Below are 56,866 nucleotides of genomic sequence, written 5' to 3'. Positions count from 1 at the left end.
TCGGCGCATCGCCGCCCATCGCGCTTTCATTCCTTACGACGTCGCTCCATCTGTCGAGCAACCCAACGCCACGCCCGAATGTGACCCCGTACCGTCGGGTACAGACGATCGCGACGGTTCGCCCGTATCATTCGCGATCCTCACCGATCTGGCAGCACGCGTGACCGATCAGCGACTTTCTTTCGTCTTCCCGGGCCAGGGCTCGCAAGCCATCGGCATGCTCGCCGAGCTGTCGGAACTGCATCCGCAGATCCGCGACGCCTTCGTCGAGGCCAGCGATGGCGCCGGGGTCGATCTGTGGGCGCTCAGCCAGGGCGGTCCCGAGGAAATGCTCAATCGCACCGAATACACCCAGCCGGCGTTGTTGGCCGCGGGCGTGGCGGTGTGGCGCTTGTGGCAGGCCCGCGGCGGCGCGCAGCCGACCTTGCTCGCCGGTCACAGCCTCGGCGAATACAGCGCGCTGGTCGCGGCCGGCGCCTTGTCGCTGCGCGACGCGGCGCATCTGGTGCGCCTGCGCGGTCAGTTGATGCAGGAAGCCGCGCCCGCCGGCACCGGAGCGATGGCCGCGGTGCTCGGCGCCGAAGACGCGCTGGTCGAGGAAATCTGCCAGGCCGTGTCGGGCAGTGAAGTGGTGGTGCCGGCGAATTACAACTCGCCCGGCCAGATCGTGATCGGCGGCCATGCCGGCGCGGTCGACAAGGCGTTGACCCGCCTGGCCGAAGCCGGCGTGCGCAAGGCAGTGAAACTGTCGGTCAGCGTGCCCTCGCATACGCCGTTGATGCGCGAAGCGGCCAACCGTCTGGCCGAGGCCATGAACGGTCTGGCCTGGCAGGCGCCGAGCATTCCGGTGGTGCAGAACGTCGATGCGCAGGTGCATGCCAGCGTCGAGGCGATCCGCGACGCGCTGGTGCGTCAGCTGTACCTGCCGGTGCAGTGGACCGGTTGCGTGCAGGCGCTGGCCGCGGCCGGTGTCGGCCGCATCGCCGAATGCGGCCCGGGCAAGGTCCTGGTCGGGCTGGTCAAGCGCATCGACAAGTCTATCGACGGCCGCCCGCTCGGCACGCCGAGCGACTTCGAGACCGCGCTCGCCGATTGGCGGTGAGCGCGGACCGATCAGTCCGCGATCATTTCGCCGCGATGCCGCCGTCCACCGGCAGGGTCACGCCGGTGACGCCGTAGGCTTCGTCCGAACACAGCCACAAGGTGGCGTTGGCGATCTCTTCGGGTTCGGACATGCGCTGCATCGGCGACTGTCCGGCCAGGAAGGATTTCATTTCATCGCTCAGGAAGGCCTTGGTCGCTTCGGTGGCCACCGCCGCCGGAGCCACCACGTTCACCCGGATATGGTTTTTCGCATACATCACCGCCGCCCATTTGCTCATGTGGATCATGCCGGCCTTGGCGGTGCTGTACGACAGGCTGGTGAAGTCGACATCGACGATCAGCCCGGCGATCGAGCCGGTGTTGACGATGGCGCCGCCGCCTTGTTTGAGCATTTGCCGGATCTGGTACTTCATGCCCAGGAACACGCCGCTCAGGTTCAGCGCGATGTTCTTGTCCCAGCCTTCTTCCAGCGTGTCGTGCACGCCGGTGCCCAGTTCGTCGGGCGCCAGGATGCCGCCGGCGTTGTTGACCGCGACATCGAGCCGGCCATGCTGCTGAGCGATGTCGGCGACCAGGCGTTCGGATTGGCCCGCATCGGTCACGTCGGATTGGACGAAGCGCGCCTGCCAGCCTTGTTCGCGGAGCTGCGCTTCGAACGCGGGGCCGTGATCGGCCGACAGGTCGGTGAACACCACCGTCGCGCCTTCGCGCGCGAACGCGGTCGAGGTGATCTTGCCGATGCCGGTGGCACCGCCGGTGACCAGCACGATCTTGTTTTCGTAACGTTTACGGCTCGCGGTCATGGATCGCGCCTTGGAAGAGTGGGCGAAGCGGGGAAGGGTGGGGAGTGCGGGCGTGCCGGCAACGACGCGGCAGCGGCCATGGTGAGCGGCGAGTATTGCGCCCGCATGGCGCGGCTGAACGCGGTCTGCGTCACGTCGGCCGACGCGCGCGCAAGGCGCTTGGCGCGGATGCGCGCACGGTCCGGTTCAATCCGTGATGCGGGCCGCCGCGACGGCGCGGGCGCCGGTTCGCGCGCTACTCATCGCCACCCGCAGCCTGTACGCTTTGCTGCGGTCGCAACATTTCCGATCCGGCGCCCCCGCGGCGACCGTCCCGGCAATGCCGTCGCGATCGCGACCCGATACGATCGGGCTTGGCCCCATCGCGCGATCGCGCGCAGGTCCAGCCCGCACCGGACACGTGTTTTGAACGGAGTGAATGCATGAGCACTGCCCCGCTTTCGGGTGAAATCGCCTTGGTCACCGGCGCCAGCCGCGGCATCGGCGCCGCCATCGCCGACGAACTGGCCGCGCAGGGCGCGACCGTCGTCGGCACCGCGACCAGCGAGGCCGGCGCGCAGGCGATCGGCGAGCGCCTGGCCGCCCACGGCGGCCACGGCCGGGTGGTCGATGTCGCCAGCGCGGCCTCGATCGATGCCTTGATCGACGGCGTCAGCAAGGACATCGGCGCGATCTCGATCCTGGTCAACAACGCCGGCATCACCCGCGACAACCTGCTGATGCGGATGAAGGACGAGGACTGGCAGGCCATCCTCGATACCAACCTGAGCAGCGTCTACCGCACCAGCAAGGCGGTGATGCGCGCGATGATGAAGGCGCGCAAGGGCCGCATCATCAATATCGCCTCGGTGGTCGGCGTGACCGGCAACGCCGGCCAGGCCAACTACGCCGCGGCCAAGGCCGGCGTGATCGCCTTCAGCAAATCGATGGCGCGCGAGATCGGCAGCCGCGGTGTGACCGTCAACGTGGTCGCGCCCGGCTTCATCGACACCGACATGACCCGCGACCTGCCCGAGGATGCGAAGAAGGCCATGTTCGAACAGATCGCGCTGGGTCGCTTCGGCGAACCGGCCGACATCGCCCGCGCCGTGGCGTTCCTGGCCAGCCCAGGGGCGGCCTACATCACCGGCGAAACCCTCCACGTCAACGGTGGCATGTACATGCCGTAAGCCCTTGACGTAGGCTAGTAAGCGATTGAACCCAAAGGGGTTTCGTCGAAACCGGGGTCCGGTCTCGCGAAACCGCTCGATTCCATTAGACTATTCCATCGAAAACCCCTCACGGGAGGAGCAGCATCCATGAGCAGCATCGAAGAACGCGTCAAGAAAATCGTGGTCGAACAGCTCGGCGTCAAGGAAGACGAAGTCACCAACAACGCTTCGTTCGTCGACGATCTCGGCGCGGATTCGCTCGACACCGTCGAGCTGGTGATGGCGCTCGAAGAAGAGTTCGAGTGCGAGATTCCGGATGAAGAAGCCGAGAAGATCACCTCGGTGCAGCAGGCGATTGACTACGTCAAGGCGCACGTCAAGTCGTAACGCGCCTGGCGCTGGCCGCATGCGTTACGACGCCTGCGGCAAGCGCGCAGTACGCATTATCAAGTGACAACTCGGGGCCGCATTGCGGCCCCGTGCTTTTCCGGCCGGTCAATACGCCGGCGTAGCGTCCGCAGACGGAATCAACAGAGGCAGCGTTGCATGTCCAACCGATCCTTCAACCGCCGCGTGGTCGTCACCGGCCTCGGTCTCGTTTCCCCGCTCGGCAACGACGTTGTCAGCAGCTGGGACGGCATCGTCAATGGTCGCTCCGGCATCGGTCCGATCACCCATTTCGATCCGGCCTTGTTCACCACCCGCATCGCCGGTGAAGTGCGCAACTTCGACATCACCAACTTCGGGGTGAGTTCGAAAGACGCCAAGAAGATGGAAGAGTTCATTCATTACGGCGTGGCCGCATCGCTGATGGCGTTGCAGGACGCCGGCATCACCGTCGACGATTCCAACGCCGAGCGCATCGGCGCGCTGATCGGTTCGGGCATCGGCGGCCTGCTCGGCATTGAAGAGCAGACCATCAAGTACCATGAGGGCGGCCCGCGCAAGATCTCGCCGTTCTACGTGCCCAGCACGATCATCAACATGCTGCCCGGCCAGGTCTCGTTGCTGACCGGCATCAAGGGCCCGAATTTCTCCGCGGTCTCGGCCTGCGCCACCTCCAACCATTCCATCGGCATGGCGATGCGCATGATCCAGTACGGCGATGCCGACGTGATGGTGGCCGGCGGCGCCGAGCGCGGCTCCTCGCCGACCTCGGTCGGCGGCTTCTGCTCGATGAAGGCGATGTCCACCCGCAACGACGATCCGATCCACGCCTCGCGGCCGTGGGACAAGGAACGCGACGGCTTCGTGCTCGGCGACGGCGCCGGCATCCTGGTGCTGGAAGAGTACGAGCGCGCCAAGGCGCGCGGCGCGCGCATCTACTGCGAACTGGCCGGTTTCGGCGCCAGCTCCGATGCGTTCCACATGACCGCGCCGAGCGAGAACGGCGAAGGCCCGGCGCGCTGCATGGTGTCCGCGCTCAAGGACGCCGGCCTCAACCCCGAGGACGTGGATTACCTCAACGCGCACGGCACCTCGACCCCGCTCGGCGATCTGGCCGAGACCCTGGCGATGAAGCGCGCGTTCGGCGACCACGCCTACAAGATGATGGTCAGCTCGACCAAGTCGATGACCGGGCACCTGCTCGGCGCGGCCGGCGGCGCCGAGGCGATCTTCTCGGTGCTCGCGCTGCATCACGACATTGTCCCGCCGACCATCAACCTGGACGAGCCGGGCGAGGGTTGCGATCTGGACTACGTGCCGAACACCGCGCGTCAGGTCAAGATCGACGTGGCGATGTCGAACGGCTTCGGTTTCGGCGGCACCAACGGCACGCTGGTGTTCAAGCGGCTGTAATCAGCACGAACGCCTGAGTCGCCGCGAGGCCCGCGAAGTCCCGACTTCGCGGGCCTTCGCATTTGCGATGCCCGCCTGTAGGAGCGGCGTAAGCCGCGACCGCGACCCCGCATCTGCGACGCAACCCTCGCCATGTCGCAGAACCCGCAAACACGACGCACACCGTCGCTCCGACAACCCCGGCCCCACCGCGTACGATGCCGCCATGCCGACCGCATCCCCCGCGCCATGACTGACTTCCGCCTGTTCCGCGGCGCCGACCGCATCGACGCACTGTCGCCGTCCGACCGCGCCTACGCTTACGGCGACGGCGTATTCGAAACCATGCGCGCGCACCGCGGCGAACTGCCGTGGTGGGACCGGCACTGGGCCCGGCTGCGTCACAGCGCGCCGCGGCTGGGCTTGACCCTGCCAGACGAAGACCAGGTTCGCACCGAAGCGCAGTCCCTGCTGGCCGGCGAAGACGCGGTCCTCAAGATGATCCTTAGCCGCGGCGAAGGCGGGCGCGGCTACGCGCCGCCGCCGCAGTCGATCCCGACTTGGACGATTTCGCGCCACCCGCTGCCGCCGCCCGCGCCGCGCGAGGGCCTGACCCTGCGCTGGTGCGAGTTGCGCGTGTCGCTGCAGCCGGCGCTGGCCGGGATGAAACACTGCAACCGCCTGGAACAGGTGCTGGCGCGCGCCGAATGGGACGATCCCGACGTGCATGAAGGCCTGCTGCTGAACTCCGACGGCGAACTGGTCGGCGCGACCGCGGCCAATGTGTTCATGCTGCGCGCCGGGATCTGGCTGACCCCGCCGGTGGACCGCTGCGGCGTCGCCGGCGTGTGCCGGCAGGCCCTGATCGATCTGGCCGATATCCAGGTGCGGCCGCTGAACGCCGCCGACCTCGCGCGGGCCGACGCGGTTTTCCTGTGCAACGCCGTGCGCGGTATCCTGCCGGTGGCGCGGCTCGGCGAGCGGCAATGGGCGCCGCATCCGGGTCCGACCGGGTTGCGGCGCCGGCTCGGCTCCAGCCATCCCGCCTTCGCTGGGCTCGACGACTAGCGCCGCACGCATCGCGGCCGCCGGTCGCGGCGGCGCGCGGCGGGTCGAATCGAATGACGGAGGTTTCGTGGCAGAAAAGAAACGCAAGCGCGGCTGCGGTTGCCTGATCGTGATCGTGGTGCTGCTGGCGGCGCTGGCCGCCGCGGGCGCGTGGCTGTGGCAGCGCTACAACGCCTTCGCCGTCGCTCCGATGAGCGGTCTGGAGAAGGGCGAAACCCTGTTGGTCGAACGCGGCGACTCGCTGCCGACGGTGGTGCGCAAACTGCGCGAGGCCGGGGTCGAGGTCGGCGAGCCCATGCAGTGGCGCGTGTTGGCCAAGCAACTCGGCGCGGCCGGGCGGCTGCAGGTCGGCGAATACGCGCTGGAGCCGGGCACCAGCCCGCGCGCGCTGCTGATCGCGATGCGCGACGGCAAGATCATCAGCTACCGCTTCACCATCGTCGACGGTTGGAACATGCGCGACCTGCGCGCGGCCCTGGCCCGTGCCACGCCGCTCAAGCAGCAGATCGGGCAGCTCGACGACCGCGCGCTGATGAAGGCGCTTGGCCATCCCGGCCAACACCCGGAAGGCCGCTTCCTGCCGGAGACCTACCAATACACCGGCGGCGACACCGACCTGGACGTGCTCAAGCGCGCCTATGCGGCGATGGACAAGGCGGTCGCCGCGGCCTGGGCCGCGCGCGATCCCAACAGCGTGCTCAAGAGCCCGGCCGAGCTGCTGATCATGGCCTCGATCGTGGAGAAGGAAACCGGCATCCCCGAAGAGCGCGCGCAGATCGCCGGGCTGTTCGAACGCAGGCTCAAGCTCGGCATGAAGCTGGAGACCGACCCGACCGTGATCTACGGCATCGGCGCGGCCTACGACGGCAACATCCGCAAGCGCGATCTGCAGACCGACACGCCGTACAACACCTACACCCGCGCCGGCCTGCCGCCGACGCCGATCGCGATGCCGGGCCTGGCCGCGCTCAAGGCCACCGCCAATCCGGCCCCTGGCGACGCGCTGTTCTTCGTCGCCTCCGGCGACGGCAGCGGCCGCAGCCTGTTCGCGGCGACCTACGCCCAGCATCAGGCCAATGTGCGCATCTACCTGCAGCGCTATCGGCAGAACCAGACCCGCGGCCAACCCGAAGAGGGCAAGGCGGTGCTGGAGGAAGCGGCCGAAGCCACCGATGCGCAGGCGCCCGCGCCGGCCTCGCCCGGGGCGACCCGATGACGCTGCGGACCCACGCGCGCTTCGTCACCCTGGAAGGCGGCGAAGGCGCGGGCAAGTCGACCGTGCTCAGCGCCTTGCGTGAGGCGTTCGAACGCGCCGGCATCCAGGCCGTATACACCCGCGAACCCGGCGGCACGCCGCTGGCCGAACAGATCCGCGGCCTGATGCTCGATACCCACCATGAGCCAGCCTCGCCCGAGACCGAATTGCTGCTGGCGTTCGCCGCGCGCGCCCAGCACGTACGCGCGACGATCCTGCCGGCGCTCGAACGCGGCGAGTGGGTGGTCAGCGATCGCTTCACCGATGCCAGCTACGCCTATCAAGGCGCCGGTCGCGGCCTGGATACGCAGTTCATCGCCGAACTCGAACGGCGCGTGGTCGGCATCCGTCCGGCGCTGACTTTGTTGCTCGACGTGCCGGTCGAGATCGGCCTGCAACGCATGCGCGGCCGTGGCGCCGCCGACCGGATCGAAAGCGAACGCAACGATTTCTTCGAGCGCGTGCGCCAGGGCTATCGCGACCGCGCCGCCGCTGAGCCCGAACGGTTCGAACTGATCGATGCGAGCCAGCCGGCCGACACTGTCGCCACGCAGGCGGTCGCGCGTCTGCATGCCTTGATCGCCGCGACCTCCGAGGTCGCGCGATGAGCGGCGCCGTGTTCGCGCCGTGGCAGCGCCGCATCTACGACCAGGCCAAGGCCTCGATCGATGCCGGCCGTCTGGGTCACGGCCTGCTGTTCTGCGGCCCGGCGCAGTTGGGCAAGCGCGCGGTCGCCGAGCGCCTCGCACACGGCCTGCTGTGCCGCGACCGCGACGCCGCCGGCGAACCCTGCGGCCGTTGTCGCAGTTGCCTGCTGCTCGCCGCCGGTACTCATCCGGATTACCAGTTGGTCAGCTTCGTGCCGAACAAGGAAGGCACCAAGCTGCGCACCGAAATCGTGATCGATCAGATCCGCAGCCTGTCCGAACGCCTGTCGCTGACGCCGCAGTACGGCGGCGCGCAGATCGCGATCATCGATCCGGCCGACGCGATCAACAACGCCGCCTGCAACGCCTTGCTCAAGACCCTGGAAGAACCGGTGCAGGGCCGTTATCTGTGGCTGGTAAGTTCGTATCCGGCGCGGCTGCCGGCGACCATCCGCAGCCGCTGCCAGCGGCTGGAATTCCGCCTGCCGCAGGCGGACGAATCGCTGGCCTGGCTCAAGGCCCAGGGCCACAGCGAGGCCAGCGCGCGCGAGGCCTTCGACGCCGCGCGCGGGCATCCCGGCCTGGCCCACGAATGGCTGAGCGGCGACGGGCTCAAGCTGCGCCGCGAAGTCGCCGCCGACCTGAGCAAGCTCGCGCGCGGCGAGACGTCCGCGCCGGAAGTCGCGCAACGCTGGGTCGGCGACGAACACGCATCGCTGCGTCTGCGACACGCGTCGGACATCGCGCTCGCGCAAGCCGCGTCCGGCTTGACCGACCCGGCCCGCGCGCGCAGTCTTGCGACTTGGTTCGATCGCGCCAACCGCACCCGCGATTTACTGCGGACCACGGTCCGCGCCGATCTGGCCGTCGTCGAATTGTTGATGGCCTGGCGCGCCGACGAAGCGCGCCGCGCCGCAGGAGGAAGCAGGGCATGAATGCAACAGCGGGCGCAGCGCGGCAGGGCATCTTGTCGTTGACGATCAAGGACAAGGCGGCGCTGTACAGCGCCTACATGCCGTTCCTGAAATACGGCGGCATCTTCGTCGCCACGCCCAAGCGCTATTTCCTCGGCGATGAAGTGTTCCTGCTGCTGACCCTGCCCGAATCCAGCGAGCGCATGCCGGTGGCCGGCAAGGTCGTCTGGGTCACCCCGACCGGCGCGCAGGGGCATCGCGCGGCCGGCATCGGCGTGCAGTTCGCCGAGACCGCCGAGGGCGATGCGGTCAAGGGCAAGATCGAGGCCTTGCTGGCCGGCACCTTGTCGGCCGAGCGGCCGACCCACACGATGTAATTCAACGATCGAGCAACGCAACGATCGAGCAACGCAGCGGTCGATCCGCTCGCAAGGAGGCGGGATGTCTTCAGTGTGTGCCATTTCCCCGAGCGACAAGCGCGCCCAGGCCCGACGCGTGGGCGACGACCTGCTGCGCCATCACGGCAAGAAGCGTTACTACAGCGTCGAGGAAGTGAAGGCCGCGAACCGTCGCAACCAAGTGCCGTTCGACGTCGAGTGCTGGTCGCATGCGCTGTTCAACACCCACGAAGATTTCGACGCGATGCACGCGGCGCTCGGCGAGGCCTGCGATTACGTCGGGATGAAGGCGCAGATGTTGCAGGCGGTCAGTGTGGGCGAGGGTGGGTGGTTCGACTTCGATTTCGATCTGTCGTGGCTGGAGTTTCCCGATATCGATTGGTCGGTGTTCGATTTCTTCGATTGAGGGTGGTGCTTGAGTGGCGAGTGGCGAAGTGCGCAGTCGCCGTTGTGTCAGTCACATTTCTCGGCTTGCCCTGCTTTTGCGATTCATCGCGGTGCGTTTCGTCCTCGAGTCACTGTGCTTGGCTTCATTGCGTGCTTTGTCTTCAGCATCCTTGGATGCTTGCTCCCTGGTCAGGCGAAATTTCGAGGCGCGCGCGTTCAAAAAAATATGCATTGATGGTGTAGTCGCGTCGGAGCCCCTGTAGGAGCGGCGCAAGCCGCGACCGCGGGAGTGCGGTTACGACGTAGGTTTCGACGCTGCCGTAATGGCGCGGTCGCGGCTTACGCCGCTCCTACAGGCAGGCCATGTGGCTGCGTTGGCCCGCGGCACTCAAAAACGAAGAAGCCGCGCAATGCGCGGCTTCTTCGTTTGCGATTCGCCTGGCGCGCCTACTTGCGCAACGCCGCCGAATCCCAACCCGGCCGCGGCGCGAACCGATCGCCATAACGCGCCTGCAACTGCTGCAAGCGCGCGAGCACGTTCTCCACGCCGGTCTCGCGCACGTATTGAATCGGACCGCCGCGAAAAGGAGCGAAGCCGGTGCCGAAGATCACCCCGGCGTCGAGCAGGTCGCCGTCGCTGACCACGCCGTCGTGCAGACAGGCCACTGCTTCGTTGATCAACGGCAGGATCAGGCGATCTTCCAGATCGGTCGGCGCCTTGTAGTCCTTCGGCAATTCGGGCTTCTGCGCGCGGCCGTTTTCCCACTTGTACAAACCCTGGCCGTCCTTCTTGCCGCGCTTGCCCGGTTCGACCGTGCTCAGCGCGGCCGGTACGGTCAGGCCGAGGAACGGCGCCAATTCCGCGCCGACACCGGCGGCGACGTCGAGGCCGACGGTGTCGATCAACTCGATCGGCCCCATCGGCATGCCGAACTTGATCGCGGCCTTGTCGATCGCCGGGCCCGGGATGCCTTCGGCGAAGGCATTACCGGCTTCGAGCAGATACGGGAACAGCACGCGGTTGACCAGGAAGCCCGGGGTGCCGGCGACCGGCACCGGCAGTTTGTCGATCGCCTTGCAGAACGCCGCCAGACGCTGCTCGGTTTCCGGCGCCATCGCGTCGTGGCGGATGATCTCGACCAGCGGCATCAACGCCACAGGATTGAAGTAATGCAGGCCGCCGAATTGGGCCGGACGGCGGATGTGTTCGCGCAGTTCGTCGAGCGGAATCGAGGAGGTGTTGGTGGTCAGCAGCGCATCGGCTTTCAAACGCGGCTCGACCTGGTCGTACAACTCGCGCTTGGCTTCGGGTTTTTCGATGATCGCTTCGATCACCAGGTCGGCGATGTCGGCGCCCGCGCCGGCCAGATCGCCTTTCAGACGCGCGGTCACCGCCGGACGCTTGGCCTCGTCCTTGACCTTCTTGGCGAACAGTTCCTGCGCGCGTTCCAGCGCACCGTCGATGAAGCGCTGCTCGCGATCGGACAGGGTGACTTCGAAGCCCTTGTAGGCCGACCACGCGGCGATGTCGCCGCCCATCACGCCGGCGCCGACGACATGCACGTTCTTGATCCCGTGCTCCTTGCCGCCCTGGCCCTTGAGCCGTTCCTGCAGGAAGAACACGCGAATGAGGTTGCGCGCGGTCGGCGTGCCCGACAGTTTCACCACCGACTTGCGTTCGGCCGCGAGCTTGGCCTGGATGCCGCCGCCGGTGCGTTCCCAGGTCGAGATCAGCGCGTACGGCGCGGGGTAGTGATCTTTCTTGGCCTTGCGCGCGACCTGCTTGACCAGCATCGGCGCGAGGATCTTGCGCGCGAGCCAGGTGTTGGTCGCCCAGCCCATGAAGCGCTGCTTGAACGGACGGTCCGCGCCGCGCAGGGCGAGGCCGGCGGCGGTGTCGACCAGCACCGCCGGTTCGGCGATCTTGTCGACCAGGCCGATCGCGCGCGCGGCCGAGGCCGACAGGGTGCGGCCGGTCAGCATCATGTCGAACGCGGCCGGCGCGCCGACCAGGCGCGGCAGGCGCACGCTGCCGCCCCAGCCCGGGTAGATGCCCAGTTTCACTTCCGGCAGGCCGATGCGGGTCGAAGGATCGCTGCTGGCGACGCGGTAACGGCAGGCCAGCGAGATCTCGGTGCCGCCGCCCATGCAGAAGCCATGGATCGCCGCGACCGTGGGGCAGGGCAGTTCGGCCAGGCGCTGGAACACCTGCTGGCCGCGACGGATCGCATCGCCGACCGTGCCCTTTTCGTCGAAGGTCTGGAATTCCTTGATGTCGGCGCCGGCGATGAAGCCGCTGCTCTTGGCCGAGCGCAGCACCAGGCCCTTGGGCGGGTCCAGCGCGAGACGCTCGAGCAGGCCGTCGAGTTCGATCAGCACGTCCTGCGCGAAGGTGTTGACCGGCGATCCCTCACGGTCGAAAGAAAGCACCAGTACGCCGTCCTCGCGCAATTGGGTGTGCCAGTGCCGGGCACGGAGCCCGGCAAACGCGGGGAGGCCGTCGAGGGCTGCAGTCATGCCGCACCATCCGTTCAGGTATGGAATAGGTCGCTATCATCCCGATCTTGTTTCGTCGCCGTCAAATCGGCACCGCCGAAGTGACGCCCGCAGCTCAACACGACCGCGACGCAAACGAGGGAATTGGCGACCACAATGGACCGTCCCGGCCGCTGGCGCATCGCCTATGTGACACTTGGCGGTTGCGCGAGGTCGCCGGTGGCCCCATTAATCCAGCGATTGAACTTTTCCCCGACAGGGTTGTCCCATTGTTCGGCCATGGCCGAGCTGACAGGAGTGCCGGCGCGGTATGGCCGAAAATGAGTTGTTGGACCAGGAGCTGGTCAGGCGTGTCCAGCGCGGCGACAGCACGGCCTTCGATGTATTGGTGCGCAAGTACCAGCATCGGATCACCGCGCTGATCGGGCGCTACATTCCCGACTGGAGCGAATGCCAGGACGTGGCCCAGGAAACCTTCATCCGCGCGTACCGCGCGATGGCGAATTTCCGCGGCGACGCCCAGTTCTATACGTGGTTGCACCGGATCGCCGTGAATACCGCCAAAAACTACCTGGTAGCGCAGAACCGCCGGCCGCCGACCGACGACATCGACGCCGGCGACGCCGAGCAGTTCGATACCGGCACCCGTCTGCGCGACACCGACACGCCGGAACACGAACTGCTGCGGCAGGAAATCGAACGCACCGTGATGAAGGTGGTCGATTCGCTGCCGGAGGAATTGCGGGCCGCGATCACCCTGCGCGAGGTGGACGGCCTGAGTTACGAAGAGATCGCGCAGAAGATGGCTTGCCCGATCGGTACCGTGCGTTCGCGGATTTTCCGCGCCCGCGAGGCGATCGATACGGAACTTCGGCCCCTGTTGGACAATCAAGACCAGGGTAATCACCGCCCCCGGGAGCGCGCCCACTGATGACTTCGACCCCATTCCATAGCGATGCCCACCGCGACGAGCGCGAGAACCTCAGCGCCTTGTTCGACGGCGAGCTCGATGCCGACGCGGCGCGTTTCGCGCTCAAGCGGCTCGGTCACGACGTGCAATGGCGCGACACCTGCGGTCGCTGGCAGCTGTGCGGCGACCTGCTGCGCCGCCAGGCCGGCGCGGGCGTGACGCCCGGTTTCGCCGATCCGGGTTTCGCCGACCGCGTCGCCGCGGCGATCGCCGCCGATGCGGCGCTGCAGAACGTGCGCGATACCGCGACGGCTCAGGAGGCCGGCATCAAGCCGCGCCGGGCCGCCGGTTCGCGGCGCGGCTGGATCGGTGGCGCGGCCCTGGCCGCTTCGGTCGCGGTCGCGGCCTTGTTCGTAGCGCGGCCGTTCTCCGACGAGGCCGGCGGCAACGCCGACCCGGCTCAGATCGCGGCCCAGACCACTACTGTGACGCCGGCGCAGAACACGCAGCCCGCGCAGCAGCCCGCCCCGCAGCCCATTCCAGCCGAGCCGGCGCAGGCGCTCGCGTCGGTGGCCGACGCCGAGCCGTCGTTGACTTCGGCCGATGCCTCCGGGCTCGCCGCCGGTGTGGTCGCGGTCGCGGAAATTCCGCGCCGCCTGGCCGAGCGCCGTTCGCGCGGGCAGAGCCAGCGCGCCGCACTGCGTGCTTCCGAGCGTCAGGCCGAAGCGCCGGTGCAGGTCGCCGCGGCCGGCGGCGCCAGTTCGCCGGTGCTGGCCGACGCGACCCACGCCAACCCGTTCCGTCCGCAGCCGCAGAACGAATCGCCGGCGGCGCGTCCGTGGCCGCGCGCGGCATTGCCGAACTATCAGACCGCGGGCAGCGGTTACACCGCCAGCTACGGCAACTCGCCGTCGTTCTATCCCTTCGAGCCCGCCACCCAGGCCGAAGAGGCGCGAACCCGGCCGCCGGTCCAGGAACGGCCGCAGCCCTCGCCGTAAGCTGACCCAGTCGAGGTCGGCCTTGGCTGCTCCGTCAGCGCCAGGCCGACCCGCGCCGCAGCCGAACGCGTCGGACCGGACTCGCCGGCCCCTCGCTCCAACCTCCAGTGCCATGCGCGGCGTCGCCGCGCAGCGGGTTCCTGTTGTCTTTTCACAGCCTTTTCCCCGAACTCCACGTCGTATCGAGGCCGCTCCCATGACCCCATCGCCGATGAATCGCTCGTCCATCCGCACTGCGCCGGCCCAATCGCGGCGCGCGCGTCCCCTGCAGTCGCTGGCCCTGTTCGGCGCGATCATCGCCGCGCTGCCGGTCGCCTGCACCGCGCAGGCGCCGACCACCCCGATCGCGCCGCCGCCGGCGGCGACTCCGGCCGCGCCGCTGGTCGCCGGTCTGCCGGACTTCACCAACCTGGTTCAGCGGGTCGGGCCGGCGGTGGTCAATATCAGCGCCGAAGTCACGCCCAAGCGCGCTCGCGCCGGCGCCCGCGGCGGCCTGCCCGACGAAGACCAGATCCCCGAATTCTTCCGCCGCTTCTTCGGTCCCGACGGCATGCCGGGCGGTCCGGGCCAGCAGGGCCCGCGCCAGCCGCGCGGCGGCGGTCGTTCGATCGGCAGCGGCTTTCTGATTTCGCAGGACGGCTATGTGCTGACCAATCACCACGTGGTCGACGGCGCCGACACGGTCACGGTCAAGCTGGCCGACCGGCGCGAGTTCAAGGCCAAGGTGATCGGCAGTGACGAGCAGTCCGACGTGGCCCTGCTCAAGATCGAAGCCAAGGGCCTGCCGTTCCTGCGCGCCGCCGCGGCCGGGCAGACCAAGGCCGGGCAATGGGTGGTCGCGATCGGCTCGCCGTTCGGCCTGGATCACTCGGTCACCGCCGGCATCGTCAGCGCGGTCGGGCGCAGCAATCCGTATGCAGAACAACGCTACGTGCCGTTCATCCAGACCGACGTGGCGATCAACCAGGGCAACTCCGGCGGCCCTCTGCTCAATACCAGCGGGGAGGTGGTCGGCATCAATTCGCAGATTTTCTCCAACTCCGGCGGCTACATGGGCGTGAGCTTCGCCATTCCGATCGATGTGGCGATGAATTCGGCTGAGCAGTTGCGGGCCGGCGGCAAGGTGAGGCGCGGACAGTTGGGGGTGAAGGTTCAGGCGGTCAGCAGCGAAAGCGCGGCCGGTTTCAATCTGCCCGACAGCAATGGCGCGCTGATTTCCGAAGTGCTGCCCGGCAGCCCGGCGGAAAAAGCCGGTATCGAGGCGGGTGACATCGTTCGCTCGGTCAATGGAACCAAGATTTACGAATCCACCGATCTTCCGCCGTTGATCGGCTCGATGACTCCGGGATCGAGGGCCAAGGTCAAAGTATTCCGCGACGGCAAGGAAGTCGAACTGACTGTGGTCGTCAACGAACTCGATGAGAGCTTAGCGGGCGATGGCGGCGATGCCCAAACGCCGGAGCGTGGCGGTGCCAACCCCGCCCCGCGAGTGGCGGGGAATCCGTTGGGATTGGTCGTCCAGGACCTGGACGCAGCCACTCGCCAGCGTCTCGGAGTGAAGAGCGGGGAAGGCGTGGTCGTGCGCAGCCCCGGCCAAGCGGCCGTGGATGCCGGCGTGCGCCCCGGTGATGTGATTCTGTCGGTTGGGCGGACGGCGGTTGGCAATGCCGGCGCATTGGATCGAGCCTTGTCAGGGGTCAAGCCGGGCCAGACCGTCATGTTGTTGGTCCGCCGAGGCGGCGCGACCCAGTTCATCGCGGTGCAGGCCGGTGAGGATAAATAAGGGGCTCAAGAACGAGTTATTAACTCTGTTCGGCATTTTCCAGTCGCTGGACGCTTGCTAAGTCCGAACCGCTGCGACGGCGTGAGATTATGCTCGGGTCGCGGTGTGGGATTTGCGTTGCCGCATGAGGGTCGAATGCCATTTTTAACAAATACATAAAGGAATATGATGAATATCAAAATGGCAATTTTGTTTGTGGGGTTGGCTTTTGCGTTTTCGGGCGTCGGCACGGCCTATGCGGTCGAGGACCCAATTCCGACCGATGTCACCGTCACCGGTTCGCGTTTCCTTTATCAGACGCACGACGGAGCTGGTAATCCGTACGCCATTTTTGAAGTCACTTACAGCGACGGATCGGTACGGGAGGTTGCGGTTCCGGGTTTGTACACTTGAATTGAGCCATCTCGATTGAGGCTTGAAGCCCGGGGTCGTCGACCCCGGGCTTTGTGGATTGGGTACCGTTTCTACCGGCGTATGCAAGCCTCAGGCGCTGTGCGACAATGTTAAGTTGGATTTCTTGACTGGCGACCGGTGCGCCGTCCTTCATGCAACTCATCCGAAACTTCTCCATCATTGCCCACGTCGACCATGGCAAGTCGACGCTCGCCGACCGCATCATCCAGCTGTGCGGAGGTCTCGAAGCGCGCGAGATGGAAGCGCAAGTGCTCGACTCGAATCCGATCGAGCGCGAGCGCGGCATCACCATCAAGGCTCAGTCCGTCTCGCTGCCGTACAAGGCGAAGGACGGCAATACCTATCAGCTCAACTTCATCGACACCCCGGGCCACGTCGACTTCAGCTACGAAGTCAGCCGTTCGCTCGCCGCCTGCGAAGGCGCGCTGCTGGTGGTCGACGCGGCCCAGGGCGTGGAAGCGCAGTCGGTCGCCAACTGCTACACCGCGGTCGAGCAGGGCCTGGAAGTGGTGCCGGTGCTCAACAAGATCGACCTGCCGACCGCCGACATCGAGCGCGCCAAGGCCGAGATCGAAGCGGTGATCGGCATCGACGCCGAGGACGCGGTCGCGATCAGCGCCAAGACCGGCCTCAACGTCGATCTGGTGCTCGAAGCCATCGTCAAGCGCATCCCGCCGCCGAAGCCGCGCGATACCGACAAGCTGCAAGCGCTGATCATCGACTCGTGGTTCGACAACTACCTCGGCGTGGTCTCGCTGGTGCGGGTCATGCAGGGCGAGATCGTGCCGGGCAGCAAAATTCTGGTCATGTCGACCGGCCGCACCCATCTGGTCGACAAGGTCGGCGTGTTCACGCCCAAGCGCAAGGACCTGGCCCGGCTGGGTCCGGGCGAGGTGGGCTGGATCAACGCCTCGATCAAGGACGTGCACGGCGCGCCGGTCGGCGACACCCTGACCCTGGCCAGCGACCCGGCCGCCAAGCCGCTGCCGGGCTTCCAGGAAATGCAGCCGCGCGTGTTCGCCGGCCTGTTCCCGGTCGACGCCGAGGACTATCCGGCGCTGCGCGAAGCGCTCGACAAGCTGCGCCTCAACGACGCCGCGCTGCGCTTCGAGCCGGAAAGCTCCGAGGCCATGGGCTTCGGCTTCCGCTGCGGCTTCCTGGGCATGCTGCACATGGAGATCGTGCAGGAGCGCCTGGAGCGCGAATACGATCTCAACCTGATTTCGACCGCGCCGACGGTGATCTACGAAGTGCTCAAGACCGACGGCACCGTGATCCCCATGGACAACCCGGCCAAGCTGCCGCCGGTCAACATGGTCGAGGAAATCCGCGAGCCGGTGATCCGCGCCAACATCCTCACGCCGCCCGATTACATCGGCAGCGTGATCAAGTTGTGCGAGGAAAAGCGCGGCGTCCAGATCGGCATCACCTACATGGCCAGCCAGGTGCAGATCAGCTACGAGCTGCCGATGGCCGAGGTGGTGCTGGACTTCTTCGACAAGCTCAAGTCGGTCTCGCGCGGCTATGCCTCGCTGGACTACCACTTCCTGCGTTTCCAGGAAGGCCCGTTCGTGCGCGTGGACACGCTGATCAACGGCGACAAGGTCGATGCGCTGTCGATTATCGTCCACCGCAGCCACGCCGACCGGCGCGGCCGCGAGCTGTGCGAGAAGATGAAGGACCTGATCCCGCGGCAGATGTTCGACGTCGCGATCCAGGCCGCGGTCGGCTCGCAGATCATCGCCCGCAGCACGGTCAAGGCGATGCGCAAGAACGTTTTGGCCAAATGTTATGGTGGCGACATCAGCCGCAAGAAGAAGCTCCTCGAGAAGCAGAAAGAGGGCAAGAAGCGGATGAAGCAGGTCGGCCGGGTCGAGATTCCGCAGGAAGCCTTCCTCGCGGTGTTGTCGACCGACAGCAAGTAATTCGGACGGGAATAGGGAATGGGGAATCGGGAATCGTCGACGCGTCGGCCGGGATCCGGATTTTCTGAAGTTTTCGTCTCCATCAACTAGCGCGGGAGGCGGGTGAGGCAGGTTCGGGAGTGGGTGCAGCGGCTTTGGCCGATTCCCGATTCCCGATTCCCGACTCCCGGCCGTTCCCGCCCAAAGGAACAAGCATGCGTTGGTTCGAAATCGCCCTGGTCTCGCTGACCCTGATCACCGGCCTGGTCTGGCTGCTCGACAAGATGGTGCTGGCCAAGCGCCGCGCCGCGCGCGAGGGCCTGCTCGACGACGGCAAGGAGCCGGTCCTGGTCGACTACTCCAAGGCGTTCTTCCCGGTGCTGTTCGTGGTGCTGATCCTGCGCAGCTTCATCGCCGAGCCGTTCCGGATCCCGTCGAACTCGATGATGCCGACCCTGCTGACCGGCGACTTCATCCTGGTCAACAAGTTCACCTACGGCCTGCGCCTGCCGATCAGCAACCAGAAGGTGCTGGCGATGGGCGAGCCCGAGCGCGGCGACGTGGTCGTGTTCCGGCCGCCGCACCATCCCGAGCAGGACTGGATCAAGCGCATCATCGGCCTGCCGGGCGACAAGGTCAGCTACCGCGACGGTCGCCTGACCGTGAACGGCGAACCGATCATCTACGCCCCGATCGGTACCTACCAGGGTCGCGGCAACGGCACCGAGATGACCGGCTCACAGGAATTGCGCGAACAGATCGGCAAACATGTGCATCGGATCCTGCTGCGCACCGAATCGCCGCTGCTCGACCAGGGCGAGGGCGATTGGGTCGTGCCCAAGGGCGAGTATTTTGTGATGGGCGACAATCGCGACAACAGCGAAGACAGCCGATACTGGGGCTTCCTGCCGGAGCAGAACCTGCGCGGCCGGGCGTTCCTGATCTGGATGAACTTCGATGGGGGCGTGGACTTTTCGCGCATCGGCAACAGCATTCCGTAACGGCCGGTCGCCGTTGCGGTGGGGACGCGGTTTGGACCTGGGCCAAATCCGGATCGGTAGCGGGATCAACTGCAGTGAGATCAACTGGGGATCGAAGGTATGAAGCGTAAGCAGAGCGGCATTACCCTGATCGGGTTCATCATCATGCTGGGCGTGGGTGGTGTGTTTGTGTACATGGGCATGAAGCTGGTGCCGATGTATTCGGAGTTCTACTCGGTCAAGCGCTCGCTCGCCGATCTGGCCAAGGAGCCGGGTGCCGGGCAGATGGACAGCGCCAAGGCGCGCGATCTGTTTTTCCGGCGCATGGACATGAGCTATGTCGACAGCGTGAAACAGGAAAACTTCAAGATCAAGCGCACCGACCGCGGCATGGAAATCACCGTGGACTACGAAGTGCGCCGTCCGCTGATCGCCAACCTGGACGTGGTGGGTCATTTCAACGCGGTGCAACAGTTGAGCTCCAAAGAAGGTGATTGATCGGATCGCCCATCGTTTCGCCAATCCCGCACTGCTCGATCAAGCCCTGACCCACCGCAGCGCCGGGGCCCCGCACAACGAGCGGCTGGAGTTTCTCGGCGATGCGCTGGTCAATCTGATCGTGGCCGAAGCGCTGTACCAGCGCTGGCCGCAGGCCGATGAGGGCGCGCTGACCCGCGCCCGCGCCGAACTGGTCCGCGAATCGGCGCTGGCGCCGATCGCGCGCACCCTGGAACTGGGCGCGCGCCTGACCCTCGGCCCCGGCGAAATGAAATCCGGCGGTCACCGCCGCGACTCGATCCTGGCCGACGCGCTCGAAGCCGTGGTCGCGGCGATCTACCTCGATGCGGGATTCGAAACCTGCCGCGCGCAGGTATTGCCGTGGTTCGTGCCGGCGATGGAAGCGCTGCCGCCCGCGCACAAGGTCGGCAAGGACGCGAAGACCCGCCTGCAGGAATGGCTGCAGGGTCGGCAGAAACCCTTGCCGGTGTACGCGCTGATCTCGGAAAGCGGCGAAGACCACGCCAAGACCTTCCGCGTCAGCTGCACCCTCAGCCAGCCGCCGATCAGCGCCGAAGGCGAGGCCGGATCGCGCCGCGCGGCCGAGCAGCTCGCCGCCGACGATGCCTTGCGGCAGCTCAAGGCGGATGATTAAGGGGCCGGGATTCGGGATTGGAGATTCGGGATTCGTTCAAGCAAGTACCTCAAGCCCGCCATCGGCGGGCTTTCGCTTTTTCGACGCCCCGTCTGCGAACCGCTCTTCCCTAATCCCCAATCCCGAATCTCCAATCCCGAATTTGCCCTGCCGCCCCCAGGGGCGGACAATCCGCGCCATGACTTCTTCTTCGTATCGCGCCGGCCACGTCGCCGTCATCGGCCGCCCCAATGTCGGCAAATCCACCCTGGTCAACGCCCTGGTCGGGGCCAAGGTCAGCATCGTCTCGCCACGTCCGCAGACCACCCGTCACCGTTTGCTCGGCATCGCCACCTTTCCCGACGGCCAGCTGCTGCTGGTCGACACCCCCGGCATCCACCGCGAACAGAAGCGGGCCATGAACCGGATGATGAATCGCGCCGCGCGCGGTTCGATCGACGGCGTCGACGCCGCCCTGCTGGTGGTGCGCGCGGGGCAGTGGGACGACGAGGACACGCTCGCGTTCGAGGCCCTGCGCAACGCCGGCGTGCCGGTGGTGCTGGTGGTCAATCAGGTCGATCGCATCACCGACAAGACCGCGCTGCTGCCGTACTTGGCCAAGGTCAGCGAAGGTCGCGATTTCGCCGCGGTGCATCCGATCTCGGCGCTCAAGAACAAGGGCCTGGACGCGTTGGTCAAGGAAGTGATGGCGCTGCTGCCCGAACAGCCGGCGCTGTACGGCGAGGACGAGATCACCGACAAGAGCCAGCGCTTCCTCGCCGGCGAGATGGTGCGCGAACAGCTGATGCGCCAGCTCGGCGAAGAACTGCCGTACGCGACCACGGTCGAGATCGAACGCTTCGTCGTCGACGGCGCGCTGCTGCGCATCGGTGCGGTGATCTGGGTCGAGCGCGACGGCCAGAAGGCGATTGTGATCGGCAAGGGCGGCGCGCGCCTGCGCGAAGTCGGGGCCAAGGCGCGAGTGCAGATGGAGCATCTGTTCGGCTCCAAGGTGTTCCTGGAAACCTGGGTGCGCGTGCGCGAAGGCTGGTCGGACGACGAGGCCGCGTTGCGCTCTCTTGGTTACCATGACTGAAACAGCGGTAGGCGCGGCGGCGCGATGTCGATCCGCCGCGCTGGCGCTGTTGCTCGCGCTGCCCTGCCTGACGCCGGCCTGGGCGAACATGGGCAAACCCTGGCAGGACGCGCGGGTGAGCGCCGAGCCGCAGGGCTTCGATACGGTGCGAATAGACAGCGAAAGCCTGCACATCGACTTGAGCGGTCTGTCCGGCAAGTCGTCCGAGGCCAAGGTTTTCGTCGATTATTGGCTCGACAACCCCGGCCCGGCGATCCGACTGCGGCCGGTGTTCGCTACCGGCGCGCCCGATGTCAGTCAATTCGAGGCGACGCTCGACGGTCGCGCGATCGCGGCGCGGCCTTGGGATCTGCCGACGTTGCCGCGCAGCTGGCAACCGCCCGAAACCACGCCTTCGCTGACCGGCGAACGACCGTTGTCGTACGAGGTTCAGGAGCCTTCGAGCCTGGCCCTGGATTTCGTGTTGCCGCCGGGACGCCACCGGTTGCGCGCGAGTTACCGCGCCGATGCGATGCAGCGCAAGGGCGATGGCCCGACCCTGCTGTACCAGTTCGCCTATGTGTTGGCGCCGGCGCGCACATGGGCCGGTTTCGGCAACCTGCATCTGACGGTCAGCGTGCCCGATGGATGGCGGATCAAGACCTCGCTGCCCTTGAACGACGAGGACGTACAGCACACCGATACATCCCGCGACACCTACCACGGCCGTTATCCGGGCTTACCTGCCGACGCCATCGCGATCACCACCCAGGCGCCGCCGGGCGTCGTCTACCGCGTGCTCATGGTGGCGAGCGTGTTGTGCTTGATCGCGGTGGTGCTTGGCGGCGGCGTGGCATGCGCGTTGATCGGCGGCGCGATCGCACGGCGACTGCGTCGCGACGGCAAGCGGCGGCGCTATCGCGTGTGGCCGTATGCCTTGACGGGTCTTGGGTGGGGCGTGGCGACGTTATGCGCGGGGCTGGCGACGATCTACGGCCCTGACTATTTTCTGCCGGCCGGTCAGGCGTATCGCTACGGCTACGGACAGGCGCTGGGCAGCCTGGCGATTTGCGCGCTGTCGTTGTTCCTGATCGGGATCGGCTGGCTGGTGACGCGGATGACCGCGATGCGGCATTTGCGTGGTGCCGGCACCGATGGCGCTTGAACGCATGCGTTTGCGTCGTCGCGGCGCCATCGCGCGGGTCTCGCGCGAGCAGCTTCTGAGCTAGTGTGAGCGCATGCGTCTGACCGCCGAATCCGCCTACGTCCTGCACACGCGCCCGTGGCGCGAAACCAGCTTGCTGGTCGAAGTGCTGAGCGAGCGGCAGGGCCGGGTCGGCCTGATCGCGCGCGGTGTGCAAGGACCCAAGCGACAGGTCCTGCGCGCGGCCTTGCAGCCGTTCCAGCACATCCGCTTCGACGCGTTGCTGCGCGGCGAGTTGGCGCGATTGATTTCGGCCGAAGCGCTGGACGCGGCGCCGCGCCTGGACGGCGAAACCTCGCTGGCCGGTTTCTACATCAACGAACTGCTGCTGCGCTTGGTGCCGCGCGGCGATCCCTTGCCGGAACTGTACGATCTTTACGCCCGCACTCGCGCGCAACTGCGCGGCGGGCAACTGGCGTGGAGCCTGCGTTGCTTCGAGCGCGATCTGCTCGAAGCGCTGGGTTCGGGTTTCGATTGGAGCGTCGACGCCGACGGCATCGCGATCGATCCGGCCGCGCGTTATCGCCTCGATCCGGAGCAGGGCCCGCGTCGTTTGCTCAGCGATCGCGGCCATGGCGAGCGCAGCGCGGCGGCGACCGGGCGGGCCTTGCTCGCGCTGACCGGCGAAACCGCGCCGGACCCGTCGGACCTGCCTGGATTGCGGCATGCGATGCGCGCGGTGCTGAGCCATCACCTCGGCCCGCGCGGACTGAAATCCTGGGAAATGCTGGCCGAACTGGCGCGCGTCGCGCCTAAACGCGAAGCCGCCGATTCGCAGCCGGATTCGGCCGCCGACAGCGACCGCTAAGGTCACTGCATCGAGCGTGACGTCGCGCTCGATGCGAGCGCTGTAGCCGCCATCGATCAAGCGACGTCAGCCCCTGTAGGAGCGGCGCAAGCCGCGACCGCGAACTCCCGGACACCGCGAACCCATCGGTTCAAGCCCGCAGCATGCGGTAGCAAATCGATACGAGGCGCCGTATCCGCACGCCGCGACAAAACTCAACCCGTCTGCTCAACCGTATCCGAAGCCACCTGATCGAACCGCTGCAACAGTACGCTCGAATCCGGTTGCGCCTGCAAGGCCTGCACCGCCTGGGCCAGGCGCGCGGCGCCGACGAAGCCGCAACTCGCGCGCAGCTTATGCAGCTCTCCGCGCAACGCTTCGATGTTGCCGATCTGGGCCGCGGCGCAGATCGAACGCCGCGCGTTGGGCAGTTCCTGGGTGAACAAACCGCGCAGGGTGGCGATGTGGACCCGGTTGCCGTTGAGCGCGCGCGCGGCGATATCGTCGTCCCATATCGGCGCTTCTTGCTGCGGTGCCGCCGCCGACGACGCGGGCGCATCGTGTTCGGGCAGGCCGAGCAGGCGCCGGATCGCGCAACGCACCGCCGCGGCGGGCAAGGGCTTCACCAGCACGTCGGAGAAGCCCGAGGCGATCAGGCGGTTGCGTATATCGCTCTCGCCGGTCGCGGTGTGCGCCAGCGCCGGGGTCGCCGGATGCAGCCGGCGCAGGCGTTCGAGCAGATCGATGCCGCTGCCGTCGGGCAGATGCGCATCGAACAGCCATAACTGGTAATCCTGGGCATTGCCCAGCGCCATCGCCGCGGCCAGGGTGTCGGCGCCGTCGACTTCGGCCGGCATCGCCTCGACCGCCGCGGTCAGAAAGGCTCGGCTGGTCGGGTCGTCCTCGACCAGCAATACGCGTGGGACCTGTGGATTCTTCATTGCCGGTTCGCTTCCGCCCGCTATCCTGCTTCCATGCTGCGGACCATGTTACGCCTCCTGATGCTGTTGTCGCTGCCCGCCTTGTGGGCGGCGCCGACCCATGCTGAAGCGTACACACTGAACGCCAGGATTCAGCGCGTCGCGACCGCGGTGGTGACGCTGGAGCAGGTCAAAGTGCGCCTGTCCTGGCCCGCGCGGGCCGAGCACGGCGAACTGGAATTGCAGGCCGGAAACATCCAGGCGCCGGATCTGGGTTATCGCTTCCGCGACGTGGTCTGGCGTTGCCCGCTGCGGCGCGACGGCCGCGGAGGCTGGCGCTGCGACGGCGAATTGCGCGGCGCCGGCGGCAAGCCCTTGCGGCTGGCGCTGGACCTCGGCGTGGCCAGCACCGATCTGCGCTTGAGCCAGGGCGCCGCCGCGCTGGCCTTGCAGCGCGCGGTCGCCAGTCCCGATCTGACCCGCATCGACCTGACCCGCGTGCCACTGGCTTGGGCCCAGGCGCTGGTCGCGCAGGCGTGGCCGGCCGGGCGGATCAAGGCCGGCACGCTCGACGGCCGGCTCGACATCGCCGCGCCGCAACATAAACCGTTGAGCATCACCGGCCCGTTGCGCCTGCAAGGCGGCGCGCTCGACACGCCCGACGGATTGATCGCGGCCGAGAACCTCGGCGCACAGCTGAACCTTTCAGCTCAGCTCGACCGTACCGATACGGTCGCGATCGACGGGCAATTGCAAGGCGGCGAGTTGCTGTTCGGCAACGCTTACGTTTCATTGCACAAACGCGCGGTCGACTTGCGGGTGCAGGCTGAGCAGCGCGAAGGCGAGGGCTGGCGACTGCCGCGGTTGATGTGGCGCGACGACGGCATTCTCGCGCTCGAAGGCAGCGCCGCGTTGACGCCCGACGCGAGTCTGGCCGCGCTCGATCTGGACCTGCGCAGCGCCGACCTCGCGCCGCTGCGCGACGGCTATCTGTCGGGTTTCCTCGGTCTGGCCGGGTTGGGGCAGTTGGAACTTTCGGGCGCGGCGCAGGCGCGCGTGCGCATGAGCGGCGACGAACTGCAGCTGGCCGAAGCCAGCCTGCAACAGGTGTCGATGAAGGACCCGCAGGGCCGGTTCCGCTTCGACGCTCTCGATGGCCAGGTGCGCTATTCGGCCGATGCGCCGGTCGCCAGCGAACTGGGTTGGCGCGGCGGTGCGCTGTACGGTCTGGAATTCGGCGCGGCGACCTTGCCGTTCTCCAGCGGCGACGGCGAACTGCGGCTGCTGCGCGCGGTGAGTTTCCCGATGCTCGGCGGCCGTGCCGGTTTCGATGGGTTGCGGCTGCGTCCGCCGGCGGGCGGCAAGGGCCTGGACGTGCGGTTCGGCCTCAATCTCGACCGGCTCGATGTGGGCCAGTTGGCCAAGGCGCTGGACTGGCCGGCGTTCACCGGGGAACTCAGCGGGCGCATTCCGCAGGCGCATTACGCCGACGATCGGCTCGAACTCGACGGCGGCCTGACCATGCAGTTGTTCGGCGGCACCGTGGCGGTGTCGTCGCTGGCGATGGAGCGCCCGTTCGGGGTCGCGCCGACCCTGAGTTCGGATCTGGCGCTGGACAATCTCGATCTGGAATCGCTGACCGGCGTGTTCGGTTTCGGCAGCATCACCGGGCGTTTGTATGGACGCATCGATCAAGTGCGTCTGGTCGACTGGCAGCCGACCGCGTTCAACGCCGAACTGCACACGCGCAAGACCCCGGGCGTGCGCCAGCGGATCAGCCAGCGCGCGGTGCAGGACCTGTCCAGCGTCGGCGATTCGTCGTTCGTCGGCAGCCTGCAGGATCGGCTGATCGGGTTTTTCGACGACTTCGGTTACGCCCGCATCGGCATCGCCTGCCGCCTGGCCGACGAGGTCTGCCACATGGACGGCCTGGGCCCGGCCAAGGCCGCGCCCGACGGCAGCCGCGGCTTCACCATCGTGCAGGGCGCGGGCGTGCCGCACCTGGACGTGGTCGGCTACAACCGCCGGGTCGACTGGGCGACCTTGCTCGAGCGCATGGAGGCGGTCAGCAAGGGCGAGGTGAAGCCGGTGGTGCAATAGCCTTGTCGTTCAACAGCGCCGTGGTTCAATAGGCGCCGTGCTTCAATAAACGTCGTTCGATCAACCCCCGCCCGGACCCGGCGGAACCCGCGCAGGACGCGCACAACCAGAAGGATTCGCTCATGCGCCGTTGGATGGGAATACCGGTCGCCGCCGTGATGTTGACGGCGTGCGTGACCATCAATGTCTATTTCCCGGCCGCCGAGGCCAAGGAAGCGGCCAAGGAGTTCGTCGAGAAGGTGATTGGCGATCAAGCCCCCGCGGCCACGCCGCAGGCTCAGCCCAGCGATGGCGGCAAGCCCGGCGGCAGCGCCTCGGTATCGCGTCCGGGCCTGCAATGGGGCCAACTGGCCAGCCGCATCGACTGGTTGTCGCTGGCCGGCATCGGCAGCGCCCACGCGCAGTCGCCGGACATCTCGATCAAGACCCCGGCGATCCAGGCGATCCAGTCGCGCATGGCGCAGCGCTTTGACAGCCAGCTGCGCGCGCATTTCGATTCCGGCGCGCTCGGTTTCGCCAGCAACGGCACGGTCGCGGTGCGCGACGCCTCGAAGATCCCGCTGTCCGACCGGGTCGGCGTCAATCAGGCCGTGGCCGACCAGGGCCGCGATTCGGCCGCGGTCTACCGCGAGATCGCGGTCGCCAACAATCACCCCGAATGGGAAGGGCAGATCCGCCAGGTGTTCGCCCGCCAGTGGGTCGACAGCGCCAAGGGCGGCTGGTGGTATCAGGATGCGGGCGGCGGTTGGAAGCAGAAGTGAGTAGCCGGGATTAGGGATTAGGGATTAGGGATTGGCAAGAGCAAAAGCCCGCGCAAGCGGGCTTTTGCGTTCCTGAAGCCCGGGTGCGGGATCGCTATGCAGCCAGCCCGCGGCGGCGGTTTTTTAGCCCTTGCCAATCCCGAATCCCCAATCCCCAATCCCGGCCATGCCACAATGCGCCCCCTTTGATTCCTGCCAGCAGCTGTGGCCCGCATCGATCAAACTCCCTTCGAGGCCGCCATCACCGGCCTTACTCACGACGGCCGTGGCGTCGCCCGGCGCGCGGACGGCAAGGCGGTGTTCGTCGCCGGCGCGCTGCCCGGCGAACGGGTCATGGCCAAGCAGACCTCGCGTTCGCGCAGTTTCGATGAAGCGGTGACGCTGGAGGTGCTCGAAGCCGCGGCCGATCGTGTTGCTCCGCGTTGCGCGCACTTCGGCGTGTGCGGCGGCTGCGCGCTGCAGCACATGGCCGAGGATCGGCAGATCGTGGCCAAGCAACAGGTGCTGATGGAAAACTTCGAACGCATCGGCCATGTCACGCCCGAGCGGATCCTGCCGGCGCTGACCGATTCGGCCTGGGGCTATCGCCGCAAGGGCCGGTTCTCGGTGCGCCGGGTCGAGAAGAAGGACAAGACCCTGGTCGGGTTCCGCGAAACCGACCCGCGCTTCGTCGCCGAGATCGCGCGCTGCGAAACGGTGATCCCCGAAATCGGCGATGCCATCGGCGCGCTCGCGCGATTGATCGACGGCCTGCAGGCGCGCCGCGAAATTCCGCAGGTCGAGTTCATCGGCGGCGACCGCATGCACGGCGACAACGCGCACTGCGGCATCGCCTTGACCTTCCGCCATCTGTCGCCGCTATCGCAATCCGATCGCGACGCGATCGTCGCCTTCGCCCAGCAGCACGAGTTCGCGGTGTTCCTGCAGCCCGGCGGGATCGAGAGCGTGCATCCGCTGTGGCCGGCCGATCCGCGGCTCGCGTTTACCCTGCCGCAGTGGAATCTGGAACTGAAGTTCCGTCCGCTCGATTTCATCCAGGTCAACGCCGGCCTCAACGGCCACATGATCCAGCACGCGATCGACCTGCTGCAGCCGCAGCCGGAGGACCGGGTGCTCGACCTGTTCGCCGGCCTGGGCAATTTCACTTTGCCGCTGGCGCGCAGCGTGCGCGAAGTGGTCGGCGTGGAAGGCGAGGCCGGGCTGGTTCAGCGCGCGCGCGAAAACGCCGAGCACAACGGCCTGGGCAATGCGAAGTTCTACGCCGCCGATCTGGCCAAGGACCTCAGCGGCGAGCCGTGGATGCGCGAAGGCTTCGACCGCCTGTTGCTCGATCCGCCGCGTTCGGGCGCCGATTTCGTCCTGACCCAGCTGCCGCTCAAGCAGTTCAAGCGGATCGTTTACGTGAGCTGCCATCCGGCGTCGCTGGCGCGCGATGCGGGTTACCTGGTGCGCGAGAAGGGCTGGAAACTGCGCGCGGCCGGGGTGATGGACATGTTTCCGCATACCGCGCATGTGGAATCGATTGCGATGTTTGAGCGCTGAGCGGGGCGCGGTGCAGCGGCGCTTGGCTAGGCACGGTGTGACCTGGCCGTTGTCGTCTTGCCTGGTTTCGCCGCGGGTTGTTGATTCGCGGTCGCAGCTTACGCAGCTCCTACCGTCGGAATCGGGGCAATCTTCGGCGACGGCAGCGGCTGCCCCTGTAGGAGCTGCGTGAGCTGCGACCGCGGTCTCGCCCGGCGCATCGAAACTCATGGATTCAATGACGCGGCGTGATTAACGCACGCCGCGTCGATCCTTCGCGGCTCAACGCTCCAACAACGACCAAACGCGTCCATTCAACTGAAACCGCTGCGTCGCCGAAGGCTCGCTGCCATCGGGCAAGCGCAGCCGCACCTCGCACTCCACCGCGCCGCTGTCGTCATCGAGCTCGCACGAATTCATCGCGCTCACCGTCGCTTCGGCGGCGGCGCGTTCGAATTCGGCCTTGCGCGCGAGGTCTTGCTGGCGCGCGCCTTCTTCGCCCAGGCGCTGGCGGATCAGGCCTTGCGCTTCGGCCTGGCTCGGCGCCGGTATCGCGGCTTCGACGCTGTTCTCCAGCGTCCAGGTCGCGCCGTCATGGCCGAACCGATAGGCCTGATAGCCGCGGCGCATGCCCGCATCGACACCCACGATGCAGGCGACGAAGACGGCATCGACGCGTTGGCAACCTTGCACGGCGTCGATCTTCATCGCCGCGAGCAGCGAGGCCGAGACCAGCGACGACGGTTCGGATTTCGCGCGGACGTCGGCTTCCAGCGCGCGCCGATAGGCTGCATTGGCCTGTTCGACATCGGGCATCGCGTCGGCGCCTGACGCGGCGCCGGCCGCGCCGGGCAGGGCGATGGCCAACGGAAACAACACTGCGGAAATCAGGCGCTTCATGGCGGCCTTGCCGATTCGGCGAATTCGCGCGCGCTGCGCGGGGCGCGCATTCTACAGGCGCGACTGCGTCCGGCGGCTGGGCCATAATGGCGCATGGGCATCGAAATCGAACGCAAATTCCTGGTCGTCGGCGACGGTTGGCGCGCGCAGGCGCACAAGGTCGTGCCGATGGCGCAGGGCTATCTCAACGATCTGGCGGCGATGGACGCGGGCGGCGACGGCCGCGCGGCGATGAAGGCGTCGGTGCGCGTGCGCATCGCCGGCGAGGAGGCCTTTCTCAATCTGAAATCGCGCGAGCTCGGCCACACCCGCCAGGAGTTCGACTATCCGATCCCGGTCGCGGATGCGCGCGATCTGCTCGCACTGAGCGTCGGTGGATTGGTCGACAAGCGCCGGCATTACGTCGAGCACCAGGGTCATCTGTGGGAAGTCGACGAATTCCTCGGCGACAACGCCGGCCTGGTCGTGGCCGAGATCGAATTGGCCAGCGCCGATAGCGAATTCGCCAAGCCCGATTGGGCAGGCGCCGAGGTCACCGACGCGGTGCGTTACTACAACCTGGCCCTGGCGACCCGGCCGTATGCGCAATGGAGCCAGGCCGAGCGCGACGGCACCGTTTGAGGGCATTGGCGTAGCCGCGAGGTCGGTGCGGGCTTTCCGCCGACGCGAGAATTTTTCCGATCGGGTGTGTCTATATTCGGCGCCGCCGAACCGAGAACGCCGGGGTAAAAGCACTCTCGCGAAGATTTCACGTCCCGCACGGTGCCCTCGGGCCGCGATTGCGGCGGAACCGGCGCTTCTCCGGCCGCCCGGGCCGGGCAGGGTGCCCCCACCGCGGCATCTGCGCGACAATGCACCCTGCGCATACCGCGCTGTTTCTCCCTCAGGAGTTCCGCATGCTCGTGATCGGCGTCGCCGGTACCGAACTCACCGCGCAGGAACGCGACTGGCTGCAGCACGATGCCTGCGCCGGCGTGATCCTGTTCAGCCGCAACTTCGCGTCCAAGGCCCAGGTCGCCGAGCTGTCGGCCGCGATCCGCGCCGCCGCGCCGCGTCCGCAGTTGATCTGCGTCGACCAGGAAGGCGGGCGCGTGCAGCGCTTTCGCGAGGGCTACAGCGCCCTGCCGCCGCTGGAGGTGTTCGGCAAGCAGTACGCGCATGACCCCGCCGGCGCGCTCAAGCTGGCCGAGGAACACGCGCAGCTGATGGCCGCCGAAGTGCAGGCCAGCGGCGTCGACCTGAGCTTCGCGCCGGTGGTCGACCTGGGCCGCGGCAATCTGGCGATCGGCAACCGCGCCTTCGATCCCGATCCGCAGGTCGTCGCCGAGTTCACCCGCGCCTACGTGCGCGGCATGCACGCGCGCGGCATGGCCGCGACGATCAAGCATTTCCCCGGCCACGGCTCGGTCCTGGCCGACACCCACTTCAACGACGCGGTCGACCCGCGCACGCTGGAGGAATTGCGCGCGACCGACCTGATCCCGTTCGTGGCCGGCATCGAAGCCAAGGCCGACGCGGTGATGATGGCGCATGTGTCGTACCCGGCGGTCGCGCCGGAGCCGGCCGGTTATTCGCGTCGCTGGATCGAAGAGATATTGCGCGTCGAGATGGGTTTCCGCGGCGTGGTCTTCAGCGACGACATCGGCATGGCCGCGGCGTTCTCGGTCGGCGGGATCAAGGCGCGCATCGACGCGCACCTGGATGCCGGCTGCGACGTCGTGCTGGTCTGTCATCCGCAATTGGTAGAAGAGTCGTTGGCCGCGGTCGAAGGCCGCCGCCTCAACACCGCCGCGCTGCTGGGCCTGATCGGCCGCGGCGCGATGGGCTGGGACGGCCTGATCGCCGACAGCCATTACGGCGAAACCCGCACCCGCTTGGAAGGATTGGCTTGATGAACGTGAAACACGAGTCCGGGCACGACCTGGCCCAGGCGCTGGAAAACGCCGATCTGATCTTCGATCGGCGCACCCTGGAGCGCGAGATCGCGCGCATGGCGGTGAAGATCCGCAGCGATTACGCCGGCAGCCGTCCGGTCTATCTGACGATCATGCACGGCGGCATGCCGTTCGCCGCGCAACTGGCGATGGAGCTGGGCGAGCGCGGCCTGGACCTGGAATTCGATTACCTGCACGCCACCCGCTACCGCGGCGCGACCACCGGCGCCGATCTGGTCTGGAAGCATCGCCCGGCGACCCCGCTGCGCGGCCGTCGCGTGCTGCTCGCCGACGACATCCTCGACGAAGGCCACACCCTGCACGGCATCCGCGAATGGTGCCGCGAACAGGGCGCGATCGAAGTGCGCATCGCCGCGCTCGCAGTGAAGGCTCACGACCGCTGCGTGGAAGGCGTATGCGCCGACTACATCGGCGTGGAAGTGCCCGATCGCTACGTATTCGGCTACGGCATGGATTACCACGAGCAGGGCCGCAACCTGCCGGCGATCTATGCGCTGAAGTGAAGCCGCAGCCCGGCGCGGGAATCAGCGAACCGAAGTGCGTGAAGGCCCGATAAGCTCGCACCGCCACAACGCCCCGCGCACCCACTGTTTCCTCACTCCTCTCAACTCATTCCTGTTTCCACTCCTCCGGACCCCGCAATGACCCAACCCATCGACCTCGCCCTGATAGGCGGCACCGGCCTGTACCGCATCGCCGAACTGCAGGACGTGGAATCGCATCAGCCGGTCACGCGCTACGGCGCGCCGTCGGGTCCGGTGCGGATCGGCACTCTGGGCGGACGCCGGGTGGCGTTTCTGGCGCGTCACGGCGAAGGCCATTCCTTGCCGCCGCACCAGATCAACTACCGCGCCAACCTCGCCGCGTTGCAGGCGCTGGGCGCGCAACGCGTGCTCGCGCTCAATACGGTCGGCGGCATCACCGAACGGTTTGGCCCGCGCGTGCTGGGCTGTCCGGATCAGTTGATCGATTACACCTGGGGTCGTATCTCCACCTTGTGCGAGGAGCCCGGCACCGAGGTGCTGCATGTCGATTTCGGCGAGCCCTATACGCGCGCGTTGCGTGCCGACGTGATCGCCGCGGCGGCGAGCGCGGGCGTGAGCCTGGTCGACGGCGGCTGCTACGGCGCCACCCAGGGGCCGCGCCTGGAAACCCGCGCCGAGATCGCGCGCATGCGCCGCGACGGCTGCGATCTGGTCGGCATGACCGGCATGCCCGAAGCCGGGTTGGCGCGAGAATTCGGCCTGGATTACGCCTGCCTGGCGATCGTCGCCAACTGGGCCGCGGGCGCCGGTCCGGACCTGGACGAAGTGATCACCCTGCAGGATGTGCTCGACAACGTGGCCGCGGCGTCCGCGGGCCTGCCGGCCTTGCTGCTCGCCTTGCTCGACCGCCTCGGCGCTTCGGTGACCCCAGTCGCATAACTGCGATTTGGGTGCATCCGGCGTGGCCGGATATTGCTTCGAAACACGTGCTGGATGTTGTCACGCTGAACCGTTGTCATCTAGCGGCACAGTTTGCATACTCGGTAGTGCGTCTCGCGCCACATCCGGCGGCGACGCACGTCAACGCATCCAGCATGAGGTCAATAAGGATATGCAGTACGGCACCGTGAAGTGGTTCAACGACGCCAAGGGCTTCGGTTTTATTTCTCCCGAAGATGGCAGCGCGGATGTATTCGTGCATTTCTCCGCGATCAACGCAAAGGGTTTCCGCAGCTTGCAGGAAGGCCAGCGTGTCAGCTATCAGCTGACCCAGGGACCGAAGGGCGCGCAAGCGTCCGAAGTGGCTCCGGTGGTTTGATTCGCCTTTGCCCCTAGGGGCAATGTCTGGCCGAATCGCATCGGACAGTTTCCAAGGCTCCGCTTCTGGCGGGGCCTTTTTTCTTTTTGGGTTGGTGGCGATGGGGTGGGTTGGTCGTGCGGGGTCGCGACGCAGGCTTGCCGCGGTGCAGCAGGGTGCGATCGCTGGGCCGGTTGCGTACGAACGGTCGGTGTTTGAATCGCGCCCACGTGGAACTCCGGTTTCGTGAGGCGACCAGGATCAGTCGGCACCACGGACGCATCGCATCCTCCAGCGCCGTCATCCCCGCGCAGGCGGGGATCCAGGGCTTCACCGCGGCATGACTGTGAAGTCTCTGGATCCCCGCCTGCGCGGGGATGACGAGCCAAGGCGAATGCGTGATGCCGTGACTGCAGTGCGGCAGTGCGGCAGTGCGGCAGAGTGCGACTGTGCGGCCGTGCGACAAGGCAACAAGGCAACAACGCAACAACGCAACAACGCAACAGGGCGATGGCGCGACTGTGTGACTGTGTGACTGTGTGACTGTGTGACTGTGTGAAGTTGCGTGACGACGCCACCCATGCGGCGCCCCCGGAACATGTAGCCGCCGCAGCGACACGGCAATCCGAGGCTGCGTGGCGATCCAGGGCCACGCAGCCACCCGACGTGAGGCAACCCGAAGCAGCGCACCAACACGGCCGCATCGCATCCCCAATACCTTCATCCCCGCGAACGCGGGGATCCAGCGACTTCAGCGTCATGTCGCGATCAAGCCCTGGAGGCCGACCTTCTCGACGAACACGAGCGACAGCGCACCCGCCGCGGAATCACTAGAATCGCTGCAAAGCCCCCACGGAGAGTCACCCTCATGGACACGCTGCCCCCGTTCGCCACCCATCGGGTCGAGAACCAGCCGCCGCCGTTCGCGCCGCGCGATCTGTGGCGCGACGACCTCGCGCTGCGCGACGCGGTCGAGCGCGAAGGCGGCGCGGGCTTCGCCGAAAATCTCGCGGCGTACGGCGCACTCGCCGGCAGCGATCTCTACGAACTGAGCTTCGACGCGCATCGCGACAAGCCGCGTCTGCGCAACTTCGACGCCTACGGCCATCGCATCGACCGGGTCGAATTCCACCCGAACTACCACGCCATCATGGGCCACGCGATCGGCCACGGCGTCGCCGGCCTGTCCTGGCACGATCCGCGCCCGGGTTCGCAGGTCGCGCGCGCGGCGCTGAGTTATCTGCACCATCAGGTCGAACCGGGCACGAGTTGTCCGCTGACCATGACCCACGCCAGCGTGCCGGTGTTGCGGCACGCGCCGGCGCTGCACGAGTGGATGCGCAAGGCCGCCGCGCCGCACTACGACGGCCGCGATGTCGGTTACGGCGACAAGGCCGGATTGACCCTCGGCATGGGCATGACCGAGAAACAGGGCGGCTCGGACGTGCGCTCCAACCAGACCGTCGCCACGCCGATCGGCAACGACGAATACGAACTGGTCGGCCACAAGTGGTTCTTCTCCGCGCCGATGTCCGACGGTTTCCTGGTGCTGGCGCAGGCGCCGGGCGGGCTGAGCTGTTTCCTGATGCCGCGCTGGCATCCGCACGGCGGCAAGAACGCGATGCGGCTGATGCGGCTCAAGGACAAACTCGGTGACTGGTCCAACGCCTCGTCGGAGGTGGAATTTATCGGCGCCTGGGCGCAGCGCATCGGCGAGGAAGGCCGCGGCGTGGCGACGATCATCGAGATGGTGATGCTGACTCGCCTGGACTGCATGCTCGGTTCGGCCGGCGAGATGCGCATGGCCCTGGCGCAGGCGCTGCATCACGCGCGCCATCGGCGCAGTTTCGGCAAGCCGCTGATCGAGCATGCGCTGATGCGCAACGTGATCGCCGACCTGGCGATCGAATCCGAGGCCGCCACCGCGCTGGCGATCCGCGTCGCCGGCGCGATCGATCGCGCGCCGTCGTCGGCGCACGACGCCGCGTTCGCGCGCATCGCCACCGCGATCGGCAAGTTCTGGATCTGCAAGCGCGCGGCGGTGTTCGTCAATGAAGCGCAGGAATGCCTGGGCGGCGCGGGGTATGTCGAGGAATCGATCCTGCCGCGGCTTTACCGGCAGGCGCCGCTGAATTCGATCTGGGAAGGCAGCGGCAACATCCAGTGCCTGGACGTGCTGCGCGCGCTCGGCCGCGAACCCGAGGCTGGACGCGCGCTGTTGCTCGAGCTGGAACGCGCGCGCGGCCGCGACGATGCGCTGGATGCGCGCATCGACGAACTGGCACCGGTGCTCACCGGTGCGGCAGCTTTGCACGAGGCGCAGATGCGTGCGTTCGTCGAACGGCTCGCGTTGGCCTTGCAGGCCGCGCTGCTGTTCGTCGCCGACAGTCCCGCCGCGATCGCGTTCTGCCGCAGCCGCGTCGGTGGCGCGCATGGGCTGGGCTTCGGCACGCTGCCGCACGACTTGGAACTGGATGCGATCGTGGCCAGGAGCCTGCCGGTATGAAATGGATTTCCGTGAGTTTTTTCGCCGCGCTGCTTGCTTGCGTGTTGGCCTGGGCGCCGGCTTGGGCGAGGACCCCGCCGGCGATGGCGCCGGCCGCGCAACGCGCCGACCGCATTGTGGTCGACAAGGCGCAGCGGCGCATGCAGTTGTTCCACAACAACACGGTGATCCGCACCTATTCGATCCTGCTCGGCGACGCGCCGAGCGGGCATAAGCGTCAGCAGGGCGACGAACGCACGCCGGAAGGCGATTACCGCATCAGCGGGCGCAATCAGAACAGCCGCTTCCATCTGTCGCTGCGGGTGTCGTACCCGAACGAAGCCGATCGCAAACAGGCCCGCACGCGCGGGGTCGATCCGGGCGGCGACATCATGATTCACGGCGGCACCCCGGCCGGCTACCGGCGCGACTGGACCGACGGCTGCATAGCGCTGACCAACCAGCAGATCGAGGAAGTGTGGAGCCTGGTGCCGACCGGAACGCCGATCCGGATCAATCCCTGAGCCGCCGCGTCAGCGTCGGCGCATATCAGCGGCTGCGATGACGACTTGCTAGGCTGCTCGTGTCCGCGACGACGCCAGGGTGCGGCAACGCATCGCGAACGGACCGGCCGCGTGGACGCAAGCTGGTTGTGTGCTCATCGGTGAAAACCCACTGACAAGGAAGACAGACCATGAAGAAGATCCGCCTCGCTCCCGCGCTGTTGTCGCTGGCCCTGGTGCTGCTGAGCTTCAGCGCCTCGGCCTTCATCGTCCAGGACAAGGACGGCACCTGGCTCGACTGCAACTGGATCAGCAACTCGGCCGGCGAATCCAGGCTGCAATGCGAGCCGCTGGTGTCGCAGCCGCCGGATCCGAATCCCTGATTCTCGCTTCGATCGCAAGGGCGGCCGGGGCAACCCGGCCGCTTCGGATCGACTCGCGAATGCAACGACCGATCGGCCCGACGCGCCTATCGTCACCGGCGAACGACGCTTTCGCAGCAGCGAGGCTGACCGCCGATAAACCTTCAATCAGACCTTGATCCAGACCTTCATTACGGAGCGCGTTCGAATGGGCATGACATGGAGCGCGACCGCGGTCGACGCGGAACGCACGGCGGCGTTGTTGCGCGCGCCAGGGCAAATCGTCGAGGCCCTGTACGCGGACTACGACGCCGACGAGGCGGCCGGGCGCGTGGCGTACCTGGACAAGGCTTGGCATGCGATTCATTTCGTTCTCAATCAGTCGGCCTGGGAAGGCGAGCCGCCGTGGAACTGGGCGATCTTCGGCGGCGAGCCGGTTTCGGACGATCCGGACGAGGACGCGCCGCGGCATGTGCCGGCCGATCATGTCCGCCAGATCGCCACCGCGCTGGCCAGCTTGCCGGCGGACGAGTTCGCCCGTCGCTACGATGCGCAGGCGCTGGCGGACGCGGACATCTATCCCGACGTGATCTGGCTGCGCGACGGCGATGAGGCCAAGGATTACGTCGTCTCGTATTACACGGTGCTGACCGCGTTCTATGCCGATGCGGCCGCGCGCGGCGACAGCGTGTTCACTTCGATCGGATGAGGCGGGGCGATCGGACACGCGCGCGCCCGCGGCGATCAGCGCAGGCGTTCGGCATAACCATCGCGGACGTGACGGTTGATGTAGGTATTCAACCCGCGTCCGCCGCGCGCCAGTTCGTGCATGCGCGCGATCGCCTCGGCGCCGGCGCTGTCGGCGGTGTACAGATAGACCGAGCCGTCGCCGAACTCGACCGCGATCGCCTGCGGTCCGATCGCGTAACCGCGTACGCCCGAGTCGCCGCTGAGATTGAGATAGGGCTGGATTTGCGCGTCGTCATGCATGGGCTCGCCGATCGCCGGCCGCGCGCACACGAGCGCGTTCGCCGGTCGTCGCCTGTACGGGGTAGGGTGGCCCATCCTGCCCCGGATGGGTGTAAGGTCCGGTGAGGCGGCCATGCGGGCCGTCGCGGGAGGTGCAACCATGCGTGGTTCGCGTAAATCCCAGGCCCTGGCGCTGATCGCGCTGGCCGCGATTCCGCCGCCGGTGCACGGCGCGGACTTTTCCCTGGCCTTGTTCTGGCTCGGCCGTGGCGCCGGTGTCGTCGCCGTGGTCTTGCTGACGGTGTGGCTGTTGAGCGAGTTCGCTCGAGCGGATTGAAGCCGGCGATGGGATGCGATGCGGCCCGGTAGGCGTATGCCGGCAGTTCCTGTGCATGTGCGAGAAACCGGGCGATGCGCGTACGCATGGATTACTTCGCGAGAGCGATGATTGAGTGTGAAATGAGAAGATGCGCGTGTCCGACGTCGCGTCCCGCATTTCAATCAACGGTCTCGCTATGCCCGCATTCGAAAAAACCATGGCGTGCTTGAATATCCTCGGCGACGAGTTGATCCCCGATGAGGTCAGCCGTCTGCTCGGCGCGGAGCCGACCGGCGCGCGGACCCGCGGCGAGGTCCTGGTCGGCAAGGCCACCGGCCATCGTCGTGTCGCCCGTGCCGGTGTGTGGTCTCTGCAAGCGCAGGACCGATCGCCCGGCGATCTGGATGCACAGATCGACGACATCTTCGCCCGACTGAACGACGACCCGGCGGTGTGGGCGCAATTGCAATCGCGTTTCAAGCTGAATCTGTTCTGCGGCTTGTTCATGGGCTGCCGCAACGACGGCGAAACGATCAGTCCGGCCAATCTTCGCTTGCTCGGCGAGCGCGGTATCGAATTGCAACTGGATAGTTACTCGCTGGATCCGGAAGAGGTGATGCAACACAGTCAGTGATGTCGCTAGCGCAGTGATGCCTTCATAGGAGCGCTGCTGATGCCCGCGCGAATCCGTCGATACGCGTAACGCTGCACTGCAGCAACCACCATGGCCGATACGCACGATACGTAGGCGCATCCAGGGCGTTAACGGTTCATGTCCTTATGCCAATACCGCGTCTTGTGACGTGGCTCGGACTCTGCGTGTGATGCCGCCTTATGTGCACACCTTGCGTATTAAGCGCACTTCTTTTTAGCTGGAATGGCCTCGCGAACAAAGCGTGCATCCGGATTGCGCGCGGGTTCGCCGACGAGAGGCCGCCGCCATTGCGCGGCGTCGAGAAGCCGCTCGGCTTCATTCCATCGATCCCATGTCAGATTCCTTCAGGAGTTCTTCGCATGTCCGTATCGAAGTCCAATGCGCGCCGTTTCGTGCGCGCTTCCGTTTTCTGCGTCGCGGCCGCGGTCGCCACGCTGTCTTCCGGCGTCGCCTTCGCCGCCGATGAGGTCAGCCCGGAGCTGAAGTTCGCGATGCAGCGCGACCTGGGCATTTTCCCCGGCCAGATCGCCCAGTACCTGCAGACCGAAAAACTCGCGCGCACTCAGGCCTCGGCGATCGAACGCGAGCTCGGCAGCCAGTTCGCCGGCAGCTGGATCGAACGCAACGCCGACGGCTCGTTCAAGGTGGTCGCCGCGACCGCGGGCGCGCGCAAGGCCAGCGCGATCGGCGGGGTCGAGCTGCGCAATGTGCGGCACAGCCTCAAGCACTTGCAGAACTCGATGGCGCAGCTCGATGCCGCGTCCAATGCGCGGGTCAAGGGCATCAGCAAGCCGCTCGACGGCGTGCAGAGCTGGTACGTCGATCCGGTCAGCAATGCGGTGGTGGTGCGGGTTGATCAGGGCGCCAGCGAGCGCGCGGTGGATTTCGTCGCGGTCAGCGGCGCCGATGCCGGCGCGGTGCGGATCGAAGAAGTGCCCGGCACCTTGCAGACTTCGGTCAACGTTCTGGGCGGCATCGAGTACTCGATCAACAACGCCACCCTGTGTTCGGTCGGCTTCTCGGTGACCCGCGGCGCCACCAAGGGCTTCGTCACCGCCGGTCACTGCGGCGGAGTCGGCGCGATCGTTCGCATCGGCGGCACCCAGGTCGGTTCGTTTGCCGCGCGCGTGTTCCCGGGCAACGACCGCGCCTGGGTCAGCGTGGGCAGCACCCACACCCTGCAGGGCGCGGTCAGCAACTACAGCGGCGGCACGATCGCGATCCGCGGCAGCGCCGAAGCCGCGATCGGCGCGGCGGTGTGCCGTTCCGGCCGCACCACCGGTTATCGCTGCGGCAACATCACCGCCAAGAACGTCACCGCCAACTACGCCGAAGGCGCGGTGCGCGGTTTGACCCAGGGCAATGCCTGCATGGGCCGCGGCGATTCGGGCGGTTCGTGGTTCACCAGCGCCGGCCAGGCGCAGGGCGTGATGTCCGGCGGCAACGTGCAGTCGAACGGCAACAACTGCGGCATCCCGGCGTCGCAGCGCAGCAGCCTGTTCGAACGCGTGGGGCCGATCCTGAGCCAGTACGGGCTGAGCCTGGTCACCAGCTGATCGCGATAGCGTCACTGCGATCGTCCCACAACGCCCCGCCTCGCGGGGCGTTGTGGTTCGCGCCGTTGCCTGCGGCCATGCCGCCGCCGGATTGCGACGGTGATGGGATGGGATCGATCCGTATGCGGGCCCGCGATCGGTTTCGAATTCAGTGGTGACGCACGCAAGCGACGCTTTGCGTGATCGGGGCGAGACGGTTGTGTGCGTTCGTTGATCGTCGATTCGTCCATACGCAGGACGATGTACGCGCAAAGTGCTGTTAGCGCAGATTTTAATGTCGTGTGGGCGCTTTAATCGGGCCTTAATCGAGGTGTTCGCGAGCGGCGGATCGGCTGGCTACGGCGCGGGAACGATTTTTTCGCCATGACATTCGCGTTCCTGTGACGGGCTCGGTTTTTTTTGTCGCGACGGTGCGCGGCTTCGTCTTGCTAAACCCTATGGCATCGTCTTTATCTGTTTATGTCGTTCGGTTTCTTGGTGCGCGTCGATGGTTCAGGCATCGCACTTCGAAGCAACGGCCACTGTCGCTCACGGCGATGTCGTTGCGGTCGCGTCTTTAGTGGGCGTCGGCCGTGTTCGCGTACTCAAGTCAGGAGTTCTTACATGTCCGTATCGAAGTCGAATCTGCGCTCGCGCGCCAGCCTGGTCGCGGCTGTCGCCGCGCTGTCCGCCGGCAGCGCCATGGCCGCCGATAATCTCAATCCGACCCTCAAGCTCGCCATGCAGCGCGATCTTGGCCTGTCGTCGGCGCAAGTCGCGCAGATGATTCAAGCCGACCGCATCGCCACCACCCAGGAATCCACGCTGCGTCGCACGCTCGGCGGTGGCTACGCCGGCAGTTGGGTCGAGCGCAATGAAGATGGCAGCTATCGGGTGGTCGCGGCGACCGCGGGCGCGCACAAGAGCGTCGGGGTGGCCGGGGTCGAACTACGGCATGTCAGGCATAGCCTGAAGCAGCTCAACGATTCCATGGCGGCGCTCAACCGTGACGCGCAGCGGCGCGTGCCGGGCATCAGCAAGCTGCGCAGCGGCGTGCAGTCGTGGTACGTCGATCCAACCACCAATGCGGTGGTGGTGACCGTTACGCCGGGCGCGGATGAGGAAGCGATCGATTTCGTCGCTGTCAGTGGCGCGGATATCGGTTCGATCCGGATCGAGGAAGCGGTGGGCATCCCGCAGGTCACCGCTTCGGTCCAGGGCGGCATCGAGTACCGCATGCCGCTGTCAGACGGCACCGGTCGAGTCGGCCTGTGTTCGGTCGGGTTCCCGGTCACCAAGGGCACGATCAAGGGCTTCGCGACCGCGGGGCATTGCGCCAAGGCCGGTCAGAGCGTGCAGATCAGCGGCGTCAACGTGGGCACCTTCACCGCTTCGCACTTCCCCAATACCGACCGGGCCTGGGTGACGATCGGCGCGAGCCATACGCTGGTCGGAAGCGTCACCAACTACACCGGCGGCAGCGTCGCGGTGAAGGGCAGCACCGAAGCGGCGATCGGCGCGGCGGTCTGCCGTTCGGGCCGTACCACGCAGTACAAGTGCGGCACGATCACGGCCAAGAACGTGACGGTCAACTACGGCAGCCTCGGCAGCGTGAGGGGCTTGACCCGGGCCAACAATTGCACCGGTCGCGGCGATTCGGGCGGTTCGTGGATCACCGCCGCCGGTCAGGCACAGGGCCTGACGTCGGGTGGCAATCTGCCCGTAGGCCAGAACGACAATTGCTCGGTGCCGACCTCGCAGCGGCAGACGTTCTTCGAGCGGATCAACCCGGTGCTGAGTCAGTACGGGCTGGCCTTGGTCACGAGCTGATCGGGTCACACGCGTGAATCGGCTGCGCCATGCCTTCGGGCTGAGATGGCGGGCCGGCTGATCGCCGCATGTTCGATAAGAACGTAGCTGTTCGCAACGCCCCGCCTCGTGCGGGGCGTTGCATTTTGCGACCGCGCCGCGGGCGGGTCGCGCCGGATCGTCGGCTCATGGCACCGCGTTCGCGGCTTCGTCGTAGCCGGCCTTGGCGGCAGTTCCGTGACGAGCGACGGCCGCATCGCGCGCTTGGCTGTAAACCCTCGGCCACCGTTCGACCAACGCAGGCGCGAGCCCGATAACCCCGATGCCTACCTCGCTCGCTGCTCGATTGGCTACGAAATACTTTCGCAGGTCAGCGGCGGACCGAAGATCCGCGCCAGTCGCTGGCAGCGTAGAGGCCCAGCGCCAACCCGCTTCGAACTTCGCCGGCCGTTGGATCGGGCGCAACGCCGATGGCTCGTTAAAACCCGGGGCCGCCACCTCGGGCAGCGGCAAGAATGCGGGGCTGCCAGGCGCCCAAGTCCGTCATGTGCGCACAGTCTCAGAAACCTGGAATCGATCCGGTCCTCGCTCGATGCGCAGGCACGCGCTCGCTTAGCCGGCGTGGGCGGCTAAGCGTAGGAGTGGCGCGAGCCGCGAGCGCGGACCCGCGATCGCCAACGCCAACCGCTATGCCCCGCGCCTCAATCCAGAAACTGCAACTTCGCCAGTTCCGCATACAACCCGCCCTCGGCCAGCAACTGCGCATGGGTGCCCTCGGCGACGATGCTGCCGCGGTCCATGACCACGATCCGGTCGGCCTTGAGCACGGTCGCCAGGCGATGGGCGATGACCAGGGTGGTGCGGCCTTCCATCAGCGTTTCCAGCGCCTGCTGCACCGCGCGTTCGCTTTGCGCGTCGAGCGCGCTGGTGGCTTCGTCTAGCAGCAGGATCGGCGCGTCCTTGAGCAGGGCGCGGGCGATCGCGATGCGCTGCTGCTGGCCGCCGGACAGGCGCGCGCCGCGTTCGCCCAGTTCGGTCGACAGGCCCTCGGGCAGGGCGCGGATGAAGTCCTCGGCATGCGCGGCGCGCACCGCCTGATCGACTTCCTCGTCGCTGGCGCCGAGCCGGCCGTAGCGGATGTTGTCGCGCGCGGTGGTGGCGAAGATGGTCGGTTGCTGCGGCACCAGCGCGATCGATTCGCGCAGGTCGGCCGGATCGGTATCGCGCACGTCGATGCCGTCCACGCGCACCGCGCCGTTCTGCGGATCGTGGAAGCGCAGCAGGATCGAGAACACGGTGCTCTTGCCGGCGCCGGACGGGCCGACCAGGGCCACGGTCTCGCCGGGATTGACCCGCAGGCTGAAGTTCTGCAGTGCCGGCAGATCCACGCGTTGCGGGTAGTGGAAGGCGACGCGGTCGAACACGATCTCGCCGCGCAGCGGCCGCGGCAGCGCGAGGGGCTGCGCCGGCGCCTGCACTGCGTTGTTTTCGTTGAGCAGTTCGCTGATCCGGCCCATGCCGCCGGCCGCGCGTTGCAGGTCGTTCCAGACTTCGGCCAATGCGCCGATCGAGCCGCCGCCGATCAGGGCGTACAGCACGAACTGGCCCAGGGTGCCGCCGCTCAGGCGGCCGGCGACCACGTCGTGCGCGCCGGACCACAACACCAGGGTGATCGCGCCGAATATCAGGGTGATGGCGGTCGCGGTGACCAGGGCCTGGGCGGTGATGCGCTTGCGCGCGGTCTGCACCGCGATCCGCAGCGATTCGCTGAAACGGCCTTGTTCGTAGGGTTCGCGCGCGTGCGCCTGGACCGTGCGCACCGCGCCGAGGGTTTCCGCGGCCAGGGTGTTGGCGTCGGCGATGCGGTCCTGGGTGGAGCGCGAGATCTTCTGCAGCTTGCGTCCGCCGAGGATGATCGGCAGCACCGCCAGCGGGATGCCGACCAGGGCGTAGGCGGCCAGGCGCGGGCTGGTATAGAACAGCATGCCCAGGCTGCCGATCACCGTGACCGAACTGCGCAGGGCCACCGACATGCTCGAGCCGACCACGCTGCGCAGCAGTTCGGCGTCGGCGGTCAGGCGCGAGACCAGTTCGCCGCTGCGGGTGCGGTCGTGGAAGCCCGCGTCCAGCGCGATCACATGGCGGTACAGGGTTTCGCGCAGGTCGGCGACGACTTTTTCGCCGAGCAGCGAGACCAGGTAGAAGCGCAGCGCGGTGGCCAGGGCCAGCGCGATCGCGACCAGGAACAGGATCAGGAAGGCCTGGTCGATCGCGCCGCTGCCGCCGCCGGTGGCGCTCTGGGCGAAACCCTGGTCGATCATTTTCTTGAACGCCAGCGGCATGCTCAGGGTCGCGGCGCTGGACGCGGCCAGGGCGAACAGCCAGGCGATGAACAAGCCGCGGTACTTGCGAACGAACGGCCACAAGGTGCGCAGGCTGCCGATCGGGGCTTTCTGCAGGTCGCGGCGGGTGTCGGCTCGGTAGCCGGCGCTGGAGTCTGTCATCGGGTGGCGTTCATCGGCTTGGGCTCCGTTCGCCGGGATCGTCCAGGCGCACGCGATTACGAGTGGCGTCGCGCAGCTGCGCTTTCAAGGCGGGCAATTGCGACGTAGGCAGGCGAATTCGCACGCGCACCCCGTCGGCATCGAAGCGTTCGTGGTCTTTGTGCGCGCCGAAGGCGTTCAACGCGGCATGGACCGCGCCGATGTCCTCGAACGGATAGGCCAGGTCGAGTTCGTGGTAGTGGACCAGTTCGCGGCGTTCGGCGCGGCGCAGGCACTCGGCCGCGCTGCCGCCGTAAGCGCGGACCAATCCACCGGCGCCGAGCTTGATGCCACCGTACCAGCGCGTCACCACGGCCACCACCTGGTCCAGGCCCTGGCCGTCGATCGCGGCCAGGATCGGCCGCCCGGCGGTGCCGGAGGGTTCGCCGTCGTCGTTGAAGCGGTATTCGCCGCCGATGCGGTAGGCCCAGCAGTTGTGGGTGGCGTCGGGGTCGGCGACGTCCTGCACGAAGGCCAATGCGTCGGCGGGGGTGGTCACCGGCGCGGCCAGGGCCAGGAAGCGGCTGTGCTTGACCTCGATCTGATGGCTGGCGCGCGCGGCGAGGGTCGCGGTCGGGGCGCCGTCGCTCATCGACGTGGGCTCATCGGAGCATGCTCATCGGAGCGGGCTCATGACAGCGAGCTCATGCGCGCGCACGGATGCATGCACGCGGCATGCGTCGGACCGGGCCGGCAACGGCCGCGCCGAGGCGGCCGCGCTCATTTCAGCAGCGCGCGCAGATCGTCCGGCACCCGCGTGTGCGGGTGGGCGCGACGGAAGCGCTGCAGGCTCTCGCGGGCGCGCCCGGTCTCGCCGGCATCGCGGTAGCCGCGGATGCGATCGAGCCATTCGCCCGGGGCCAAGCGGCTTTCGTTGCCAGCGTCGTCGCCGATGCGGCTGCTGGTCACTTCGATCCGATCGAGGGCCGGCGAGGCATTGCTGCTCTTGCTCGACGGCTCGGGCGCGGCCTGGACGTCGGCGCGCTCGCTGTAGCTTTCGGCCTTGCCCAAGGTCGCCGCGTCGGCGGCGACGGCCGCGGCCTTCGCGGCGCGCTGGCTGCTCAGGTTGTCCGCGGGCGAGGCCCATCCAGCGTTGGCGGCGGGCGCGGCCTCGACCGGCGCGGGCGCCGACATCACGCCGATCGGTGCCGGCGGCGCGGGCGGCGGCGGGGGCGGTGCCATCGCGGGAGCGGACTTGAGTTCGCGTTCGGCCGGCGCGGCCTTGATGCGACGCAGGGGTTCGGTCGCACGGGCATCGGTTGCGGTGGCCTGCTGGCTGGCCGGGGCCTCTTCGGCGCGGCTGCGCTTGGCGGCTTGGTCTTCGACGATCGCCTTGGGCGGCGCCGACGGTGCGGGTGGTGCCGACTGGGCGGTCGCCGGAGCGGGTTTCATCGCCATCGGCGCGGCGGCATCGGCCGCGCGGTCGGCGGCCATGCCGGCGCCGGGCGCTACCTCGGCCGGCATCGCCGGCGCGGCGACCGAATCGGCGGCGGACACCGCTGCCGGCGCTGCCGCGGCCGCTTCGGCCTGGATGTCGGCCGATTGGCCACCGCCGCTGTCGGCGATCGGCTCGACCTGGGCGCGTGCGACCACGGCCGCGTCCTGTTCCTGCTGGACCGCTTCCATCTTCGTGTCCGCCGGCCGCAGTTGCCAGGCGATGCCGACCGCCAGGCTCAGCGAGGCGGCCACGCCGATCCACATCGGCCAGCGTTGCTTGGGCTTCGCGCGCAGGCGCGGCTGCTCGCTCGCCACCGCGGCGTGCGCGGCGGCGAGGATGCGCGCGTCCAGCGCCGGCGAGGGGCCGTCGCTCGGGCCCAGCCGCAGCAGGCGCTGGGCCAGCTCGCGTTCTTCGGGCGACAAGGGATCGGGAGCGTCGGGACGGCGGTTCATTCGGTCAACCTCGCGCGCAACTTGTCCATCGCGTAGCGCAGCCTGGATTTGACCGTCTCGCGGCCGGCCCCCGTGATCTCGCCGATCTCCTCCAGACTCAGTTCCTGTTCCAGTCGCAGCAATACCACTTCGCGCTGCTCCTCGGGCAATTCCTCGATCGCGCGCTGCAGGCGGCGGCGCTGTTCGAATTCGGACAGTTCGCGCTCGGGCGTGGTCGGGTCGGGCACGCGCGCGGCGCGCTCGTCGCCGTCGTCGGGCGCCGGCGGGCGGTGCTTGAGGCCGCGCCAGTGATCGTTGAGGCGGTTGTGGGCGATCCGGAACAGCCAGGTGCTGAACTGCGCATCGGGCTTCCAGCCATGGCGCGCGCCGATCACGCGCTGCCAGATGTCCTGAAAGAATTCGTCGGCGAGCGCCGAATCACGGATCTGCCGCAGCAAGAAGCGGTACAAAGGGCCGCGATGGCGCGCGTACAGAACCTCGAACGCGGCGACGTCGCCGCCCGTCCAGGCCAGCATGAGTACGTCGTCGCTCGCATCCGCAGCGGAATTCATCCGCGGCAGGGTACGGCCTGGCGGCGCCGACGGGAAGCGCTTGCGCGAGCAAAGCGGGTCGTATAGCGAAGGTTGCAGGGCCAGTTGCATGCAGGTAACAACGGCCCGGGGGCGGGGATGGGGTTGCCGGCCAGGCCCCGGCCTGCGGCGCTGGCGTGAAGCTCGCGTTATCCTGCGTCCTGCGTAGAAGGCGGCGAACCGGTGCGGAACGAAGTAATGCAAGGGGCAACGGTCAGCGAGACCTCCACCGACGAGGCCTTGGCCTGTGCGCTGCAGGAAGCGCTGCCGGCCGGGACCCAGGTGGTGGTGTGCTGGCGCGCCGCGCCGCACGGGCGCATTTGCGAATCGTGCACCCCCGGCGGCGAGCACGCGCTGCGCGATGCCGCGCGGGTCCTGCTCGAGCGCGATCCGCCCGCGATCGGCGCTTCCGACGACCGTTACGGCGACCGCATCGAGGCGGCGTGGTGGCTCGAGGACCGCAGCCGCGCCAGCATCGTCGCGCACCTGCCGCAGGCCCTGCCGACCGCGTTGCGCGCGGCCTGGCTGGCGATGGCGCGGCGGATCGTCGCCGCCGACCTGTCGGCGGTGCGCGCGCATGCCCGCGCCGAGGCGCTGGAAAAATCCGAGCGCCTGCAGCAGGCCCTGTACGGCATCGCCGACCTGGCCGGTTCCGGGCTGGAGATGACCGACCTGCTCAGCCGCATCCACGGCGTGGTCTGCGGGCTGATGTACGCCGAGAATTTCTACATCGTGCTGTACGACGACGTACTCGACACGATGCGCTTTTTGTACTTCGCCGATTGCAACGACCCCTACGTGGCCGACCCGCTCAAGGCGATCCGCGGCGACGAGATGCCCAGCAGCCTGACCCTGGCGCTGCTGCGCCATGGCGAAGCGCTGCAGGGCAGTTCGGCCGACCTGCGTCAGCGCCTGGGCGTGGCCGACGACGATTACCACGGCCCCGACAGCGCCGACTGGCTCGGCGTGCCGATGCGCCGCGACGAACGCGTATGCGGCGCGATCGTGGTCCAGCATTACGACAGCGCCGGCAGTTACGGCGACGAGGACCGCGCGCTGCTGTCGTTCGTCGCCCAGCACATCCTGACCGCGCTCGACCGCTTCCGCGCCCGCGAGGAACTCGAACGCCGGGTCACCGAGCGCACCTACGCGCTGCAGCTGAGCAACCGCGACCTGCAGGCCGAGATCATCGAACGCCAGCGTTCGGAGCGGCTGCAACGCGCGCTGTTCCGGATCGCCGAACTGACCATCACCTCCGACACCCTGGAACGCTTCTATTCCCAGGTCCACGACGTGGTCAGCGAACTGCTGTACGCGCGCAATTTCTATATCGCGCTGCTGTCGGACGACGGCGAGCGCCTGCAATTCCCGTATTCGATCGACGAACGCGACGTGATCCGCGAAACCCGCCGGCTCGCCGACGGTCTGACCGAATACGTGATCCGCCAGGGCCGGCCGCTGCTGGCCGACCGCCACCGCATCGCCGAGCTCAACAGCCGCGGCGAAGTGCGCAGCCACGGCTCGGCCGCGCATTGCTGGCTCGGCGTGCCGCTGTTCCGCGACGACACCGTGGTCGGGGTGATCGCGATCCAGAGCTATTCGCGCGCGATCAGCTTCAACGCCCGCGATCAGGAACTGCTGACCTTCGTCGCCCACCACATCAGCATCGGCCTGGCCCGCAAGCAGGCGCAGGACCGGCTGGTCACCGCGCACGGCGAACTCGAGCAACGCGTCGCCACCCGCACCCGCGAACTCGCCCACACCAACGCCGAACTGGTCGCCCAGATCGGCGAGCGCGTGCGCGCCGAGCAGAAACTCACCCATCAGGCGCTGCACGACGCGCTGACCGGGCTGCCCAATCGCGGCCAGTTGCTCGAACGCCTGGATTACGCGATCGCCCACGCCCAGCGCGACAACCGCCCGTTCGCGGTGCTGTTTCTGGACCTGGACCGGTTCAAGCTGGTCAACGACAGCGTCGGCCATTCGGCCGGCGACGAACTGCTGATCGAAAGCAGCCGGCGCATCGTCGCCACCGTGCGCAGCGCCGACATGGTCGCGCGCCTGGGCGGCGACGAATTCGCGATCCTGATCGAGAGCATCGACGGCTTGATCGTCGCCGAAGACCTCGCTCAACGCGTGCTGCGCGCGCTCGGCGAGCCGTGCTGGGTGGCCGGGCGCGAGGTGTTTCCGTCGGCCAGCGTCGGCATCGCGATGTGGCATCCGCGCTACCGCAGCGGCACCGAGCTGCTGCGCGACGCGGATGCGGCGATGTACCGCGCCAAGGGCGCCGGGCGCGGACGTTTCGCCGTATTCGACGAAGAAATGCGCGAGCAGGCGCTGCGCATCCTCGACCTGGAAGCCGACCTGCGCCGCGCCATCAACGGCGACGCCTTCATCGCCCACTACCAGCCGATCGTGCGGCTCGACGACCAGACCGTGATCGGCCACGAGGCGCTGCTGCGCTGGCGCCACGAAAAACGCGGGCTGTTGTTGCCGCGCGAATTCATCGGTCTGGGCGAGGACAGCGGCTTGATCGAAGAGGCCGACTGGATTTTGTATGCGCGGGTGATCGCGCAGCTCGCGCGCGGCGGCCATGGCTATATCTCGGTCAACGTGTCTCCGCGGCATTTCCGCGCTCACGATTTCGCCGACCGCCTGCTGCGCATGATCGACGAGGCCGGCGCCGATCCACGGCGGCTGCGCATCGAAATCACCGAGGTGGCGCTGCTCGACGACGTGCCGCGCGCGCTGCGGATGTTGCAGACCTTGCGCAAGCACGGGGTGTTGGCGCAGTTGGACGACTTCGGTACGGGGTTTTCGGCGTTGTCGTACCTGCACCGATTCCCTATCGAGTGTCTGAAGATCGATCAGAGTTTCGTCGCGGGCTTGGTCGGCGAATCGCGGCCCGAAAGCATCGCGGTGGTGCGCGCGATCCAGGCGCTGGCCGGCACGCTCGGCATCCACACCATCGGCGAAGGCGTGGAGACCCACGCGCAACGGCTGGTCCTGCGCGAACTGGGCTGCACCTACGCCCAGGGCTATCTGTTCGGGCGACCGGCCGAAGTGATCCGCGGTGAATCGCGGATATTCGACGGCGAAGACGTGCTGGACGGTTCGGCCGATGCATCTGGCGAGGCGTTGAGCGACGCCGCGCCGCTCGATGGCGGACAAAAAGAGGGTGCCGTCCGCGCGCAGTTCGACGAGCCTGACATCGTCGAACCCGCCACGGACGACACCCGCAGCCTTACTCGCTGATCGCCACGCCGCTGCTCGGCTTGAGTTCGCCGATCTGGGCCTTGGCGCGTTCGACCAGGCGCACGAACTCGGCGCGCTGACCGGTGGGATCGGCCTGCTTGAGACCGCGCGCGGTCGCGGCGATCTGGTCCCAGCCCCAACCGTCGTACTGGCTGGCGCCGCGCAACCCATCGGCGAAGGCCGCGACCGAGGCGGCCATGCGCATCGGTTCGCTCGCGACCACGCGCAGGCTGGAGCGCTGCACCGGGGTTTCGATCAACACGCTGCGATCCTCGCCCGGGCGCTTGTAGCGCAGCTTGAGATTGGCGATCTCATTGCCGCCGCCGCTGCTCGCGGCCTCGTTGGCGTAGCGCAGCGCCGGCAGCCGGGTCGCGCTGGAACCGACCGGGGTGAGTTCGTACAACGCGGTGACTTCGTGGCCCGCGCCGATATCGCCGGCGTCGACCTTGTCGTTGGCGAAGTCCTCGCGCTTGAGCAGGCGGTTTTCGTAGCCGATCAGGCGGTACTCGGCGACCTGCGCCGGGTTGAACTCGATCTGGATCTTGACGTCGCGGGCGATGGTCATCAGGGTCGAACCCATTTCCTCGACCAGCACCTTGCGCGCTTCCTGCACGGTGTCGATGTAGGCATGGTTGCCGTCGCCGACATCGGCCAGCTTCTCGGACAATTCGTCGTTGTAGTTGCCGCTGCCGAACCCGAGCGTGGTCAAGGCGACGCCGCTCTTGCGCTGATCGGCGACCATGGTTTCCAGCGCGTTGTTGTCGACCGTGCCGACGTTGAAATCGCCGTCGGTGGCCAGGATCACCCGGTTGACGCCGTTCTTGACATAGGCCTGTTTGGCCATCGCATAGGCCAGGCGGATGCCGTCGCCGCCGTTGGTGCTGCCGCCGGCCTGCAGGCGGTCGAGCGCGGCGAGAATTTCTTCTTGACGGTCGCCCGGGGTCGGCGGCAACACCAGTCCGGCCGAACCGGCGTAGACCACGATCGAAATCCGGTCCTGCGGGCGCAGCTGCCGGGCGAGCATCGAGAACGCGCTCTTGAGCAGCGGCAGCTTGTCGGGCGAATTCATCGAGCCCGAGGTGTCGATCAGAAACACCAGGTTGGCCGGCGGCAGATTCTTCTTCGGCACGTCATAACCCTTGATGCCGATCATCAGCAGCTGACGCTGCGCATTCCACGGCGCCGGCGCCAGTTCGGTGCTGACCTTGAACGGCGTCGCCAGCGAGGCCGGCGCGGCGTGGCCGTAGTCGAAGTAGTTGATGAATTCCTCGGCGCGCACCGCGTCGGCCGGCGGACGCAGGCCGTCGTTGAGCATGCGCCGCACATTGGTGTAGCTGCCGGTGTCGACGTCGATCGAGAAGGTCGACAGCGGTTGTTCGCGGGTGCGCTGGACCGGGTTGTCTTCGCGCTGCGCGTATTTCTCGGTGTTGGCCGGCTGCGAGTAGGACGGCGCGGGCGGAGGCGGGGGCGGCGCGAGGAAGCCCGGCGCGGCGGCGGCCACGGCGGCGGGCATCGCCATGCGCTTGGCGTAGGTCGGGGCGATGCGCGAGCCGGTGACTTGGACCCGGTCGAGCGACCGCTCGCGCGGGGCGGCGTGGTTGGCGGGCGCAGCGGATTTCGCTTCGATGCTGCCGGCGGGTTTCGCGACGGTCGCGGCGCCGAGGTTGGCGCGTTCGGCTTCGGGCTTGGCGGCGGGCTCGGCTGCGGCGGCCGCATCGGCCGGTGCGTCGTTGCGTAAGCGGGCGTCGGCGGTGGTGTCGGTGCCGGCGGCTTCGTTCTTGGCCGGCGCCTGCGCCGCCGTTTGCGACGGGGCCAGATCGCCGGTCGCCTGGCAGGCCGCCAGCGACAGGGCGAGCGCGGCGGCCAGCGCCGCGCCGAGGTGATTGCGGATCAGGCGCGGTGAGGCGGCGGGCGAGGTGCGAGCGTGCATGGCGGCTTCCCTGGTGTGTGGACCTGGGAAGTGAAACGCGCCGCTGTGATGGGTGGGGTTAGCGGGGGTGAAGATTTTTTGGTAGTGGGCGCCGAGCGTCTCAGGACTCCTGGTTTGGGAGTGTTGCTGCCGTGGGGATTTGGAAAGGCAGAGCCTCGGAGGCAGCCGGAGATACGTCAATAGCGACCGCCGGAAGCGAAGCGGGGCTCGCGGCTTCCGGCAGCGTTGCAGTAATGGTTCTGGCGGGGACTGGCTTCGGAGACGGCCGGGGTTACTTCGCTTCGGTTGGATCGCGAATCACCAGCAAACGCTGCTCGCTCATGTCCTCGATCGCATAACGCACGCCTTCGCGGCCCAGGCCGGAATCCTTGACCCCGCCGTAGGGCATGTTGTCGACCCGGAAGCTCGGCACGTCGCCGACGATGACGCCGCCGACGTCGAGCAGGTCCCAGGCCTTCATCGCGTGATCCAGGCGACCGGTGAACACGCCGGCCTGCAAACCGAAATCGCTGTTGTTGACCTCGCCGAGCACGCTGTCGAAATCGTCGAACGGTTCGATCAGCGCGACCGGCCCGAACACTTCCTTGCGGTACAGGTCGGCGTCGTGCGGGACTTTCTCCAGCAGGGTCGCCGGAATCATGTTGCCTTCGCGCGGGCCGCCGTTGATGCGCTTGGCGCCGCCCTTGACCGCCGCGTCGATCCACGACTGGATGCGCTTGGCCGCGTCTTCGTCGACCACCGGGCCGATGAAGGTGGTGTCGACCCGCGGATCGCCCATGCGTAGCGCGCCGATCGCGGCCTTGAGCTTCTTGCGCAGCTTGTCGTAGATGTCGGCATGCGCGTAGATGCGTTGCACGCTGATGCAGCTCTGACCGCTTTGGTAATACGCGCCGAACACCAGCCGCTCGACCACATGGTCCAGGCTCACGCCCGGATCGGCATCGACGATGCAGGCGGCATTGCCGCCGAGTTCCAACGTCACTTTCTTCTTGCCCGAACGCGCCTTGAGGTCCCAGCCGATCAGGCCGCCGGTGAAGCTCAACAACTTGATCCGCTCGTCCTCGACCAGCAGGGACGCATCCTCGTTGGAACAGCACAGCACCGAGAACGCGCCTTCGGGCAGGTCGGTCTCGGCCAGCACCTCGGCGATGATCAATGCGCCGATCGGGGTCTTGATCGCCGGCTTGAGCACGAACGGGCAGCCGGCGGCGATCGCGGGGGCGACTTTGTGCGCGACCAGGTTCAACGGGAAATTGAACGGGGTGATGAAACTGCACGGCCCGATCGGCACGCGCTTGACCATGCCGCGATAGCCGCGCGTGCGTTCGGAGATCTGCAGTTCGATGATCTGGCCGTCGATGCGGGTGGCTTCGCCAGCGGCGATGCGGAAGGTGTCGATCAGGCGGGTGACTTCGCCGCGCGCGTCCTTGATCGGCTTGCCCGCTTCGATGCACAGCGCCAGCGCGAGTTCTTCGAAGCGCTCGCTGAAGCGACGCACGCAGTGTTCGAGCACATCGCGGCGACGGTCGGGGGTGAACGCGGCCATCGCCTCGCGCGCCTTGTGCGCGGCGACGATCGCCTTGCGCACCGCGGCCGCGTCGGCCATCGCGACCCGGGTCGCGCGCTTGCCGGTGTACTTGTCCAGCACCTCCAACTCGGTGTTGGCGGCGACCGGGCGGTTGGCGAGGTAGTAGGGGTAACTGGTCTTGAGTCCCTTGGCGGGCTTGGCGGTGTTTTTCTTGTTCGGCTTGGCCATTGGGTTCTCCTGGCTAGTCAAGGTCGGGAAGATTGATCGCATCGAGGATCGGGCCGGGCCGCGAGCAGGTTCGCTCACTGCACCGCCGCGGCCAGACGCGGAATGTCTTCGTTGAGAATGCGGTCGTCGTCGCGGTAATCGATCGGAACTTCGATCACATCCACGCCCGGCGTTTCCAAGGCCTCACGCAACAACGGCAGGAACGCATCGCTGGATTCGGGCCGATGCCCGCGCGCGCCATAGCTGCGCGCATAGGCGACGAAGTCGGGGTTGCCGAGGTCCATGCCGTAACTCGGATAGCGTTCGTGCGCCTGTTTCCACTTGATCATGCCGTAGGCGTCGTCGCGCAGCACCAGCACGACCAGGTCCAGGCCCAACCGCACCGCGGTTTCCAGTTCCTGCGAATTCATCATGAAACCGCCGTCGCCGCAGACCGCGACGACCTTGCGGTCCGGACACACGATGCGCGCGCCGATCGCCGAGGGCAGGCCGGCGCCCATCGTCGCCAGGGCATTGTCGAGCAACAGGGTGTTGGGTTCGCGGCAGCGGTAGTTGCGCGCGAACCACAGCTTGTACAGGCCGTTGTCGAGGCAGACCACGTCGCGCGGCGACAGCGCGCTGCGCAGGTCGGCGACGATGCGTTGCGGCGCGAGCGGAAAACGGTCGTCGTCGCTGCGGTCGCGCAGGTGTTCGAGCATCGCCGTGCGCACCCGATCGAAGAAGGCGAAGTCCCAGTGCGGCTGCGGCTCGATCGCTTCGGACAATCGCCACACCGAATGGGCGATGTCGCCGATCACTTCGATCTGCGGGAAATACACCGCGTCGACCTCGGCGCTGGCGTAGTTGACGTGGATCACCGTGCGCCGGCCTTCGCGCATGAAGAACGGCGGTTTTTCGATCACGTCGTGGCCGATGTTGATGATGCAGTCGGCCGCGTCGATCGCGCGATGGACGAAATCGTGGTCTGACAGCGCGGCGTTGCCGAGCCACAGCGGGCCTTCTTCGTCGAGCACGCCCTTGCCCATCTGGGTGGTGAAGTAGGGGATACCGAGTTTGGCGACGAAGGCGTCGAGGGTTTTCGAGGTGGTCTTGCGGTTGGCGCCGGCGCCGATCATCAGGATCGGATGGCGCGCGTTCGCGATCGCCTCGGCGGCGCGTTCGATCGCCTTGTCCTCGGCGACCGGGCGGCGCGAGAACGAGGCCGGGATCAGCCGTGCCTGGGTCGGGTCGCCGGCGATGTCCTGCGGCAGTTCCAGATGCACCGCGCCGGGGCGTTCTTCCTCGGCGCGGCGGAAGGCTTCGCGCACCCGCGCCGGGATGCTGTCGGCGGCGACGATCTGGCGGGTGTACTTGGTCAGCGGGCGCATCGTGTCGACCACGTCGACGATCTGGAAGTGACCCTGCTTGCTGGTCTTGATCGGTTTCTGCCCGGTGATCATCAGCATCGGCATGGCGCCGAGCTGAGCGTAGGCCGCGGCGGTGACCAGGTTGGTCGCGCCCGGTCCCAGCGTGGACAGGCATACGCCGGCCTTGCCGGTGAGGCGGCCGTAGGTCGCGGCCATGAAGCCGGCGGCCTGTTCGTGGCGGGTGAGGACGAGTTCGATCGTCGAGGTGCGCATCGATTCGAGCAGGTCGAGGTTTTCCTCGCCGGGAATGCCGAAGACGTATTGCACGCCCTCGGCTTCGAGCGCGGCGACGAACAGGTCGGACGCCTTGGTCATGCGGGACTCCGGATGCGGGCCTGGCCCGAATTGTCCGATCCTCGCGCAAACGGTGTTAGCGGTGGGCGATGGTGGTGGAACGGTGCGGATCGGCGGTGGCCGCTTCACCAGATCAGGTAACGCCGCGAAGCCTTTTGTGGGAGGGGCTTCAGCCCCGATGCTTTTCGTTCCGGTCGCTTCGACAAATCGGCTTCGAGATTCGGGCGATCTGATCGAAAAGCATCGGGGCTGAAGCCCCTCCCACAAAAAACCTCTCCAACTCGCGGCGATCGGTCGATCGGTCGATCCTGCGAGCATGGGGTGGTAAGCGATTTCGCCTCGGCCGACTGTAAGTCCTTAGTCCTCGACCCGGACTTTCAACTGCCCGTCGTGCACCCGCGCGGTGAGGCGATCGCCCGGCGCGGCGTCGAGCACGCTGCGCACCACCCGCCCGTCTTCGTGCTGGACGATGGCGTAGCCGCGGGCGACGGTGGCCAACGGGCTGATCGCCTCCATCGAGCGGGCCAGTCCGCGCAGGCGCAGCGCGTCGTTGCGCAGGCGCCGCGCGATCGCCGCCTGCGGACGCAGGGCGAGCGCGCCCAGGCGTTCGCGCAGTTGCGCGATGCGGCGTTGCGGGTGGCGCGCGCGCAGCACCGCGTCGGCGTGTCGCAGATGCGCGCGTTCGCGTTCGAGCTTGAGGCTCCAGGCCTGCTGCAGCCGGCGCAATGCGTCGTCCTGACGGCTGCGCAAGGCGGCCAGCCGCGCCTGCGGCCGTTGCGCGTTCAAGCGCAGGCCGGCGCGGTCGGTGCGTTGCATCGCCTGACGCAGGCGCTGGCCTTGCAGATTGGCCAAGCGCGCGTCGAGCACGCGCAGGCGGTGCAGCAGGTCGTCGCGTTGCGGCACCAGCAGTTCGGCCGCGACCGACGGGGTCGGCGCGCGCACGTCGGCGGCGAAGTCGGCCAGGCTGAAGTCGGTTTCGTGACCGATCGCCGACACCACCGGCACCGCGGACGCGGCGATCGCGCGCGCCAGGCGTTCGTCGTTGAACGCCCACAGGTCTTCCAGCGAACCGCCGCCGCGCGCGAGCACGATCACGTCATAACGTTGCGAGGCCTGCGCGCGCTGCAGCATCGAGGTGATGCGCTCGGCCGCGCCGTCGCCCTGCACCGGCACCGGCAGCACCTCGGCCTCGACCAGCGGGAAGCGTCGCGCCAGCACGCTCAGCACGTCGCGCACCGCCGCGCCGCTGGGCGAGGTGATCACCGCGATACGGGTCGGGAAGCGCGGCAGTTCGCGCTTGCGCTCGTTGTCGAACAGGCCTTCGGCGCTGAGCCGAGCCTTGAGTTCCTCGAACGCGCGCCGCAACGCGCCTTCGCCGGCCTCTTCCATGTGATCGAGCACGAGCTGGTAGTCGCCGCGCGCTTCGTACAAGGTCAGCCGGCCGCGCGCGAGCACCCG

Annotated in this window: 51 protein-coding genes (1 of these 51 running past the window's edge); 38 read left to right on the top strand and 13 right to left on the bottom strand. The window is 67.4% G+C overall.

What is annotated here, in order from left to right:
* The first annotated feature begins 160 nt into the window (after positions 1-160).
* Positions 161-1,102 carry an ACP S-malonyltransferase gene (gene fabD / locus AC3A4T_RS01285; protein WP_487673734.1) on the top strand — a complete coding sequence of 314 codons (942 nt, stop codon included), beginning with the start codon at positions 161-163 and terminating at the stop codon, positions 1,100-1,102.
* Positions 1,103-1,124: 22 nt separating this feature from the next.
* Here fabD and AC3A4T_RS01280 read toward each other — a convergent pair whose 3' ends face one another.
* On the bottom strand, positions 1,125-1,907 hold the full coding sequence (locus AC3A4T_RS01280) for an SDR family NAD(P)-dependent oxidoreductase (protein WP_487673733.1): 783 nt from the start codon (positions 1,905-1,907) through the stop codon (positions 1,125-1,127).
* 422 nt (positions 1,908-2,329) lie between these two features.
* On the opposite strand from AC3A4T_RS01280, the gene fabG reads away from it, so the two are divergent.
* The 9 genes from fabG to AC3A4T_RS01235 all read left to right on the top strand — a co-directional run bounded on the left by fabG (position 2,330) and on the right by AC3A4T_RS01235 (position 9,525).
* Positions 2,330-3,076, top strand: a complete 747-nt coding sequence (fabG, locus tag AC3A4T_RS01275) for a 3-oxoacyl-ACP reductase FabG (RefSeq protein WP_036111979.1) — start codon at positions 2,330-2,332, stop codon at positions 3,074-3,076.
* A gap of 129 nt (positions 3,077-3,205) precedes the next feature.
* On the top strand, positions 3,206-3,445 hold the full coding sequence (gene acpP / locus AC3A4T_RS01270) for an acyl carrier protein (protein ID WP_036111977.1): 240 nt from the start codon (positions 3,206-3,208) through the stop codon (positions 3,443-3,445).
* Positions 3,446-3,604: 159 nt separating this feature from the next.
* On the top strand, positions 3,605-4,858 hold the full coding sequence (fabF, locus tag AC3A4T_RS01265) for a beta-ketoacyl-ACP synthase II (RefSeq protein WP_487673732.1): 1,254 nt from the start codon (positions 3,605-3,607) through the stop codon (positions 4,856-4,858).
* Between the two features lie 228 nt (positions 4,859-5,086).
* Positions 5,087-5,905 carry an aminodeoxychorismate lyase gene (pabC, locus tag AC3A4T_RS01260; RefSeq protein ID WP_487673731.1) on the top strand — a complete coding sequence of 273 codons (819 nt, stop codon included), beginning with the start codon at positions 5,087-5,089 and terminating at the stop codon, positions 5,903-5,905.
* 67 nt (positions 5,906-5,972) lie between these two features.
* Positions 5,973-7,121, top strand: coding sequence for an endolytic transglycosylase MltG (gene mltG, locus AC3A4T_RS01255; RefSeq protein ID WP_487673730.1), 1,149 nt, complete (start codon positions 5,973-5,975; stop codon positions 7,119-7,121).
* Positions 7,118-7,768 carry a dTMP kinase gene (gene tmk / locus AC3A4T_RS01250; RefSeq protein WP_487673729.1) on the top strand — a complete coding sequence of 217 codons (651 nt, stop codon included), beginning with the start codon at positions 7,118-7,120 and terminating at the stop codon, positions 7,766-7,768. The genes mltG and tmk overlap by 4 nt, the downstream gene beginning before the upstream one ends.
* Entirely contained in the window at positions 7,765-8,742 is a 978-nt protein-coding gene (locus AC3A4T_RS01245) for a DNA polymerase III subunit delta' (protein ID WP_487673728.1), read from the top strand. The genes tmk and AC3A4T_RS01245 overlap by 4 nt, the downstream gene beginning before the upstream one ends.
* A complete protein-coding gene (locus AC3A4T_RS01240) occupies positions 8,739-9,098 on the top strand; it encodes a PilZ domain-containing protein (protein WP_036111958.1) in 360 nt (119 codons plus the stop codon). The genes AC3A4T_RS01245 and AC3A4T_RS01240 overlap by 4 nt, the downstream gene beginning before the upstream one ends.
* Before the next feature lie 64 nt (positions 9,099-9,162).
* Complete coding sequence (locus AC3A4T_RS01235; RefSeq protein WP_487673727.1) at positions 9,163-9,525, top strand: DUF6559 family protein; 363 nt, start codon at positions 9,163-9,165, stop codon at positions 9,523-9,525.
* Between the two features lie 428 nt (positions 9,526-9,953).
* Here the strand turns inward: AC3A4T_RS01235 and AC3A4T_RS01230 are convergent, their stop codons facing one another.
* Positions 9,954-12,023 (bottom strand): 3-hydroxyacyl-CoA dehydrogenase NAD-binding domain-containing protein, encoded by a 2,070-nt coding sequence (locus AC3A4T_RS01230; RefSeq protein WP_487673726.1) that lies wholly within the window; start codon positions 12,021-12,023, stop codon positions 9,954-9,956.
* Positions 12,024-12,312: 289 nt separating this feature from the next.
* Here AC3A4T_RS01230 and rpoE point away from each other — a divergent pair, with 289 nt between their 5' ends.
* From rpoE to recO, 11 genes are all read left to right on the top strand, one after another.
* The gene (gene rpoE / locus AC3A4T_RS01225) at positions 12,313-12,933 is read left to right on the top strand and encodes an RNA polymerase sigma factor RpoE (protein WP_487673725.1); all 621 of its coding nucleotides are present in this window, start codon (positions 12,313-12,315) and stop codon (positions 12,931-12,933) included.
* Positions 12,933-13,910, top strand: coding sequence for a sigma-E factor negative regulatory protein (locus AC3A4T_RS01220; RefSeq protein ID WP_487673724.1), 978 nt, complete (start codon positions 12,933-12,935; stop codon positions 13,908-13,910). Before rpoE ends, AC3A4T_RS01220 begins: the two co-directional genes overlap by 1 nt.
* Positions 13,911-14,121: 211 nt before the next feature.
* Complete coding sequence (locus AC3A4T_RS01215; RefSeq protein WP_487673723.1) at positions 14,122-15,693, top strand: Do family serine endopeptidase; 1,572 nt, start codon at positions 14,122-14,124, stop codon at positions 15,691-15,693.
* Positions 15,694-15,861: 168 nt separating this feature from the next.
* A complete protein-coding gene (locus AC3A4T_RS01210) occupies positions 15,862-16,086 on the top strand; it encodes a hypothetical protein (RefSeq protein ID WP_487673722.1) in 225 nt (74 codons plus the stop codon).
* Between the two features lie 152 nt (positions 16,087-16,238).
* The gene (lepA, locus tag AC3A4T_RS01205; protein WP_487673721.1) at positions 16,239-18,032 is read left to right on the top strand and encodes a translation elongation factor 4; all 1,794 of its coding nucleotides are present in this window, start codon (positions 16,239-16,241) and stop codon (positions 18,030-18,032) included.
* A 194-nt stretch (positions 18,033-18,226) separates the two neighbouring features.
* Positions 18,227-19,012 carry a signal peptidase I gene (gene lepB / locus AC3A4T_RS01200; protein ID WP_056111559.1) on the top strand — a complete coding sequence of 262 codons (786 nt, stop codon included), beginning with the start codon at positions 18,227-18,229 and terminating at the stop codon, positions 19,010-19,012.
* A 99-nt stretch (positions 19,013-19,111) separates the two neighbouring features.
* Positions 19,112-19,489: a DUF4845 domain-containing protein gene (locus tag AC3A4T_RS01195; RefSeq protein WP_487673720.1), complete on the top strand. Its 378-nt coding sequence runs from the start codon at positions 19,112-19,114 to the stop codon at positions 19,487-19,489.
* Positions 19,482-20,144, top strand: a complete 663-nt coding sequence (gene rnc, locus AC3A4T_RS01190; RefSeq protein WP_487673719.1) for a ribonuclease III — start codon at positions 19,482-19,484, stop codon at positions 20,142-20,144. The genes AC3A4T_RS01195 and rnc overlap by 8 nt, the downstream gene beginning before the upstream one ends.
* A gap of 178 nt (positions 20,145-20,322) precedes the next feature.
* Complete coding sequence (gene era / locus AC3A4T_RS01185) at positions 20,323-21,219, top strand: GTPase Era (protein WP_036112168.1); 897 nt, start codon at positions 20,323-20,325, stop codon at positions 21,217-21,219.
* On the top strand, positions 21,212-22,363 hold the full coding sequence (locus AC3A4T_RS01180; protein WP_487673718.1) for a hypothetical protein: 1,152 nt from the start codon (positions 21,212-21,214) through the stop codon (positions 22,361-22,363). Before era ends, AC3A4T_RS01180 begins: the two co-directional genes overlap by 8 nt.
* A gap of 73 nt (positions 22,364-22,436) precedes the next feature.
* The gene (gene recO, locus AC3A4T_RS01175) at positions 22,437-23,210 is read left to right on the top strand and encodes a DNA repair protein RecO (protein ID WP_487673717.1); all 774 of its coding nucleotides are present in this window, start codon (positions 22,437-22,439) and stop codon (positions 23,208-23,210) included.
* A gap of 194 nt (positions 23,211-23,404) precedes the next feature.
* Here the strand turns inward: recO and AC3A4T_RS01170 are convergent, their stop codons facing one another.
* Positions 23,405-24,130, bottom strand: coding sequence for a response regulator (locus AC3A4T_RS01170; protein ID WP_487673716.1), 726 nt, complete (start codon positions 24,128-24,130; stop codon positions 23,405-23,407).
* 45 nt (positions 24,131-24,175) lie between these two features.
* Between AC3A4T_RS01170 and AC3A4T_RS01165 the strand changes: the two genes are divergently transcribed.
* From AC3A4T_RS01165 to rlmD, 3 genes are all read left to right on the top strand, one after another.
* Positions 24,176-26,209 carry a translocation/assembly module TamB domain-containing protein gene (locus tag AC3A4T_RS01165; RefSeq protein WP_487673715.1) on the top strand — a complete coding sequence of 678 codons (2,034 nt, stop codon included), beginning with the start codon at positions 24,176-24,178 and terminating at the stop codon, positions 26,207-26,209.
* 122 nt (positions 26,210-26,331) lie between these two features.
* On the top strand, positions 26,332-26,970 hold the full coding sequence (locus tag AC3A4T_RS01160; RefSeq protein ID WP_487673714.1) for a DUF1318 domain-containing protein: 639 nt from the start codon (positions 26,332-26,334) through the stop codon (positions 26,968-26,970).
* Between the two features lie 192 nt (positions 26,971-27,162).
* Positions 27,163-28,512, top strand: a complete 1,350-nt coding sequence (rlmD, locus tag AC3A4T_RS01155) for a 23S rRNA (uracil(1939)-C(5))-methyltransferase RlmD (protein ID WP_487674027.1) — start codon at positions 27,163-27,165, stop codon at positions 28,510-28,512.
* 261 nt (positions 28,513-28,773) lie between these two features.
* On the opposite strand, the gene AC3A4T_RS01150 is transcribed toward rlmD, so the two are convergent.
* Positions 28,774-29,391 carry a hypothetical protein gene (locus AC3A4T_RS01150; RefSeq protein ID WP_487673713.1) on the bottom strand — a complete coding sequence of 206 codons (618 nt, stop codon included), beginning with the start codon at positions 29,389-29,391 and terminating at the stop codon, positions 28,774-28,776.
* Between the two features lie 93 nt (positions 29,392-29,484).
* On the opposite strand from AC3A4T_RS01150, the gene AC3A4T_RS01145 reads away from it, so the two are divergent.
* The 9 genes from AC3A4T_RS01145 (at position 29,485) to AC3A4T_RS01105 (ending at position 37,187) form a co-directional block, all read left to right on the top strand.
* Positions 29,485-30,012, top strand: a complete 528-nt coding sequence (locus tag AC3A4T_RS01145) for a CYTH domain-containing protein (protein WP_487673712.1) — start codon at positions 29,485-29,487, stop codon at positions 30,010-30,012.
* A 275-nt stretch (positions 30,013-30,287) separates the two neighbouring features.
* Positions 30,288-31,283: a beta-N-acetylhexosaminidase gene (gene nagZ, locus AC3A4T_RS01140; protein WP_487673711.1), complete on the top strand. Its 996-nt coding sequence runs from the start codon at positions 30,288-30,290 to the stop codon at positions 31,281-31,283.
* Positions 31,283-31,849 carry a hypoxanthine-guanine phosphoribosyltransferase gene (locus AC3A4T_RS01135; protein ID WP_056111595.1) on the top strand — a complete coding sequence of 189 codons (567 nt, stop codon included), beginning with the start codon at positions 31,283-31,285 and terminating at the stop codon, positions 31,847-31,849. The genes nagZ and AC3A4T_RS01135 overlap by 1 nt, the downstream gene beginning before the upstream one ends.
* A 138-nt stretch (positions 31,850-31,987) precedes the next feature.
* The gene (locus tag AC3A4T_RS01130; RefSeq protein WP_487673710.1) at positions 31,988-32,770 is read left to right on the top strand and encodes an S-methyl-5'-thioinosine phosphorylase; all 783 of its coding nucleotides are present in this window, start codon (positions 31,988-31,990) and stop codon (positions 32,768-32,770) included.
* A gap of 172 nt (positions 32,771-32,942) precedes the next feature.
* Positions 32,943-33,149, top strand: coding sequence for a cold-shock protein (locus AC3A4T_RS01125; RefSeq protein ID WP_031373678.1), 207 nt, complete (start codon positions 32,943-32,945; stop codon positions 33,147-33,149).
* 847 nt (positions 33,150-33,996) lie between these two features.
* A complete protein-coding gene (locus AC3A4T_RS01120) occupies positions 33,997-35,634 on the top strand; it encodes an acyl-CoA dehydrogenase family protein (protein ID WP_487673709.1) in 1,638 nt (545 codons plus the stop codon).
* Positions 35,631-36,137: a L,D-transpeptidase family protein gene (locus AC3A4T_RS01115; protein WP_487673708.1), complete on the top strand. Its 507-nt coding sequence runs from the start codon at positions 35,631-35,633 to the stop codon at positions 36,135-36,137. Before AC3A4T_RS01120 ends, AC3A4T_RS01115 begins: the two co-directional genes overlap by 4 nt.
* A 170-nt stretch (positions 36,138-36,307) precedes the next feature.
* Positions 36,308-36,499 (top strand): hypothetical protein, encoded by a 192-nt coding sequence (locus AC3A4T_RS01110; protein ID WP_487673707.1) that lies wholly within the window; start codon positions 36,308-36,310, stop codon positions 36,497-36,499.
* Positions 36,500-36,686: 187 nt separating this feature from the next.
* Positions 36,687-37,187: a YfbM family protein gene (locus AC3A4T_RS01105; protein ID WP_487673706.1), complete on the top strand. Its 501-nt coding sequence runs from the start codon at positions 36,687-36,689 to the stop codon at positions 37,185-37,187.
* Positions 37,188-37,222: 35 nt separating this feature from the next.
* Here the strand turns inward: AC3A4T_RS01105 and AC3A4T_RS01100 are convergent, their stop codons facing one another.
* On the bottom strand, positions 37,223-37,468 hold the full coding sequence (locus AC3A4T_RS01100) for a hypothetical protein (protein WP_487673705.1): 246 nt from the start codon (positions 37,466-37,468) through the stop codon (positions 37,223-37,225).
* A gap of 139 nt (positions 37,469-37,607) precedes the next feature.
* On the opposite strand from AC3A4T_RS01100, the gene AC3A4T_RS01095 reads away from it, so the two are divergent.
* The 4 genes from AC3A4T_RS01095 (at position 37,608) to AC3A4T_RS01080 (ending at position 41,786) form a co-directional block, all read left to right on the top strand.
* A complete protein-coding gene (locus AC3A4T_RS01095; protein ID WP_487673704.1) occupies positions 37,608-37,784 on the top strand; it encodes a hypothetical protein in 177 nt (58 codons plus the stop codon).
* A 199-nt stretch (positions 37,785-37,983) separates the two neighbouring features.
* A complete protein-coding gene (locus AC3A4T_RS01090; protein ID WP_487673703.1) occupies positions 37,984-38,400 on the top strand; it encodes a DUF4279 domain-containing protein in 417 nt (138 codons plus the stop codon).
* A gap of 380 nt (positions 38,401-38,780) precedes the next feature.
* The gene (locus tag AC3A4T_RS01085) at positions 38,781-39,977 is read left to right on the top strand and encodes a S1 family peptidase (protein ID WP_487673702.1); all 1,197 of its coding nucleotides are present in this window, start codon (positions 38,781-38,783) and stop codon (positions 39,975-39,977) included.
* A 603-nt stretch (positions 39,978-40,580) separates the two neighbouring features.
* Positions 40,581-41,786 (top strand): S1 family peptidase, encoded by a 1,206-nt coding sequence (locus AC3A4T_RS01080; protein ID WP_487673701.1) that lies wholly within the window; start codon positions 40,581-40,583, stop codon positions 41,784-41,786.
* A 680-nt stretch (positions 41,787-42,466) separates the two neighbouring features.
* Here the strand turns inward: AC3A4T_RS01080 and AC3A4T_RS01075 are convergent.
* From AC3A4T_RS01075 to AC3A4T_RS01060, 4 genes are all read right to left on the bottom strand, one after another.
* A complete protein-coding gene (locus AC3A4T_RS01075; RefSeq protein ID WP_487673700.1) occupies positions 42,467-44,269 on the bottom strand; it encodes an ABC transporter transmembrane domain-containing protein in 1,803 nt (600 codons plus the stop codon).
* Between the two features lie 10 nt (positions 44,270-44,279).
* Positions 44,280-44,900 carry an IMPACT family protein gene (locus AC3A4T_RS01070; RefSeq protein WP_487673699.1) on the bottom strand — a complete coding sequence of 207 codons (621 nt, stop codon included), beginning with the start codon at positions 44,898-44,900 and terminating at the stop codon, positions 44,280-44,282.
* 128 nt (positions 44,901-45,028) lie between these two features.
* The gene (locus tag AC3A4T_RS01065; RefSeq protein WP_487673698.1) at positions 45,029-46,198 is read right to left on the bottom strand and encodes a hypothetical protein; all 1,170 of its coding nucleotides are present in this window, start codon (positions 46,196-46,198) and stop codon (positions 45,029-45,031) included.
* Positions 46,195-46,749, bottom strand: a complete 555-nt coding sequence (locus AC3A4T_RS01060) for an RNA polymerase sigma factor (RefSeq protein ID WP_036112363.1) — start codon at positions 46,747-46,749, stop codon at positions 46,195-46,197. Before AC3A4T_RS01060 ends, AC3A4T_RS01065 begins: the two co-directional genes overlap by 4 nt.
* 216 nt (positions 46,750-46,965) lie before the next feature.
* Between AC3A4T_RS01060 and AC3A4T_RS01055 the strand changes: the two genes are divergently transcribed.
* On the top strand, positions 46,966-50,022 hold the full coding sequence (locus AC3A4T_RS01055) for an EAL domain-containing protein (protein WP_487673697.1): 3,057 nt from the start codon (positions 46,966-46,968) through the stop codon (positions 50,020-50,022).
* Here AC3A4T_RS01055 and AC3A4T_RS01050 read toward each other — a convergent pair.
* The 4 genes from AC3A4T_RS01050 to xseA all read right to left on the bottom strand — a co-directional run.
* Positions 50,012-51,541: a vWA domain-containing protein gene (locus AC3A4T_RS01050; protein ID WP_487674026.1), complete on the bottom strand. Its 1,530-nt coding sequence runs from the start codon at positions 51,539-51,541 to the stop codon at positions 50,012-50,014. The two genes, AC3A4T_RS01055 and AC3A4T_RS01050, sit on opposite strands and share 11 nt — an antisense overlap.
* Before the next feature lie 682 nt (positions 51,542-52,223).
* Positions 52,224-53,708 (bottom strand): aldehyde dehydrogenase family protein, encoded by a 1,485-nt coding sequence (locus tag AC3A4T_RS01045; protein ID WP_487673696.1) that lies wholly within the window; start codon positions 53,706-53,708, stop codon positions 52,224-52,226.
* A gap of 74 nt (positions 53,709-53,782) precedes the next feature.
* Positions 53,783-55,429 (bottom strand): acetolactate synthase large subunit, encoded by a 1,647-nt coding sequence (locus tag AC3A4T_RS01040; RefSeq protein ID WP_487673695.1) that lies wholly within the window; start codon positions 55,427-55,429, stop codon positions 53,783-53,785.
* A 336-nt stretch (positions 55,430-55,765) separates the two neighbouring features.
* On the bottom strand, positions 55,766-56,866 hold the 3' portion of the coding sequence (gene xseA, locus AC3A4T_RS01035) for an exodeoxyribonuclease VII large subunit (RefSeq protein ID WP_487673694.1). 234 nt of this gene lie beyond the right edge of the window; only the last 1,101 of its 1,335 coding nucleotides appear in the window; the start codon falls outside the window, past its right edge — the gene reads right to left on this strand; it ends in the stop codon at positions 55,766-55,768.

This window comes from Lysobacter sp. Soil_N_51, from assembly GCF_057655755.1.
Note: the sequence above shows the minus strand (reverse complement) of the source record. Positions and strands in the feature narration are given on the sequence as shown.

Coding starts and splice junctions, on each gene's coding strand:
- AC3A4T_RS01280 (WP_487673733.1), bottom strand. CDS start 1,907: ATGACCGCGAGCCGTAAACGTTACGAAAACAAGATCGTGCTGGTCACC.
- fabG (WP_036111979.1), top strand. CDS start 2,330: ATGAGCACTGCCCCGCTTTCGGGTGAAATCGCCTTGGTCACCGGCGCC.
- acpP (WP_036111977.1), top strand. CDS start 3,206: ATGAGCAGCATCGAAGAACGCGTCAAGAAAATCGTGGTCGAACAGCTC.
- fabF (WP_487673732.1), top strand. CDS start 3,605: ATGTCCAACCGATCCTTCAACCGCCGCGTGGTCGTCACCGGCCTCGGT.
- pabC (WP_487673731.1), top strand. CDS start 5,087: ATGACTGACTTCCGCCTGTTCCGCGGCGCCGACCGCATCGACGCACTG.
- tmk (WP_487673729.1), top strand. CDS start 7,118: ATGACGCTGCGGACCCACGCGCGCTTCGTCACCCTGGAAGGCGGCGAA.
- AC3A4T_RS01245 (WP_487673728.1), top strand. CDS start 7,765: ATGAGCGGCGCCGTGTTCGCGCCGTGGCAGCGCCGCATCTACGACCAG.
- AC3A4T_RS01240 (WP_036111958.1), top strand. CDS start 8,739: ATGAATGCAACAGCGGGCGCAGCGCGGCAGGGCATCTTGTCGTTGACG.
- AC3A4T_RS01235 (WP_487673727.1), top strand. CDS start 9,163: ATGTCTTCAGTGTGTGCCATTTCCCCGAGCGACAAGCGCGCCCAGGCC.
- AC3A4T_RS01230 (WP_487673726.1), bottom strand. CDS start 12,023: ATGACTGCAGCCCTCGACGGCCTCCCCGCGTTTGCCGGGCTCCGTGCC.
- rpoE (WP_487673725.1), top strand. CDS start 12,313: ATGGCCGAAAATGAGTTGTTGGACCAGGAGCTGGTCAGGCGTGTCCAG.
- AC3A4T_RS01220 (WP_487673724.1), top strand. CDS start 12,933: ATGACTTCGACCCCATTCCATAGCGATGCCCACCGCGACGAGCGCGAG.
- AC3A4T_RS01215 (WP_487673723.1), top strand. CDS start 14,122: ATGAATCGCTCGTCCATCCGCACTGCGCCGGCCCAATCGCGGCGCGCG.
- AC3A4T_RS01210 (WP_487673722.1), top strand. CDS start 15,862: ATGAATATCAAAATGGCAATTTTGTTTGTGGGGTTGGCTTTTGCGTTT.
- lepA (WP_487673721.1), top strand. CDS start 16,239: ATGCAACTCATCCGAAACTTCTCCATCATTGCCCACGTCGACCATGGC.
- lepB (WP_056111559.1), top strand. CDS start 18,227: ATGCGTTGGTTCGAAATCGCCCTGGTCTCGCTGACCCTGATCACCGGC.
- AC3A4T_RS01195 (WP_487673720.1), top strand. CDS start 19,112: ATGAAGCGTAAGCAGAGCGGCATTACCCTGATCGGGTTCATCATCATG.
- era (WP_036112168.1), top strand. CDS start 20,323: ATGACTTCTTCTTCGTATCGCGCCGGCCACGTCGCCGTCATCGGCCGC.
- AC3A4T_RS01180 (WP_487673718.1), top strand. CDS start 21,212: ATGACTGAAACAGCGGTAGGCGCGGCGGCGCGATGTCGATCCGCCGCG.
- recO (WP_487673717.1), top strand. CDS start 22,437: ATGCGTCTGACCGCCGAATCCGCCTACGTCCTGCACACGCGCCCGTGG.
- AC3A4T_RS01170 (WP_487673716.1), bottom strand. CDS start 24,130: ATGAAGAATCCACAGGTCCCACGCGTATTGCTGGTCGAGGACGACCCG.
- AC3A4T_RS01165 (WP_487673715.1), top strand. CDS start 24,176: ATGTTACGCCTCCTGATGCTGTTGTCGCTGCCCGCCTTGTGGGCGGCG.
- AC3A4T_RS01160 (WP_487673714.1), top strand. CDS start 26,332: ATGCGCCGTTGGATGGGAATACCGGTCGCCGCCGTGATGTTGACGGCG.
- AC3A4T_RS01150 (WP_487673713.1), bottom strand. CDS start 29,391: ATGAAGCGCCTGATTTCCGCAGTGTTGTTTCCGTTGGCCATCGCCCTG.
- AC3A4T_RS01145 (WP_487673712.1), top strand. CDS start 29,485: ATGGGCATCGAAATCGAACGCAAATTCCTGGTCGTCGGCGACGGTTGG.
- nagZ (WP_487673711.1), top strand. CDS start 30,288: ATGCTCGTGATCGGCGTCGCCGGTACCGAACTCACCGCGCAGGAACGC.
- AC3A4T_RS01135 (WP_056111595.1), top strand. CDS start 31,283: ATGAACGTGAAACACGAGTCCGGGCACGACCTGGCCCAGGCGCTGGAA.
- AC3A4T_RS01130 (WP_487673710.1), top strand. CDS start 31,988: ATGACCCAACCCATCGACCTCGCCCTGATAGGCGGCACCGGCCTGTAC.
- AC3A4T_RS01125 (WP_031373678.1), top strand. CDS start 32,943: ATGCAGTACGGCACCGTGAAGTGGTTCAACGACGCCAAGGGCTTCGGT.
- AC3A4T_RS01120 (WP_487673709.1), top strand. CDS start 33,997: ATGGACACGCTGCCCCCGTTCGCCACCCATCGGGTCGAGAACCAGCCG.
- AC3A4T_RS01115 (WP_487673708.1), top strand. CDS start 35,631: ATGAAATGGATTTCCGTGAGTTTTTTCGCCGCGCTGCTTGCTTGCGTG.
- AC3A4T_RS01110 (WP_487673707.1), top strand. CDS start 36,308: ATGAAGAAGATCCGCCTCGCTCCCGCGCTGTTGTCGCTGGCCCTGGTG.
- AC3A4T_RS01105 (WP_487673706.1), top strand. CDS start 36,687: ATGGGCATGACATGGAGCGCGACCGCGGTCGACGCGGAACGCACGGCG.
- AC3A4T_RS01100 (WP_487673705.1), bottom strand. CDS start 37,468: ATGCATGACGACGCGCAAATCCAGCCCTATCTCAATCTCAGCGGCGAC.
- AC3A4T_RS01095 (WP_487673704.1), top strand. CDS start 37,608: ATGCGTGGTTCGCGTAAATCCCAGGCCCTGGCGCTGATCGCGCTGGCC.
- AC3A4T_RS01090 (WP_487673703.1), top strand. CDS start 37,984: ATGGCGTGCTTGAATATCCTCGGCGACGAGTTGATCCCCGATGAGGTC.
- AC3A4T_RS01085 (WP_487673702.1), top strand. CDS start 38,781: ATGTCCGTATCGAAGTCCAATGCGCGCCGTTTCGTGCGCGCTTCCGTT.
- AC3A4T_RS01080 (WP_487673701.1), top strand. CDS start 40,581: ATGTCCGTATCGAAGTCGAATCTGCGCTCGCGCGCCAGCCTGGTCGCG.
- AC3A4T_RS01075 (WP_487673700.1), bottom strand. CDS start 44,269: ATGACAGACTCCAGCGCCGGCTACCGAGCCGACACCCGCCGCGACCTG.
- AC3A4T_RS01070 (WP_487673699.1), bottom strand. CDS start 44,900: ATGAGCGACGGCGCCCCGACCGCGACCCTCGCCGCGCGCGCCAGCCAT.
- AC3A4T_RS01065 (WP_487673698.1), bottom strand. CDS start 46,198: ATGAACCGCCGTCCCGACGCTCCCGATCCCTTGTCGCCCGAAGAACGC.
- AC3A4T_RS01060 (WP_036112363.1), bottom strand. CDS start 46,749: ATGAATTCCGCTGCGGATGCGAGCGACGACGTACTCATGCTGGCCTGG.
- AC3A4T_RS01055 (WP_487673697.1), top strand. CDS start 46,966: ATGCAAGGGGCAACGGTCAGCGAGACCTCCACCGACGAGGCCTTGGCC.
- AC3A4T_RS01050 (WP_487674026.1), bottom strand. CDS start 51,541: ATGGCGATGCCCGCCGCCGTGGCCGCCGCCGCGCCGGGCTTCCTCGCG.
- AC3A4T_RS01045 (WP_487673696.1), bottom strand. CDS start 53,708: ATGGCCAAGCCGAACAAGAAAAACACCGCCAAGCCCGCCAAGGGACTC.
- AC3A4T_RS01040 (WP_487673695.1), bottom strand. CDS start 55,429: ATGACCAAGGCGTCCGACCTGTTCGTCGCCGCGCTCGAAGCCGAGGGC.